The organism is Azorhizobium sp. AG788, assembly GCF_004364705.1.
GTDB lineage: Bacteria > Pseudomonadota > Alphaproteobacteria > Rhizobiales > Xanthobacteraceae > Azorhizobium > Azorhizobium caulinodans.
The window spans coordinates 169703-227373 of record NZ_SOBM01000005.1 but is presented as its reverse complement, the minus strand read 5'-3'; the positions used below and the strand labels follow the sequence as shown (position 1 = coordinate 227373).

Annotated in this window: 45 protein-coding genes (2 of these 45 running past the window's edge); 30 read left to right on the top strand and 15 right to left on the bottom strand. The window is 68.4% G+C overall.

The window, feature by feature from the left end:
• The 4 genes from DFO45_RS14575 to DFO45_RS14560 all read left to right on the top strand — a co-directional run.
• Positions 1-117: the 3' end of a DUF1427 family protein gene (locus DFO45_RS14575; RefSeq protein WP_012171624.1), read on the top strand. It extends 141 nt beyond the left edge of the window; the window shows 117 of its 258 coding nt (coding positions 142-258); the start codon falls outside the window, past its left edge; the stop codon is at positions 115-117.
• A 274-nt stretch (positions 118-391) separates the two neighbouring features.
• Positions 392-5815, top strand: coding sequence for an ATP-binding sensor histidine kinase (locus DFO45_RS14570; RefSeq protein WP_166657138.1), 5424 nt, complete (start codon positions 392-394; stop codon positions 5813-5815).
• The gene (locus DFO45_RS14565; protein WP_133865433.1) at positions 5812-7182 is read left to right on the top strand and encodes an MFS transporter; all 1371 of its coding nucleotides are present in this window, start codon (positions 5812-5814) and stop codon (positions 7180-7182) included. The genes DFO45_RS14570 and DFO45_RS14565 overlap by 4 nt, the downstream gene beginning before the upstream one ends.
• A gap of 166 nt (positions 7183-7348) precedes the next feature.
• Positions 7349-8227, top strand: coding sequence for an AraC family transcriptional regulator (locus DFO45_RS14560; RefSeq protein ID WP_166657137.1), 879 nt, complete (start codon positions 7349-7351; stop codon positions 8225-8227).
• A gap of 13 nt (positions 8228-8240) precedes the next feature.
• Here the strand turns inward: DFO45_RS14560 and DFO45_RS14555 are convergent, their stop codons facing one another.
• From DFO45_RS14555 to DFO45_RS14525, 7 genes are all read right to left on the bottom strand, one after another.
• Positions 8241-9005, bottom strand: coding sequence for a response regulator (locus DFO45_RS14555; protein WP_012171619.1), 765 nt, complete (start codon positions 9003-9005; stop codon positions 8241-8243).
• A gap of 47 nt (positions 9006-9052) precedes the next feature.
• Positions 9053-9436: a response regulator gene (locus tag DFO45_RS14550; protein ID WP_166657136.1), complete on the bottom strand. Its 384-nt coding sequence runs from the start codon at positions 9434-9436 to the stop codon at positions 9053-9055.
• 102 nt (positions 9437-9538) lie between these two features.
• Positions 9539-11101: an MFS transporter gene (locus DFO45_RS14545; RefSeq protein ID WP_133865659.1), complete on the bottom strand. Its 1563-nt coding sequence runs from the start codon at positions 11099-11101 to the stop codon at positions 9539-9541.
• 29 nt (positions 11102-11130) lie between these two features.
• Positions 11131-11550: a DoxX family protein gene (locus tag DFO45_RS14540; protein ID WP_133865430.1), complete on the bottom strand. Its 420-nt coding sequence runs from the start codon at positions 11548-11550 to the stop codon at positions 11131-11133.
• A gap of 1 nt (position 11551) precedes the next feature.
• Positions 11552-13423 carry an amidohydrolase gene (locus DFO45_RS14535; RefSeq protein ID WP_166657134.1) on the bottom strand — a complete coding sequence of 624 codons (1872 nt, stop codon included), beginning with the start codon at positions 13421-13423 and terminating at the stop codon, positions 11552-11554.
• Between the two features lie 233 nt (positions 13424-13656).
• On the bottom strand, positions 13657-14148 hold the full coding sequence (locus tag DFO45_RS14530; protein WP_133865428.1) for a CinA family protein: 492 nt from the start codon (positions 14146-14148) through the stop codon (positions 13657-13659).
• A complete protein-coding gene (locus tag DFO45_RS14525) occupies positions 14145-15320 on the bottom strand; it encodes a bifunctional 2-C-methyl-D-erythritol 4-phosphate cytidylyltransferase/2-C-methyl-D-erythritol 2,4-cyclodiphosphate synthase (RefSeq protein WP_133865427.1) in 1176 nt (391 codons plus the stop codon). Before DFO45_RS14525 ends, DFO45_RS14530 begins: the two co-directional genes overlap by 4 nt.
• Positions 15321-15562: 242 nt before the next feature.
• Here DFO45_RS14525 and dusB point away from each other — a divergent pair, with 242 nt between their 5' ends.
• The 13 genes from dusB to DFO45_RS14460 all read left to right on the top strand — a co-directional run bounded on the left by dusB (position 15563) and on the right by DFO45_RS14460 (position 34498).
• Entirely contained in the window at positions 15563-16564 is a 1002-nt protein-coding gene (gene dusB / locus DFO45_RS14520) for a tRNA dihydrouridine synthase DusB (RefSeq protein ID WP_245518125.1), read from the top strand.
• Positions 16561-17685, top strand: a complete 1125-nt coding sequence (locus tag DFO45_RS14515) for a nitrogen regulation protein NR(II) (protein WP_012171611.1) — start codon at positions 16561-16563, stop codon at positions 17683-17685. The genes dusB and DFO45_RS14515 overlap by 4 nt, the downstream gene beginning before the upstream one ends.
• A gap of 7 nt (positions 17686-17692) precedes the next feature.
• Entirely contained in the window at positions 17693-19135 is a 1443-nt protein-coding gene (gene ntrC / locus DFO45_RS14510) for a nitrogen regulation protein NR(I) (RefSeq protein ID WP_133865425.1), read from the top strand.
• A gap of 145 nt (positions 19136-19280) precedes the next feature.
• Complete coding sequence (locus DFO45_RS14505) at positions 19281-21488, top strand: EAL domain-containing protein (protein WP_133865424.1); 2208 nt, start codon at positions 19281-19283, stop codon at positions 21486-21488.
• A 184-nt stretch (positions 21489-21672) separates the two neighbouring features.
• Complete coding sequence (locus DFO45_RS14500) at positions 21673-23988, top strand: PAS domain-containing sensor histidine kinase (RefSeq protein ID WP_133865423.1); 2316 nt, start codon at positions 21673-21675, stop codon at positions 23986-23988.
• A 3-nt stretch (positions 23989-23991) separates the two neighbouring features.
• A complete protein-coding gene (locus DFO45_RS14495) occupies positions 23992-25356 on the top strand; it encodes a sigma-54 dependent transcriptional regulator (RefSeq protein ID WP_012171607.1) in 1365 nt (454 codons plus the stop codon).
• 120 nt (positions 25357-25476) lie between these two features.
• Entirely contained in the window at positions 25477-26853 is a 1377-nt protein-coding gene (gene trkA / locus DFO45_RS14490) for a Trk system potassium transporter TrkA (RefSeq protein WP_012171606.1), read from the top strand.
• An 8-nt stretch (positions 26854-26861) separates the two neighbouring features.
• A complete protein-coding gene (locus DFO45_RS14485) occupies positions 26862-28268 on the top strand; it encodes a potassium transporter TrkG (RefSeq protein WP_133865422.1) in 1407 nt (468 codons plus the stop codon).
• Between the two features lie 303 nt (positions 28269-28571).
• On the top strand, positions 28572-28829 hold the full coding sequence (hfq, locus tag DFO45_RS14480; RefSeq protein WP_012171604.1) for an RNA chaperone Hfq: 258 nt from the start codon (positions 28572-28574) through the stop codon (positions 28827-28829).
• A 90-nt stretch (positions 28830-28919) separates the two neighbouring features.
• Positions 28920-30215, top strand: coding sequence for a GTPase HflX (gene hflX, locus DFO45_RS14475; protein WP_245518124.1), 1296 nt, complete (start codon positions 28920-28922; stop codon positions 30213-30215).
• 83 nt (positions 30216-30298) lie between these two features.
• Entirely contained in the window at positions 30299-31087 is a 789-nt protein-coding gene (locus DFO45_RS14470; protein ID WP_166657133.1) for a methyltransferase domain-containing protein, read from the top strand.
• Positions 31088-31517: 430 nt separating this feature from the next.
• Complete coding sequence (locus DFO45_RS14465) at positions 31518-33161, top strand: ABC transporter permease subunit (protein ID WP_244421867.1); 1644 nt, start codon at positions 31518-31520, stop codon at positions 33159-33161.
• An 11-nt stretch (positions 33162-33172) separates the two neighbouring features.
• On the top strand, positions 33173-34498 hold the full coding sequence (locus DFO45_RS14460; RefSeq protein ID WP_012171600.1) for a nitrate/sulfonate/bicarbonate ABC transporter ATP-binding protein: 1326 nt from the start codon (positions 33173-33175) through the stop codon (positions 34496-34498).
• Between the two features lie 71 nt (positions 34499-34569).
• Here DFO45_RS14460 and accC read toward each other — a convergent pair whose 3' ends face one another.
• The 5 genes from accC to DFO45_RS14435 form a co-directional block, all read right to left on the bottom strand.
• Positions 34570-35916: an acetyl-CoA carboxylase biotin carboxylase subunit gene (accC, locus tag DFO45_RS14455; RefSeq protein WP_133865419.1), complete on the bottom strand. Its 1347-nt coding sequence runs from the start codon at positions 35914-35916 to the stop codon at positions 34570-34572.
• 170 nt (positions 35917-36086) lie between these two features.
• Positions 36087-36563 carry an acetyl-CoA carboxylase biotin carboxyl carrier protein gene (gene accB / locus DFO45_RS14450; RefSeq protein ID WP_133865658.1) on the bottom strand — a complete coding sequence of 159 codons (477 nt, stop codon included), beginning with the start codon at positions 36561-36563 and terminating at the stop codon, positions 36087-36089.
• 60 nt (positions 36564-36623) lie between these two features.
• Positions 36624-37067 carry a type II 3-dehydroquinate dehydratase gene (aroQ, locus tag DFO45_RS14445; RefSeq protein WP_133865418.1) on the bottom strand — a complete coding sequence of 148 codons (444 nt, stop codon included), beginning with the start codon at positions 37065-37067 and terminating at the stop codon, positions 36624-36626.
• A 171-nt stretch (positions 37068-37238) separates the two neighbouring features.
• Positions 37239-38003 carry a DsbA family protein gene (locus DFO45_RS14440; RefSeq protein WP_043879463.1) on the bottom strand — a complete coding sequence of 255 codons (765 nt, stop codon included), beginning with the start codon at positions 38001-38003 and terminating at the stop codon, positions 37239-37241.
• A gap of 28 nt (positions 38004-38031) precedes the next feature.
• Complete coding sequence (locus DFO45_RS14435) at positions 38032-39459, bottom strand: M48 family metalloprotease (protein ID WP_133865657.1); 1428 nt, start codon at positions 39457-39459, stop codon at positions 38032-38034.
• Between the two features lie 239 nt (positions 39460-39698).
• On the opposite strand from DFO45_RS14435, the gene DFO45_RS14430 reads away from it, so the two are divergent.
• From DFO45_RS14430 to kdsA, 7 genes are all read left to right on the top strand, one after another.
• Positions 39699-40883, top strand: a complete 1185-nt coding sequence (locus DFO45_RS14430) for an aminotransferase class I/II-fold pyridoxal phosphate-dependent enzyme (protein WP_133865417.1) — start codon at positions 39699-39701, stop codon at positions 40881-40883.
• A 107-nt stretch (positions 40884-40990) separates the two neighbouring features.
• On the top strand, positions 40991-43132 hold the full coding sequence (locus DFO45_RS14425) for a sodium-translocating pyrophosphatase (RefSeq protein WP_012171593.1): 2142 nt from the start codon (positions 40991-40993) through the stop codon (positions 43130-43132).
• Positions 43133-43339: 207 nt separating this feature from the next.
• On the top strand, positions 43340-43756 hold the full coding sequence (gene secG / locus DFO45_RS14420; RefSeq protein WP_012171592.1) for a preprotein translocase subunit SecG: 417 nt from the start codon (positions 43340-43342) through the stop codon (positions 43754-43756).
• Positions 43757-43865: 109 nt separating this feature from the next.
• Positions 43866-45494 (top strand): CTP synthase, encoded by a 1629-nt coding sequence (locus DFO45_RS14415; protein ID WP_012171591.1) that lies wholly within the window; start codon positions 43866-43868, stop codon positions 45492-45494.
• 59 nt (positions 45495-45553) lie between these two features.
• A complete protein-coding gene (locus DFO45_RS14410; RefSeq protein WP_012171590.1) occupies positions 45554-46438 on the top strand; it encodes a VOC family protein in 885 nt (294 codons plus the stop codon).
• A gap of 160 nt (positions 46439-46598) precedes the next feature.
• Entirely contained in the window at positions 46599-46919 is a 321-nt protein-coding gene (gene sugE, locus DFO45_RS14405) for a quaternary ammonium compound efflux SMR transporter SugE (protein ID WP_043879461.1), read from the top strand.
• Positions 46920-47006: 87 nt separating this feature from the next.
• Positions 47007-47864: a 3-deoxy-8-phosphooctulonate synthase gene (kdsA, locus tag DFO45_RS14400; RefSeq protein ID WP_133865416.1), complete on the top strand. Its 858-nt coding sequence runs from the start codon at positions 47007-47009 to the stop codon at positions 47862-47864.
• Between the two features lie 265 nt (positions 47865-48129).
• Here the strand turns inward: kdsA and DFO45_RS14395 are convergent, their stop codons facing one another.
• Together DFO45_RS14395 and queF are read right to left on the bottom strand one after the other, a co-directional pair.
• Positions 48130-49140 carry a hypothetical protein gene (locus tag DFO45_RS14395; RefSeq protein WP_133865415.1) on the bottom strand — a complete coding sequence of 337 codons (1011 nt, stop codon included), beginning with the start codon at positions 49138-49140 and terminating at the stop codon, positions 48130-48132.
• A 2-nt stretch (positions 49141-49142) separates the two neighbouring features.
• The gene (gene queF, locus DFO45_RS14390; RefSeq protein ID WP_133865414.1) at positions 49143-49595 is read right to left on the bottom strand and encodes a preQ(1) synthase; all 453 of its coding nucleotides are present in this window, start codon (positions 49593-49595) and stop codon (positions 49143-49145) included.
• 239 nt (positions 49596-49834) lie between these two features.
• On the opposite strand from queF, the gene eno reads away from it, so the two are divergent.
• The gene (gene eno / locus DFO45_RS14385) at positions 49835-51118 is read left to right on the top strand and encodes a phosphopyruvate hydratase (RefSeq protein ID WP_133865413.1); all 1284 of its coding nucleotides are present in this window, start codon (positions 49835-49837) and stop codon (positions 51116-51118) included.
• 78 nt (positions 51119-51196) lie between these two features.
• Here the strand turns inward: eno and DFO45_RS14380 are convergent, their stop codons facing one another.
• Positions 51197-51574 carry a hypothetical protein gene (locus DFO45_RS14380; protein WP_133865412.1) on the bottom strand — a complete coding sequence of 126 codons (378 nt, stop codon included), beginning with the start codon at positions 51572-51574 and terminating at the stop codon, positions 51197-51199.
• Positions 51575-51756: 182 nt separating this feature from the next.
• On the opposite strand from DFO45_RS14380, the gene DFO45_RS14375 reads away from it, so the two are divergent.
• From DFO45_RS14375 to DFO45_RS14355, 5 genes are all read left to right on the top strand, one after another.
• Complete coding sequence (locus DFO45_RS14375; RefSeq protein WP_133865411.1) at positions 51757-53322, top strand: helicase HerA-like domain-containing protein; 1566 nt, start codon at positions 51757-51759, stop codon at positions 53320-53322.
• Between the two features lie 155 nt (positions 53323-53477).
• Positions 53478-53912: a hypothetical protein gene (locus DFO45_RS14370; RefSeq protein WP_043879458.1), complete on the top strand. Its 435-nt coding sequence runs from the start codon at positions 53478-53480 to the stop codon at positions 53910-53912.
• A gap of 175 nt (positions 53913-54087) precedes the next feature.
• The gene (locus DFO45_RS14365; protein ID WP_133865410.1) at positions 54088-55467 is read left to right on the top strand and encodes a dipeptidase; all 1380 of its coding nucleotides are present in this window, start codon (positions 54088-54090) and stop codon (positions 55465-55467) included.
• 133 nt (positions 55468-55600) lie between these two features.
• Positions 55601-56584 (top strand): zinc transporter ZntB, encoded by a 984-nt coding sequence (locus tag DFO45_RS14360; protein WP_133865409.1) that lies wholly within the window; start codon positions 55601-55603, stop codon positions 56582-56584.
• Positions 56585-56725: 141 nt separating this feature from the next.
• A protein-coding gene (locus DFO45_RS14355) for an esterase-like activity of phytase family protein (RefSeq protein ID WP_133865408.1) crosses the window boundary here: on the top strand, positions 56726-57671 show its 5' portion. It continues 443 nt past the right edge of the window; 946 of the gene's 1389 nt are visible here — the first part of the coding sequence; it begins with the start codon at positions 56726-56728; its stop codon lies off the right edge, out of view.

Below are 57671 nucleotides of genomic sequence, written 5' to 3'. Positions count from 1 at the left end.
CTCGCCCAGGCCGCCTGGCGGCGCCTGCCCGCCAGCGCATGGATGGATCAGGTGCGCCCGCACGTCTTCGGCCATCTGCCGAGGGGCGAGCGGAGCAAGCCCGAAGAACCGAGCTGACGGAATGCCCTGCCGCCCGTCCCGCACGATGCGGCAGGACTTCGTCCCCTGAATGCCTTCATCACCTCCCGATGAAGGTTGCGGCCGCGCCAATCCGCCCTGCGGCGCGGTCGCATCTTTTTCAAGGGGTTCCGCCGCCTTCGTCTGGATGGGCGGGAGCGGGACAAACCTGCTAGATGAAGAGCTGGCTGGGGCCTCGTGCCTGAGCCCGGCAGCGGAATGGCCCGCGCGCTGAACCCCAATGCCGCCCTTCCGGCGGCCGGATCGACGGCCCGTGCTCGATACGCAAAGTTTCTCCCTCCTCGAGGCTGGAGAGACCCCACTCTACGGCGCGATGCTGGAGAGGGGACGGCCGGTGCTTGTGAAGGTCTGGGACGGCGACGATGCCCGTGGCGCGCAGGTTCTGGAGCAGGAATTCGCCTTCCGGCGGCATCTGTCCGGCGACTGGGCGCTCATTCCCGAAGGTCTGAGCCGGAAGGACGGGCGCCTTGCGCTGGTGCTCGGCGATCCCGGCGCGGTGCCGTTCCGGCAGGCGGCGAATGCCTGCCCCGTCCTGCTTCCGCGCCTCGCGCTGGCGGCGGAACTTGCGGCAGCGGTCCGGGCCATGCATGCGGCGGGCGTTGTCCATGGGGACATCCGGCCGGCGCATATCCTGGCGCGGGCGGATGGTGGCCGCGTCTGGCTGACGGGTTTTGCCCACGCCACGGCACGCGGGCAGGTGCCCGAGGGCGGGCTGACCGATCCCAGCGCGGATGCCTTGCCTTACATGTCGCCGGAACACACGGGCCGCACCGGACGGATCGTGGACGAGCGGTCCGACCTCTACAGTCTCGGCGTCGTGCTCTACGAGCTTCTGGCGGGTGTGCTGCCGTTTCATGCCCAGCGCCGGATGGAGTGGATCCATGCCCACGTGGCCCGGGTGCCGGCCCCGCCGCGCGAGCGGGCCGATCTGCCCGAGGCGGTCTCCGCCATCGTGGTCAAGCTGCTGGCCAAGGAGCCTGCGTCCAGATACCAGAGCGCCGCGACGCTGGAGCAGGATCTGCGGCGGTGCGTGGCGACGCTGCGGCAGAAGGGCACCATTCCGGATTTCGTGCCCGGCGAGAGCGAGGTGCTGCTGGGCAACCCCACGCCCCAGCGCTTTCTCGGCCGCACGTCCGAACTCGGCCATCTGACGACCGCCGCCGCCCGCGTTGCGGCCGACGGCCGGGCCGAGGGTGTCCTCGTTCAGGCGGAGGCCGGGGCGGGAAAAAGTGCGCTCGCCGCCGCCTTCCAGCGCCGGGTGGAGCCGCACATGGCCTGGTTCGCCACCGCCAAGTGCGAGCCGCGCGATCAGCCCTATGCGGCGCTCGGAGCCGCCTTGCGCTCGCTGGTGATCCGCGCGTTGGCGGCGGCGCCGGAGGCGCTGGAAGCGCTCGCCGCCGGCTGGGCTCATGCCTTCGGCGACGACATCGCTTTCCTGCTCGATCTCGTGCCCGAACTCGCGCCGCTGGTGGCCGTCCCTTCTCGTCCGGCGTCGCTGCCACTCATGGAGACGCGGGCGCGCGTCCATCGCCTGCTAGCGGGTGTTCTCGCCGGCTTCGCGCGGCAGCGCCACTTCCTCGTCCTGGTCATGGATGACGTGCAGTGGGCGGACGTCGCCACGCTGGATTTCATCGGCGAACTGCTCGGTGCGGAGACGCCGGCCCCCATTCTCTTCCTCGGGCTCGCGCGCCCCTCGCAGGAGATGGCACTCCTGCGCCTTGCCAGCCACCGCCGGATCGAGACCATGGATCTGGTGCCACTCTCGGTGGCGGAGACGCGCGATCTCGTCGCCGGCCTGCTGCGTGCTCCGGCGAGCGCGGTCGGCGGACTGGCGGAGCTCGTCTGGACGAAGACCGGCGGCAATCCCTTCTTCGTCTGCCAGTTCCTCTCCGTCCTCGCTCACCGCGGCGGCCTGAGCTTCGATCCGGCCAGCGGGCGCTGGGTCTGGGATGCGGCGGTGATCGCCGCCGCGGGCATCGCTGACAACGTGGCGACGCTCATCGCCGGCAAGATCCTGCGGCTTGAGCCCGATCTCCAGAAGCTGCTGATGTTCCTCGCGAGCCTCGGCTCGCAGTTCGATGCCGAACTGCTGGCCACGGTCGAGTCGGTCCATGGCGGCGCGCTGGAGCCGGCGCTCGGCAAGGCGGTGGAGGCGGGATATGTCATCGCGACGCCCACCGGCCATCGCTTCGCCCACGACAAGATTCGCGATGCCGCCTATCAGCTGATCGATCCGTCCAGCCGCGCGAGGTGGCATCTCGGCCTTGCCCGGGTGCTGGCCGGGGCGGTGCGCGAGGGGGCCGGGGCGCGGCTGTTCGATGCCGTGGACCAGTATGGCCTGTGCCTTCGGCTTCTGGAGAATGCCAACGAGCGTCTCGCGGTGGCGGAGCTTTACCTCGATGCTGCCCGCCGCGCCCGCCGCTCCGGCAGCTATGAGGCGGCCCTTGGCCTCGTGCGCACCGCGACCGCCCTGCTGCCGCAGGACCGCTGGAACACCTGCTATCGCACCAGCTTCGAGCTGGCCGTTCTCGGCGCGGAGTGTGCCGCCATGCATGGCGAGCACGCTTATGCGGAGGCTCAACTGGCGGCCGCCAGTGTCCATGCCGAGGAACTGGTGGATGCCGCGCTCGCGACGCGCCTGCAGGTGTCCCTCCTCACTGCCCTCGACCGGTCGGACGAGGCGGTGCGCACCGGGCTCGGCTTCCTCTCCCGCCTCGGCCCCGCCTGGAGTTTTGCTCCCGGGGACACGGTGGAGGAGGAGTATCGCAGCCTCGTGTCGCGGCTGGGCACGCAGCCGGTCGGCGCCCTCGTCGACGCCCCCGCCCTCACGGACCCGCTGCGCCTGGCGGCCATGGAAGTGCTGGTGGAGGTGACGTCGCCCGCCTCCTTCATCGACCGCCGGCTGCACGATCTTGTGCCGCTGCGCATGGTCAATCTCGTGCTGGAGCACGGCCTGTGTGACGCCGCCGCCTTTGCCTTCGAGCATGCGGCCATGGTGATCGGTCCGGCCTTCGGTGATTATGCGCTGGCGCATGCGCTCGGCCAGCTCGGCCTTGATCTCGTCAACCGGCGGGGCTTCGCGCGTTTCCGCGCCAAGGTGGAGATGTGCTTCGGCAGCCTCGTCTCGCCCTGGACGCGGCCGCTGGCGGAGCGACGCGATCTCATCCGCAAGTCGTTCGACAGCGCGCTCGCCGCCGGCGATGCGAACTTCGCCGCCTACTCCTGCAACAACCTCGTCACCAACATGCTGAGCGCCGGCGAGCCTCTCGTCGCCGTGGAGGCCGAGATCGAGCGCGGCCTTGCCTATGCGGCCGGTGTCCGGCTGGTGCGGGTGGAGCTCATCCTCAAGGCGCAGGCGCGTATGGTGCAGCAGATCCGCCGCGGCATCGCGGCAGATCCACAGGAGGAGGCGGCCACCGAGGCGCTTCTGGAGGCCGATCCGCGCCTCGCGGTGGCGGCCTTCTGCTACTGGACGCGCAAGCTTCAGTGCTGCGTGCTGTCGGGCCGCTTTGCCGAGGCCGCGCAGGCCCGGGAGAAGGCCGAACGCTACGCCTGGACTTGTCCCTACTTCCTTGAAACGGCCGTTCTGGCCCTGTTCGGAGGGCTTGCTCTCTCCCTGCCGCGTGCGGCCGGCGAAGAGGGGCCGTGGCGCGATGCTTTCCGGCGCCATGCCACTCAACTGGCACATTGGGCGGCGCACAGTCCGTCCAATTTCGAGGGCGGCGCCCGGCTGCTCGCGGCCGAGGCGGCGCGCCTCGATGGCCGCGACGTGGAGGCCATGACGCTCTATGAGCGGGCGGTGCAGGGCGCGCGTACCCTCGGGCTGTCCCACCACGAGGCGCTGGCGAGCGAGTGCGCCGCGCGCTTCCACGCCAGCCGGGGCCACGGGCTCATCGCCTCCGCCTTCCGTCGCTATGCGGCTTCCGCCTATGAGGTGTGGGGCGCGCATGCCAAGGCCGCCGAACTGGGCAGCGGCTCGGGCGGCATCGTCCAGTCCGACCCCGCGGTCCCCCGGCTGGAGGCGGATCTCGACATCTCCCTCATGCTCGACGGCTCCCGCGCCCTCTCCGCCGAGATCGTGCTGCCCCAGCTGATCGAGCGCCTGCTCACTCTCGCCATGCAGCATGCGGGCGCTGACCGGGGCCTGCTGACCCTGGTGCGGGACGGCCGACCTTATGCGGCGGCGAGCGCGGTCAGCGAGGCGGGCGGCCTGCATGTCTGGATGAGCGAGGTCGGCCTCTACCAATGCCCGTTCCCGGTCTCCCTCGTGAATGTGGTGCTGCGCACCCGGACCAGGTTGATGCTGGCGGATGTGCGCGAGACGCCGGAGTTCGGTGACGATCCCTTCTTCGCCCATGCCCCGCGCGCGGTGCTGGCGCTGCCCCTGAAGAAGGGGGGAGAGGTGGTCGGCGTGCTCTATCTGGAGAACGCCCACCTGCCGGACGCATTCAGCGCCAGCCGCCAGGCCCTTCTGGAGGTTCTCGGCTCGCAGGCGGCCATCTCGCTGGAGAATGCCCGGCTTTATGCGGAGCTCCAGACCGACATCGCCCGCCGCAAGACCATCGAGCAGGAACTGCGCCGCAGCCGCGCCGTGCTGGCGGCGGCGCAGTCCATGATGCAGATCGGCAGCTGGTACTGGGAAGCGGCCAACCGCACCATCCTGTGGTCCGACGAACTGTTCCGCATCCTCGGGCTCGACCCGCTCGAACACAAACCGAGCTTCCAGCTCTTCTGGTCGCGCGTGCATCCCGAGGACAAGGCGCGGCTCAAGGCGGCGATCCACGCGGTGCGGGCCAGCGTCCAGAGCGCCTCCGTCGAGTTCCGCATCGTCCTGCCCGGCGTGGAGGTGCGCCACATCGAGTGCATCATCCCCGCCATGCTGAGCGCCGCCGAGAGCCGGGGCGACTTCGTGGGCACGGTGATGGACGTGACCGAGAAGCATCGCGCCGACGAGCGCCTTAGGGCGGCGCAGGCGGAGCTGGAACGGGTGGCGGGGCTGACCACAATGGGCGAACTGGTGGCTTCCGTCGCCCACGAGATCAGCCAACCGTTGGCCGCTATCGTTGCCAATGCCAGCGCTGGCATCCAGTGGCTGAAGCGCTCGCCGCCCCGCGCCGATCAGGCCGAGCAGGTGCTGGCCCGCATCGCCGCGCAGGGGACCAAGGCGGGGGACGTGATCCGGGGCCTGCGCTCCATCTCGGCCAAGTCCGATGCCCACATGGCGCCCTTCGACGTGCCGGATGCGGTGGACGAGGCCATCGCCTTGCTTGCCGACCGCCTGCGCAAGGCGCATGTCCTGGTGCGGCGGACGCTCTCGCCCTCCGAGCGCATCGCGCATGGCGACCGCGCGCTCTTTCAGCAGGTGGTCATCAATCTCGCGGGCAATGCCATCGAGGCCATGCGCGGGTCGAGCGGGGCCCGCACGCTGAGCATCACCACCCGCAGCCAGGCCGATGCCTTCATGGAGATCGAGGTGGCCGATACCGGCGAGGGCATTCCGCCCGAGCAGGTGGCGCGCATCTTCGATCCCTTCTTCAGCACAAAGCCGGACGGCATGGGCATGGGGCTTGCCATCTGCCGTTCCGTCGTGGAAGCCCATGGCGGTACGCTGGGCGTGGACACCGGTCCGACCGGCACACGCTTCTTCTTCTCGTTTCCCCGGGGCGACCACCCATGACACGCCGTTCCGCCGCCGATCCGACTGCCGCCGAACTGGTGGCCCGCTACGACGGTCAGGCGATGGGTCCGCGCTACTGGACCACGTTTGCGGTGCTGGCCGGGGTCGCGACGCTCGATTTCGCCGATTTCTTCCTCATCGGCTTCATCCTCGCAGTCATCGGGCCGGAATGGGGCCTGAGCTACGGCCAGTCGGCCATGATCCTCTATGGCGGCGGCGTCGGCTCCATCCTCGCCGCGCTGCTGTGGGGCAGCGTCTCCGATGCGCGCGGCAGGAAGCGCCAGATCATATCGGGCACGATCATCTGCGGCCTGTCCGCCGGCCTGATCGCCTTCGTGCCGCAGGGCTGGTGGGAGCTGATCGTCGCCTTGCGCATCCTGGTCGGCTTCGGGCTCGCGGCTTCCGCGACGCCGGTGCTCACGCTGGTGGTGGAGGTCACCCCCACGCGGCACCGCACGCGGGTCGGCAGCCTGTTCATGGTCTTCTCCAGCCTCGGCATTCTGGTGGCGGCGCTGTCGAGCGGGCTGCTGATCGAGACGCTGGGCTGGCGGGGGGTGGCACTGCTTGGCTTCATGCCGCTTGTCCCCGCGCTCCTCACCGCGCTGTTCGTGCCCGAATCTCTGCGCTGGCTGGTGGCCGTGGGGCGCATCTCGCAGGCCATGGCGCTGGTGGGCGAGCCGGGGCAGGCGGGCGCGGCCGCGCCGCAGGTTGAGAAGGGGCGGGGGCTGATCCGGTCGCTCGGCGATCTTTATGAACGCCCGCGCATCTTCTGGCAGGTGGTGATCGTGAACGCCGCGGCCCTGACCGTGGTGTTCGGCTATTATCTGTGGGGTCCCACCATTATGTCCGCCGAACTCGGCCGGTCGGTGGGCGGCACCGCGCTTTATTTCGTCATCATTTCCGGCTGCGGCATCCTCGGGCGCCTGTCCTCGGCGGTGGTGGTGCCCTTCACCGGCCGCCGGCCGCTGGGCATCGTCCTCGCGCTCCTGGCCGCCGTGGCGCTCGCCTGCGTCTCCCTGTCGGGTGGCCGCACCGTGGCGGGCGTGCCCATGGCGCTCATCTCGCTCTCCTGCGCTGCCTTTTTCTGCGAGGGCGGCCTCGCCAACAGCGCGCCCTATGCCATCGAGCAATATGGGGCGCGGTTGGGCGCGCGGGCGGCGGGGCTCGCGCAGGCGGCGTCGGGCGTCGGCCGCATCATCGGGCCGCTGGCTCTGGCGCTGATCGCCGGCAGCTCGAACGTGGTGTCGCCGGCCTTCTCCGCGGCGGCGGCGGCACCGGCCTTCCTGTTCTTTGCCGGCTGCATGGTGCTGGTCTCGGGCGCCTTCGTCTTCCTCGCCGTCGAGACGAACGGGCGGCCCATCGACTGATCCGGAAGAGGGCTCAGGCGTCACTGCGCGGCATCACAGCGGTGATGTTGGGGCGGTGACCGCACCATGGTGCGGAAAAAGTTCCTCATTTCACATCGTTTCACGCCCGTTCGGCGCCGGCCCCGCCTAGTCTCTCCCCGATCGAGAGATTGATATGGGAAGCACGATGCCACAACCTATGCCGGAAGCTTCAGGCTGGTCCGCGCGGGGGCAGGCTGAAGACAGCCGCGAGACATCTCAGCTCGGCCTCACCGGAGGCATCGTCGCGCAGTTCGACCGGCGGCGCGATGCCGATGGTTGGCAGGAGCAACTCGACACTTCGCGCAACCTGCTCACGGTGGCGCTGGACGAGGTAGGTGGCGCCACCGAGGTCTCCCTCTCGCCCTGCCGCCCCACGGCCCAGCGCGTGCGCCCCAACCATATGAGCTTCCTGCCGGCTGGCACCTGCGCCTGGGAAAGCTGCTCGCGCATCAGCCTCTACCGGCGCGCCGTGCTGGCCTTCGACACCGAAACGGTGTCGCAGATCATCGGCCAGCCACTGTCCGAGCCGACGGAAGCCAATGTGATGTTCCGCGATCCGCGCATCTGGCACTGCGCGGATCTTCTCGCGCGGATGAGCGATGGCACCGACCCCGGCAGCCAGCTCTATTGCGACAGCCTTGCCACGGCGCTGTTCGTCGCCCTGTTCAGCCCGCGCGAGCCGTCCACCTCCGGTGGGCTGCTGCCCTGGCAGTTGCGGCGGGTCACCGACTTCATCATGGACCATCTGGCAGAGGATATTCCGCTCGCCGATCTATCCGCGCTGCTGGGGCAGTCGCAGTCGCACTTCGGTCGCGAATTCCGGATCGCCACCGGCATGCCGCCGCACAAGTGGCAGATGAATGCCCGTGTGCGGCGGGCGCAGGAACTGATGCTGGACCGGCACGGCAGCCTCGCCGACATCGCCATGGAAGTGGGCTTCGCCGACCAGAGCCATTTCACGCGGGTCTTCCGCGTCCACACCGGCCTGCCGCCGGGCCAGTGGAAGCGCGCGCACGTCAATTAGGACGGTTGCCCCCTCAAGCAGGGCTCTGGGGGCGTTCCGACAGGGCCAGTGCCATGGCCCGCGCGACCGCGGCGAGAATGTCCTCGCCGGCGGCGGGCTTGGTGAGGAATTCGATTGCCCCCGCCTTCATGGCTTCCACGGCGATGGGAATGTTGGACCGCCCGCTCAGGAACACGATGGGTAGGCTGAGGCCGAGGGCGAGCAGCCGGCGCTGGAGTTCGAGGCCATTCTCGCCCGGCAGGCTGACGTCGAGGATCAGGCAGCCGGCGGTCTGGGCCGTCAGAGCTTCCTGGAAGGCACCCACCGATCCGTACGTGCGCACCCGCCAGCCAGACGCCATCAGCAGCCCTTCGAGGGCGTCGCGCATGTCCGCCTCGTCGTCCACCACATGCACCACATGATCGCCCGGTACGGGGGCGTCGTCCGGCTCCGGCGCGTGCTGGCCGAAGGGGGTGAAGGCGTAGCCCCGGTCCGGCACGGTGCTGACGACGTGGCGGGCCTCCCCCAGCGCCCGCCGGAGCGTTGAAACCTGCACCCGCAGATTGGTCTCGCTCACATGCCGGTTCGGCCACACGCGGGCCTGGATCTCGTCGTGGGACACCACCCGGCCCGCGGCCTCCGCGAGCATCAGCAGAAGGTCGAATGCCCGGCTGCCGAGGGTGATGCGCGCGCCGTTGACGAAGGCCTGCCGCGCGGTGGCATGGATCTCCAGCGGACCGGCGCGCAGAACCTCGCCCGGCGAGGAGCGGTCGGCGCGTGAAGGGGGAACAGGGGTCATGGCTGCGGTGCGCTATGGCCGCTCGGAATGATCATGCCGAAACGGCATCATTGCGTCCCGCCAAAACCCTTTGCAAGCGCCTGCATGACGCTGGCCAGCAGTTCGTCCATCGGTAACGGCTTCAGGAAGAAGGCCGTGGCTCCGGCCGACAAGGCGCGGTTGCGGATCGCATCCTGGGGAAAGGCGGTGATCACGATCACGGGAGGACAGGCGGGACGGGCCCGCAGCCGGTCCAGCAGATCAAGCCCGGACATGCCGCCGAGTCGGACGTCGGTAATGATGCAGTCGGCGCGATCGATGGCCGTTGACGCCAAAAACGTCTCGGCGTCGTTGAAGACCGCCGCTTCATAATCATAGGCAGCAAAGAAATTGGCGATGGCCTCGCCGATGGCGGGGTCATCGTCAATGAACGCAATCAAAGGCGCAGTCACAGCCTTCCTCCACTTGGGCGGTGGGCGGGGGGCGGAACCCGAAGGCTCCGCCGACCCGCTGCCCAGCGGCGAAACGACGCCGCATGTTCTTATTTCCGGATTCTAGGCGCTCTCCAACCCGAGAAGATGCCGAACCACGGGCGGCGCCTCGCCGCGATGGAAGCGGTGCAGGCGCTTCTGGATGTCCGCATCCGCATTGGACACCCGGCGGTGCTGCCGCAGATGCTCCGCCCACGAGCCGAGCAGGAACCATTCCACCAGACGTTCAGGCGCGGCCGCGTCCTCCGTGATGCCCCAGGCATAGGCGCCGTCCTTCAGCCGCTCGCGGGAGAGGCGATGGGCCTCGTCAAGGAAGGCGACACGATCCTCGGGTGCGATCTGGTACTCGATGGTCACCAGCACCGGACCGCGGTCGTTCTCCGTTTCCACCGCCAGCAGAGGCTCGGGCCAGTGGTTGGAGGGCGCAAGGTCCGTTTCGCCCTTCGGCAGCGGCAGGCGGTGCATGCCGAGGCCGGCCACCAGGAGCAGCACGGCCCCCGCGAACAGGGTGACCGGGATGCCCACCGCATCGGCCACCGAGCCCCAGCCGAGGCTGCCCAGCGCCATCGCGCCGTTGAAGACGGTGAGATAGATGGCGAGGGCCCGCCCGCGCACCCAGTTGGGCAGGATGGCCTGCGCCGTGCTGTTGAGGGTGGTGAGGGCGACGATCCAGGCCGCGCCGAGCGCCAGCATGAGCACAAGGGCCACCGGCTGCGGCGGGGCGAGGGCGAGCAGTGCCATGACGGCAGCGGTGACGAGCGCCGCGCCCAGCATCAGGGCGTCGGTGCTCAGCCGGTCCCGCACGCGGGAGAGCACCAGAGCGCCGCCGATGGCGCCGAGGCCGATGGCGCCGAGCAGCAGGCCGTAGAAGCCGGCATCGCCGCCCAGCAGCCGGCGGGCCACCAGCGGCAGCAGCGCCCAGACGGAACTGGCGCAGGTGAAGAAGACCGCCGCCCGCAGCATCACCACGTGCAGTTCGCGGCTGTTCTTCGCATAGCGCAGACCGGCCACGAAGGCGCCGGTGAAGCGCTCGGTGAGTGCATCCTCGGTCTTCGCCGGGCGCTTCCACCACAGGAGGGCCGCACCGACGATCACATAGCTCGCCACGTCCGCCCCGTAGGTGACGGCGGCGCCGGCCGAGGCCAGCAGCAGGCCGCCCACGGCCGGGCCGATGGCGCGGGAGATGTTGATGCCGAGCGAGTTCAGGGCCACCGCGCCCTTGAGATCGGCCTTGGGCACCAGCTCGGGCACGATGGCCTGCCAGGTGGGGGCCATGAGCGCGGCGCCGATGCCGCCGAGAAAGGTGAGGCCAGCGAGCGACCAGATGGTGAGCGCGCCGGCGGCGGCGAGGCTCAGCAGCACGATGCTGACCGCGCCGAGATAGATCTGGATGCCGATAAGGAATTTGCGCCGGTCGAGAATGTCGGTCAGCACGCCGGCGGGAATGGCCAGCAGGAAGATGGGCAGCGTGCCCGCCGCCTGGATGAGCGCGGTGGCGGTGGGGGAGGGTGACAGGCCGGTGACGAGCCAGGAACTCGCCACGTCGCGCATGAAGGTGCCGGTATTGCCCAGCACCGCCGCCGCCCACAGGACGGTGAAGGTGGAATGGCGGAAGGCGGTGAACATGGAGCCGGAGGGGCCGGGCTTGGCTTCGGTCATGCGGACGTTCCGCCTCCCTTGATCTTGAAGCTGTCGAGGGCGACGAGGCCGAACGCACCGGCAAGGCCGAGGTGCTCGAAGAAGGCGTTCGTCGCCATGGCGCGGTCCATGCCGGGGGGCAGGTCCCAGAAGCGCAGGGCGACCAGCGTCGCCGCAAGCGTGAAGGCGCCGAGCGCCAGTGCCGCCCAGCCGCGCAGGGGACCGAAAACGACCAGGGCAGAGGCCACCAGTTCGAAGACGATGACGCCGGCCGCAAACAGGGCCGGCGGCGCGAGGCCGAAATGCACCATCTCAGCGATCGCGCCGTTGAAATCGAGCAGCTTCGTCACCGGCCCCTGGATATAGGCGGCGCAAAGAGTGAGGAGGGCGAGCCGGTGAAGGCCCGCCGTCCAAGCCGATGTGGCGCGGGGCGCCACCTCACACCGCCCAGCAGGCGCAGCCGAGGGCGCCCCAGAAGCTGCTCAGGTCCGAAACCGGCAACCGGCTCGACCAGGCATTGGCGTGCTGGTGACCGTGGACGCCGCAGGAATTGGCGCAGCCGCAGGCGGCGGCCATGCGCAGGGAGTTCTTGCCCGCACCTTCCGGCTCGCCCCAGGCGGCATAGCCCTTGAAGGTACGCACCGGCGACCAGTCGGGCATGGCGGGCGGCAGCGGGGTGTCGTCCAGCGCCTTGAAGTCGCCCGCGCCGTACACGACCTTGCCGCCCACGATCGTCAGGTCGGACGACATATGGGCGATGTCCGCCTCCGGACAGGAGAAGAAGTCGCGGTCCGGCACGATGAGGTCGGCGAACTGGCCGGCGACGATCTGGCCCTTGCGGCCCTCCTCATTGGAGAACCACGTCACCTTCTCCGTCCACATGCGCAGGGCCGTCTCGCGGTCGAGGCAGTTGTGGCGGGGATAGAGGCGCAGGCCGCCCACGGTCTGGCCGGTCACCAGCCAGGAAAGCGAGACCCACGGATTATAGGAGGCGACACGGGTGGCGTCGGTGCCGGCGGAGACCTTCACGCCCTTGTCGAGCATGCGCGCAACTGGCGGGGTCGCCTCGGCGGCGGCGGCGCCGTAGCGCTCCACGAAATACTCGCCCTGATACGCCATGCGGTGCTGCACGGCGATGCCCCCGCCGAGCGCCGCGATGCGGTCGATGGAGCGCTCGGAAATGGTCTCCGCATGGTCGAAGAACCAGTTGAGGCCCGAGAGCGGCACGTCCTTGTTCACGGTCTCGAACACGTCGAGGGCGCGGGAGATGGTCTCGTCATAGGTTGCGTGCAGGCGCCACGGCCAGCGGTTCTCGGCGAGGATGCGGACCACGCCCTCGAGGTCGCCCTCCATCTCGGGGGGCATGTCCGGACGCGGCTCGCGGAAGTCCTCGAAGTCGGCGGCGGAGAAGACCAGCATCTCGCCCGCGCCGTTGTGGCGGAAATAGTCGCTACCCTGCTCGTACTTGGAGGTCTTCGTCCAGTTGAGGAAGTCCTCCTTCTCCTGCTTCGGCTTCTGCGTGAAGAGGTTGTAGGCGAGGCGGATGGTGAGCTGGTTGTCGTCGGCGAGCTTCTGGATCACCGCATAATCGTCGGGATAGTTCTGGAAGCCGCCGCCCGCATCGATGGCGCCGGTGACGCCGAGGCGGTTCAGCTCGCGCATGAAGTGGCGGGTGGAATTGAGCTGATAGTCAAAAGGCAGCTTCGGCCCCTTGGCGAGGGTCGCATAGAGGATCGCCGCATTGGGCCGTGCCAGCAGGAGGCCGGTGGGATTGCCGGCGGCATCGCGGGTGATCTCGCCGCCGGGAGGCTCGGGCGTGTCCTTGGTGTAGCCCACCGCGCGCAAAGCGGCGGCATTGAGCAGGGCGCGGTCATAAAGGTGCAGGATGAAGACCGGCGTCTCGGGGGCCACCGCGTTCAGCTCCGCGATGGTCGGCAGGCGCTTTTCGGCGAACTGGTGCTCGGTGAAGCCGCCCACCACGCGCACCCATTGCGGCGGCGGGGTCACGGCCACCTGCCGCTTCAGCATGTCCATGGCGTCGGCCAGCGAGCGCATGCCGTCCCAGCGCAGCTCCATGTTGAAGTTGAGCCCGCCGCGGATGATGTGCAGGTGGTTGTCAATGAGACCCGGCAGGACGCTGCGGCCCTTGAGATCCACCTTGCGCGTCGTGGGGCCGGCATGGGCCATGGCCTCGGCATCGGTGCCGACGGCGAGGAAGGTGCCGTCCTTGATGGCGACGGCGCTCGCCACCGGATTGGTCCGGTCGAGCGTGGTGATCTTGCCGTTGTGGAGAATGAGGTCGGCGGTCACGCGGGTCTCTCCGTTGCTGCCGCCCCATTGGGGGCGGGCGACGTGCGAAAGCAGGAGGCGGCGGGGCCGGGCGGGAGCGCGATGAGGCGCTGGATGGAAGGCAAGGGGTCACGCTCCGCCGGGTCCGGTCGGCGGACAGAATGGCGCGGGCGCGCCCAGCGATCTTGTCTGATCGCCGCACCTTTTGGATGGTTCGCCGTCGGCGGGTGGTGCCCTAAGGTCAGGGACCGCCGTCAGAAACGGGCAAGGGTTTCCAGCATTTCGAGGGCCACCAGCACCGAGCGGCGGCGCACCTCGGTGCGGCCGATGTCGCCGAAGCGCTCTTCCCGGTGCAGGACCATGCCGCCCTTCTTGGCGGCAGCGAAATGGACGAGCCCCACGGGCTTCGTCTCTGTGGCGCCGCCGGGTCCGGCAATGCCGGTGACGGCCACGGAGAGCTGCGCCTGCGAGGCGGCGAGGGCGCCGCGCGCCATGGCGCGCGCGGTTTCCTCACTCACGGCACCATGGGCGGCGAGGATGGCCTCGGGAACGCCCAGCATCTGCTGCTTGGCGGCGTTGGAATAGGTGACGAAGCCGCGGTCCACCACGTCGGAGGAGCCGGCGATCTCGGTGAGCGCCCCGGCGACGAGGCCGCCGGTGCAGCTTTCCGCGGTGGCCACCATCAGGCCCGCCGCCCGGCAGGCGTCCAGCACCCGGCTTGCGCGTTCGGTGATCTCGTCGGTCATGCTCCGATCTCCAGCGGCAGGCGGATGGTGGCGGAGGCCATGGCGGCGATACCCTCGCGCCGGCCGGTGAAGCCCAGCTTCTCCGTCGTGGTGGCCTTCACGCTCACGCGGCCGAGGGGCAGGTCGCAGATGCGGGCGATCTCGGCGCGGATGGCATCGCGATGGGGCCCGACCTTGGGCGCCTCGCAGATCAGCGTGAGGTCCAGATGGGCGACGATGCCGCCCCGTTCGCGCACCCGCTCGATGGCGAAGGCGAGGAAGCGGTCGGAGGTGGCGCCCTTCCACTGCGGGTCGGAGGGCGGGAAATGCGCGCCGATGTCGCCATCCGCCAGCGCGCCCAGCACCGCGTCGGTGAGCGCGTGCAGGCCCACGTCCGCATCCGAATGGCCGTCGAGGCCCCTGTCGAAGGGGATGGCGACGCCGCCCAGCATCACATGGTCGCCGGGGCCGAAGGCGTGCACGTCGAAGCCGGTGCCGGTGCGCACGTCGGGCAGGTCCGCCAGCATGCGGGCGGCACGGGCGAGGTCTTCGGCGCTGGTCAGCTTCACGTTCTCACTGTCTCCGGCAAAGGTTGCCACCGTGTGCCCCGCCCATTCCATGACGGAGGCATCGTCGGTGAGGTCGGCCACGCGGGCGTCCGCTGCCGCGCGGTGGGCGGCGAGCAGCTCCGCGAATCGGAAAGCCTGGGGCGTCTGCACCGCTCGCAGCATGGCGCGGTCCACGGTGCCGGTCACGTGGCCGGCGGCATCCACCTGCTTGATGGTGTCCGTGACGGGCAGGACGGGGATGGCGGCGGTGTTTCCGTCCAGCGCGGCGATGGCGCGGGCAATCACCTCCGGCGGCGTGAAGGGGCGGGCGCCGTCCTGCACCAGAACCCGCTCCGGACCATAAGCTGCGAGCGCCTCGAGGCCTGCACGGACGGACTGCTGGCGCGTGGCGCCACCTGCCACCTGCGGCAGCACTTTGGTCAGGCCCGCGACCGCCTGCTCATAAAGCGGCGCGTCGTCGGGATGGGTGACCACCTGAATCACATCGACGGCTGCGCATTCCGCAAAGCGAAGCAGTGTGCGCCGCAACACAGATTCGCCGCCAAGTCTGTGGTATTGCTTCGGCACCGCACCACCGGCCCTGGTGCCGCGGCCCGCAGCGACGATAAGAACAGCGCAAGCCATTGATTTGAGGGTTCCCGCTGGACGATTGGTCGTCGTTGAACAGCGCCCGCGCCGCAGGCGCAAGGGATAATGCGGAGGCAGCGAGCCGCCGCCCCATCGGGCAGCACGGGCAAGGCGCAGGCAAAAAGCCTGCAAACTTCATCGCTATGGCCTTGCGCAACGGCTTCGAATGTCTAGAATGTAGGCAGCTGATGGATGGCCTAATTTCTGTGCAAACCGCTCCCTTTCCTGCCTTTTCGCCGCTGACGATCGGCCCGCACCGCATTGCGGCGCCGGTCGTTCTGGCGCCGATGGCGGGCATCACCGATGCCCCGGTGCGGCGCATGGCGCTGCGCTACGGGGCCGGGCTGACGGTGTCCGAGATGGTGGCGAGCGAGGCCCTGCTCACCGGCCATGCGGAAATGACGCTGCGGGCCGAAAGCGCGGGCGTGGACATCCATGCCGTGCAACTGGCCGGCAACGAGCCGCACTGGATGGCTGAGGCGGCGCGCCTTGCGGAAGCCTCCGGCGCGTCGATCATCGACATCAACATGGGCTGTCCCGCCAAGCGCGTGACCACAGGTGCGGCGGGCGCGGCCCTCCTGCGCGACCTGCCGCTGGCGACCCGCATTCTCGAAGCGGTGCGTGCGGCCGTTTCGGTTCCTGTCACGCTGAAGACCCGGCTCGGCTGGGACGGCGCCGCGATGACCGCGCCCGAGATCGCCCGCCGAGCGGAAGCGATCGGCATCGCGCTCGTCACCATCCACGGGCGCACCCGCTGCCAGTTCTACACCGGCACCGCCGACTGGGCGGCCATCCGCGCCGTTAAGGAAGCCGTCTCCATTCCGGTGATCGCCAATGGCGACCTTGCCCGGACGCAGGACGCCGCCGCCATGCTCGCCGCTTCCGGTGCGGACGGCGTCATGATCGGGCGCGGGGCGCAGGGGCGGCCCTGGTTCCCGGGCGCCGTCGCCCAGCACTGGAAGACGGGCCGCGCGCCGGCAGACCCCGACCTTGCCGAGCAGCGCGACGTGCTGCTCGAACTCTATGACGGCTGGCTCGCACTCTATGGCGCCGAGCTCGGCCTGCGGCAGGCTCGCAAGCATGTGGGTTGGGCGCTGGAGGCGGCTGCGGCCTCTTCCGGCGCTGCGCCTCAAATCGCCAAGGACGCGCGTGGCCGCATCCTCACTCTGGAGGCCCCCGACGCTGTGATCGCGGGCATCCGCACCTTTTACGACCAACTCGCCTGGAGGGCGGCCGCATGAAGGCGGAACTGAAGCCTCGCACCTCGGACGGCGAGGCCCTGACCCGCGCCATCCTGGATGCGGTGCCGCATCCGGTGGTGACGCTGGCGGAAGACGGCCGCATCCTCGATGCCAATGTGGCGGCCGAGACCTTCTTTCAGGTGAGCGTGCCGCTGCTGCGCCGCCGGCCTTTCGCGGAGTTCGTGCCCTTCGGCACGCCGCTGCTGAGCCTCATCGAGCAGGTGCGCGAGCGCGGTTCCTCGGTGAACGAATATCGCGTCGATCTCGGCACGCCACGCAATGGCGGCGAGCGCATCGTGGACATCCATGTGGCGCCCATGGCCGAGCGGCCGGGTCATGTGGTGGTGATGTTCCAGGAGCGCACCATCGCCGAGAAGATGGACCGCCAGCTCACCCATCGCGGCGCTGCCCGTTCCGTGAGCGCGCTCGCCTCCATGCTGGCGCACGAGATCAAGAACCCGCTGTCGGGCATTCGCGGTGCCGCCCAGCTTCTGGAACAGTCGGCGGGCGACGAGGACCGGGCGCTCACCCGCCTCATCTGCGACGAGGCGGACCGCATCGTGAAGCTGGTGGACCGGATGGAGGTGTTCTCCGACGAGCGCCCCGTGGAGCGCGAGCCGGTCAACATCCATGCGGTGCTGGAGCATGTGCGCACGCTCGCCTCCTCGGGCTTCGCGCGCCACATCCGCTTCATCGAGGATTACGATCCCTCTCTGCCGCCGGTTTATGCGAACCGCGACCAACTGATCCAGGTCTTCCTCAATCTGGTGAAGAATGCGGCAGAAGCCATCGACAGCGAGACCGATGGCGAAATTCACCTCACCACTGCCTTCCGTCCCGGCGTGCGCCTCACCGTGCCCGGCGCCTCCTCCAAGGTCAGCCTGCCGCTCGAGTTCTGCGTGCGGGACAATGGTAAGGGCGTGCCGGAAGATCTCGTCCAGCACCTCTTCGATCCCTTCGTGACCACCAAGCCCACCGGCAGTGGCCTCGGCCTTGCATTGGTGGCGAAGATCATCGGCGACCATGGCGGTATCGTCGAATGCGACAGCCAGCCCCGCCGCACCACGTTCCGCGTCCTGCTGCCCATGTACCGCAGCAGCCGGTCTTCAGAGGACAACTGAGGTGAGCATGCCTACCGGAAGCATCCTGGTCGCCGACGACGATGCCGCGATCCGCACCGTGCTCAATCAGGCCCTGTCGCGCGCCGGCTATGAGGTGCGCTCCTGCGGGAACGCCGCCACGCTCTGGCGCTGGGTGAGCCAGGGCGACGGCGATCTCGTCATCACCGACGTGGTGATGCCCGACGAGAACGCCTTCGACCTGCTGCCGCGCATCAAGAAGGCGCGGCCGGACCTGCCGGTCATCGTCATGAGCGCGCAGAACACCTTCATGACCGCCATCCGCGCCTCCGAGCGCGGGGCCTATGAATATCTGCCCAAGCCCTTCGACCTGAAGGAACTGATCTCCATCGTCGGCCGCGCGCTCGCCGAGCCGAAGAAGGCGGAGAAGCTGGCGCTCGGCTCTGACGAGCAGGAGAACATCCCGCTGGTCGGCCGCTCGGCGGCCATGCAGGAGATCTACCGCCTCCTCGCCCGGCTGATGCAGACCGACCTCACGGTGATGATCGCGGGCGAGAGCGGCACCGGCAAGGAACTGGTGGCCCGCGCGCTGCACGACTATGGCAAGCGCCGCAACGGCCCGTTCGTCGCCATCAACATGGCGGCCATCCCGCGCGACCTCATCGAATCGGAACTGTTCGGCCACGAGAAGGGCTCGTTCACCGGCGCCACCACCCGCAACGCCGGCCGCTTCGAGCAGGCCGAGGGCGGCACGCTCTTCCTCGACGAGATCGGCGACATGCCCATGGAGGCGCAGACCCGCCTCCTGCGCGTGCTCCAGCAGGGCGAATATACGACGGTGGGCGGGCGCACGCCCATCAAGACCGACGTGCGCATCATCGCCGCCACCAATAAGGATCTGCGCACGCTGATCCAGCAGGGCCTTTTCCGCGAAGACCTGTTCTTCCGCCTGAACGTGGTGCCGCTGCGTCTGCCGCCGCTGCGCGAGCGTTCCGAGGACGTGCCGGATCTGGTGCGCCACTTCTTCCTTCAGGCCGAGCGCGAGGGCCTGCCCGCCAAGCAGGTGGACGCCGCTGCGCTCGACCGGCTGAAGCGCTACCGCTGGCCGGGCAACGTGCGTGAGCTGGAAAACCTTGTCCGCCGCCTCGCCGCGCTCTATCCGCAGGAGATCATCACCCCCTCGATCATCGAGGCGGAACTGTCCGAGCCGGCGCCGAGCGCTTTGTCCGAGGACGGGCCCGTGGACGCGACGCTCGGAGCTTCCGTGGAGCGCCATCTCAACGGGTATTTCTCCGGCTTTGGCGAGGATCTGCCGCCTCCGGGCCTCTATCACCGCATCCTGCGGGACGTGGAATATCCTCTGCTCTCGGCCGCCCTCGCGGCCACGCGGGGCAACCAGATCAAGGCAGCGGAGCTGCTCGGCCTGAACCGCAACACCCTGCGCAAGAAGATTCGGGACCTCGACATCCAGGTGATCCGCACCAGCCGCTGAACGGGACATCTCCTTGATGGCGTACGGGATGTCTGTCACCCTCCGGTTGTAAGGGGCCTGCATCGACGGCATCGCGGGTGATGCGGGCATTCAGGATGTGGTATCAAAATGCCGGCGGGGGCATGCGGGCCTCCGGGGGGAAGGCATGGCGGACGAGGCGGAGCAGGGCGGGCTGCGCATACTGGGGGACGTCCTTTCGGCGGCCCATTCAGCCGGCGATCTCTCGTGCCTCTCTCCCGACCTCCTCGCGCGTATCGCGGACGCCTTCCATCTCCAGCGGGTTTCGCTCTTTCAAGTGCACGAGGCCGAGGGCAGGGGCATCGCGGCCACCTGCGTGATCGATTGGCGGCGGCCGGGCCTCGCCTTTCCGGCCATGACGGAGGGGTCCCATCCGCCGCTCACGGCGGCCGGAGGTGATCCCCTTCTGGCGCAATGGGCGGCGCGACGCCGCCGCGGCGAGACGATCATCGGCCGGACGCGCGATCTCACCGGCTATCTGTACGGCTTCTTTTCCCACTATGGCGTCGTCACGTTCCTGACCGAACCGGTCATGGTGCATGGGCGTTGGTGGGGCCACTTCTGCGTGGACACGCCGGATGCCGAGCATGAGTGGACGGCGGTCGAGCGGCAGGCCTTCAAGTGCATCGCCGCCGTGTTGGCGGGGCTGCTGGCCCGCTCGGGTACCGAAGGTCTGGTCAGCGAGGCTGCGCGCCGGGCCATGCTGGACACCTCCATCGATGCGGTGATCGTGGCCGACGAGGCGGGCGCCATCGTCGAGTTCAACCACGCGGCGGAGGCCATCTTCGGTCACACGCGCGAGGCGGTGATCGGCCGGCCCATGACCGAGACGATCATCCCGGCCCATTACATCGACCGCCACCGCCAGGGATTCATGCGCCATCTGGCGACCGGCGAGAACCACATCATGCGCCGGCTCGTCGAGGTGGAGGCGCTGCGGGCGGACGGCAGCGTCTTTCCGGCCGAACTGACCGTGAACGAGCATCGCGCCGGTGGGCGCCGCCTGTTCAGCGCCTTCGTCCGCGACATCTCCGACCGCATCACGTCCCGCCGCGCGCTGGAGCGGCTGGCGTTCACGGACATGCACACGGGGCTCAGCAACCGCACCGGGCTGCTGCGTCTGTGCACCGGACGGCCGACCCGGCCCTCCGGCGCGGTGGTGCTGATGCTGCGCGACCTCGGTGTGGTCAAGACGAGCTTCGGCGACGACTGGGCGGAGCCCATGATCGTGGAGACCGCCAACCTGCTCAGCCGGATGCTGCCGCAGGAGGCGTGCCTCGGTCGCACCGGCGAGAGCGAGTTCACGGTGGTGACCTGGCAGCCGGGAGCGGCGGCGGAACTGGCGGAAACGCTCATCGGGCGTCTGCGCTCGGCCATCGAGAGCGGCGGCCGGCGCTTCTATCTTCGGGTCGGTCTCGGGGTGGTGGAGCGGCCGGGGGATGCCACCTATCTCCTGCGGGATGCGGAAATGGCAGCGCGCGACTGCCGGGACGGCCACCTGCTGCACTTCGCCGAACACATGCGGGCGCAGCACCAGCAGCGGCTGGAACTGGAGATGGCCCTGCGGGACGTCATCCAGCGGCGGACATCGGCGCTCTCGCTCCATTACCAGCCGGTGGTCAGCGCCCGAACCGGCGGGCTCGTCGGTTTCGAGGCTCTGGTGCGCTGGTATTCCGAGACGCACGGTCCGGTCTCGCCCGCATTGTTCGTGCCTCTGGCGGAAGCGGGAGGGTTCGCGGAGCGGCTGGGGGCCTGGGTCATCGAGACCGCCATCTCCGCCTGCGCCGGCTGGAATGTCCGCCGGCGCGCGCATGGGCTGGCCCCCTGGCACATCGCCATCAACCTTTCCGCCACGGAGGTGGTGGCGCCGGACCTCATCGAGCGGGTGCGCCAGACGATGGCGTTTCACGGGCTCCCGCCCCAGTGCGTCTGTTTCGAGCTGACCGAAAGCGCCATCCTGAACCAGCCCGAAATCGCCATCGAGACCCTCTCGCGCCTGCGCGCCCTTGGCTGCACCACGGCCATCGACGATTTCGGCACCGGCTATTCGAGCCTCAGCTATCTCCAGCGTCTGCCCATGGACGTGTTGAAGATTGACCGCAGTTTCGTCCTCGACATGGTGGACAACAGCCGTTCGCGGGAGATCGTGCGGGTCATGATCGAGATGGCCCACGGCCTCGGCATGAGCGTGGTGGCGGAGGGCGTTGAGACCACCGGCGCCTTGCAGATCCTGCGTCAGATGGGCTGCGATCGCGCGCAGGGATTCCTCTTCGGCCGTGCCATGCCGGGGGATGTGGCGGGGACCCTGCCGGAGACACTCGCTCCCACCGGTTAGGTGTGGGGACCGGGAACAATCTGCCGTTGCTGCTGGTGCCTGTCACATTTTTGCACCAGTGTCGTTCCACTGCATCACTGCCGAACGACTCAGGGGGCTGCGGGCCGACCGCATGCCCCTGACGACGGCGCAACAGCCGCAGGCCCGGACGACCGGCCCCTGTGTGCCAGGAGTGGCGTGACACATGACGCAAGCCGCGTTTGACCAGGCTTCGGACAACGGACCCATGACGCCGTCCGGCTCGTCCTTCGGCCTGTTCGCCCCGGCAGTGGTGCTGCTCGCCCTCATCTCGGCTCTCGCCACCTTCCTCATCCTCATGGGCCTCACCCCCGTGGTGCCGACCCATCAGGTGGTCATCAGCGTGCTGCTGGTGAATGCGGCAGCGGTGCTGATCCTCAGCGCCATGGTCGGCCGCGAGATCTGGCGCATCGCCAAGGCGCGGGCGCGCGGGCGCGCCGCCGCCCGGCTGCACATCCGCATCGTCGGCCTGTTCGCGGTGGTCTCCGTGGTGCCGGCCATCCTCGTGGCGGTGGTGGCCAGCCTGACGCTCGACCGCGGGCTCGACCGCTGGTTCTCCATGCGCACGCAGGAGATCGTGGCGAGTTCCGTCTCCGTCGCCCAGACCTATGTGCGCGAGCACGCCCTGAACATCCGGGGCGACATCCTCGCCATGAGCGCGGACCTGACGCGGCTGAAGTCGGTCTATGAAGGAGACCGCTCGCGCTTCAACCAGATCCTCACCGCGCAGGCGGCGCTGCGGAACCTGCCGGGCGCCATGCTGATCCGCCGCGACCTCTCGGTGGTGGAGCGGGCCAACGTCAACATCGGCCGCGAATTCATCGTCCCCGCCAACCTCGCCATCGGGGATGCGACGCCGGACCAACCGGTGATCTATCTGCCCAATGACGCGGACTATGTGGCCGCCGTGGTGCCGCTCAAGGACTATGACGACCTCTATCTCTACGTGGCTCGCCTCATCGATCCGCGCGTCATCGGCTATCTGAAGACCACGCAGGAGACGCTGGCCGACTATCGCTCGCTGGAGGAGCGGCGTTTCGGCGTGCAGGTGGCCTTCGCGCTCATGTATGCGGTCATCACGCTCATCGTGCTGCTCTCCGCGGTCTGGCTCGGCCTCAATTTCTCCAAGTGGCTGGTGGCACCCATCCGCCGTCTCATGTCGGCTGCCGACCATGTGGCGGAAGGCAATCTCGACGTACGCGTGCCCATCTATCGGGCCGAGGGCGATCTCGCCTCGCTCGCCGAGACCTTCAACAAGATGACCCACGAGCTGCGCAGCCAGCGCGAGGCCATCCTCACCGCCCGCGACCAGATCGACAGCCGCCGCCGCTTCACGGAAGCCGTGCTTTCGGGCGTCGGTGCGGGCGTCATCGGCCTCGATTCGCAGGAACGCATCACCATCCTCAACCGCTCGGCCGAGCGCCTTTTGGGGCTGTCTGAGGTGGAGGCCCTGCACCGGCATCTGGCCGAGGTGGTGCCGGAGACGGCGGGCCTCCTGGAAGAGGCCGAGCATGCGCGGCAGCGCAGCGTGCAGGGCAACATCACGCTGACCCGCGACGGGCGTGAGCGCGTCTTCGCGGTCCGTGTCACCACCGAGCAATCGCCCGAGGCCGAGCATGGCTGGGTGGTGACGCTCGACGACATCACCGAACTCATCTCGGCCCAGCGCACCTCCGCCTGGGCGGATGTGGCCCGGCGCATCGCCCACGAGATCAAGAACCCGCTCACCCCCATCCAGCTCTCCGCCGAGCGGCTGAAGCGCAAGTTCGGCCGGCACGTGACGCAGGATCGGGAGATCTTCGACCAGTGCACCGACACCATCATCCGTCAGGTGGGCGATATCGGCCGCATGGTGGACGAGTTCTCCTCCTTCGCCCGGATGCCCAAGCCCGTCGTGGACAGCCAGGACATGTCGGAGATCATCCGCCAGACGGTGTTCCTCATGCGGGTGGGACATCCCGAGGTGGTGTTTGATTCCGAGGTGCCGCCCGCTATGCCCGCGCGCTTCGACCGCCGCCTCGTTTCCCAAGCCTTAACGAACATCCTCAAGAACGCTGCCGAGGCCATCGAGGCCGTTCCGCCGGACGTGCGCGGCCAGGGCCGCATCCGCGTCAGCGCCAATCGGGTGGGTGAGGATCTGGTGATCGACATCATCGACAACGGCACCGGCCTGCCGCAGGAGAGCCGGAACCGTCTTCTGGAACCCTATGTGACGACGCGCGAAAAGGGCACGGGCCTCGGCCTTGCCATCGTGGGGAAGATCATGGAGGAGCACGGCGGCGGCATCGAGCTGAACGATGCGCCCGAGGGGCGCGGCGCGTGGATCCGTCTCAGCCTCAAGGCCGAGGGACCGAAGGCGGAACCGACCGATGCCTCAACCAAGGCGACCGGGGCTGCCACGCCCGCGGCGCCCGCCGCTTCCGCCATGGCCCGCGATGCGGCCGCCGATTCCGCCGCGCGCGGCAAGAACGAGAGGACCTGATCCATGGCCCATGACATCCTGATCGTCGATGACGAGCCCGACATCAGCGGCCTCGTCGCCGGCATCCTGGAGGACGAGGGCTATTCCGCCCGCACCGCCCGCGACGCCGATGGCGCGCTGGCCGAGATCGCCGCGCGGCGGCCGAACCTGATCTTCCTCGACATCTGGCTTCAGGGCAGCCGCCTCGACGGCCTCGAATTGCTCGACATCATCAAGCGCGAGCACCCCGAGGTGCCGGTGGTGATGATCTCCGGCCACGGCAACATCGAGACGGCGGTGGCCGCCATCAAGCGCGGCGCCTACGACTTCATCGAGAAGCCCTTCAATGCCGACCGGCTGGTGGTCATCACAGAGCGGGCGCTGGAGACGCTGCGCCTGCGCCGCGAGGTGCGGGAGCTGAAGCAGCTCACCCAGCCGCACACCATGGTGGGTCGCTCCAGCGTCATCCAGCAGTTGCGCGCCACCGTGGACCGCGTCGGCCCCACCAACAGCCGCATCCTCATCGTCGGCCCCTCGGGCTCCGGCAAGGAGCTGACCGCGCGCATGATCCATGCGGCCTCCGCCCGCGCGCAGGGGCCGTTCGTGGTCATCAACGCCGCCGCCATCACCCCCGAGCGCCTCGAATATGAGCTGTTCGGCGTGGAGGAGGGGGAAGGGCGCGAGCGCCATCGCGGCGCGCTGGAAGAGGCGCACGGCGGCACGCTGTTCCTCGACGAGATCGCCGACATGCCGCGCGAGACCCAGAACCGGGTGCTGCGGGTGCTGGTGGAGCAGACCTTCAGCCGCATCGGCAGCAGCGAGAAGGTGCGCGTGGACGTGCGCATCATCTCCTCCACCGGGCGTCACCTGGAGGAAGAGATCGCCGCCGGACGTTTCCGCGAGGATCTCTACCACCGCCTTTCGGTGGTGCCGATCCGCGTGCCGCCGCTGGCCGAGCGGCGGGAGGACATCCCCGATCTCGTGGATTTCTTCATCGACCTCATCTCCCAGACGACGGGCCTTCAGCGCCGCAAGGTGGGCGAGGACGCCATGGCCGTGCTCCAGTCCCATGACTGGCCGGGCAACGTGCGCCAGCTGCGCAACAATGTGGAGCGCCTGCTGATTCTCGCCGGCGGTGACCCGGATGCGGAGGTGACGGCCTCCATGCTGCCGCCGGACGTGGGTGCGCTGGTGCCCACCCTGCCCAACGGAAACGGCGGCGAGCATCTGATGGGCCTGCCGCTGCGTGAGGCCCGCGAAGTGTTCGAGCGCGAATATCTCGCAGCGCAGATTAACCGCTTTGGCGGCAATATCTCGCGTACGGCGGAATTCGTCGGCATGGAACGCTCGGCCCTGCATCGCAAGCTGAAGGCGCTCGGCGTAGGCTGACGGAGCGGGACGGGATAAGGTTCGCGGCGGCGCGGTGTTGCAGGGGCGGCAGCCGCGCCGGGAAAACGGGATCGGCATTCGGGCCAAGGGCTTGCGGGTGTCAGGCGGCGGGGGTTGGTCATGAAGGTCGTGATCTGCGGGGCAGGGCAGGTGGGGTTCGGCATTGCCGAGCGCCTCGCCAGCGAGCAGAACGACGTCTCCATCGTCGATGCGAGCCCGCGCCGGATCCAGATCGCCACCGACCAGCTCGACGTGCGCGGCGTGGTGGGCCATGGCTCCCATCCGGACGTGCTGGCCCGTGCCGGCATCGAGCAGGCGGACATGCTGATCGCGGTCACCCTGCATGACGAAGTGAACATGGTGGCCTGCCAGGTGGGCCACTCGCTGTTCAACGTGCCGACCAAGGTCGCCCGCATCCGCGCCCAGACCTATCTGCAGCCGGAATGGCGCAGCATGCTCTCCCGCGACCATATGCCCATCGACGTGGTGATTTCACCGGAGATCGAGGTGGGCGAGATGGTGCTGCGGCGCCTCTCGCTGCCGGGGGCGGTGGATACGGTCTCCTTCGGCGACGGCTCGGTGGTGATCGCCGGCGTGCTGTGCGGCGAGGCCTGCCCGGTGGTGGACACCCCGCTCACCCAGCTCACCCAGCTCTTCCCCGACCTGCCGGCGACCATCGTTGCCATCAACCGCAACGGCAAGGTGATGGCGACCCGCTCGTCGGACCAGATCCAGACCGGGGACATCGCCTATTTCGTCGCGCCCGCCGATCAGGTGGGGCGCACGCTCTCCATCTTCGGCCACGACGAAATCCCGGCCAAGCGCATCATCATCGGCGGCGGCGGCAACATCGGCCTCTATGTGGCGCAGGAACTGGAGAAGCGGAACGCGGCCGCGCGCATCAAGGTGGTGGAGAGCAATCGCGAGCGGGCGCAGGCCATCGCGGAGGGGCTGTCGCGCTCGGTGGTGCTCCATGGCGATTCGCTCGCGCGCGAGATCCTCGACGAGGCCGGGGTCGCCGACAGCGACACCATGATCGCCCTCACCAATGACGACCGCGTCAACATCCTCTCCTGCCTGCTCGCCAAGCAGCTCGGCGCCCAGCGCATCCTCGCGCTGGTGAACGAGCAGGGCTATGCGGGCTTTGCCCACGGGCTCGGCATCGACGCCTACGTCAATCCGCGCCAGATCACCGTCTCCAAGGTGCTCCAGCACGTGCGGCGCGGCCGCATCCGGGGCGTGCACTCGCTGCTGGACGGGGCCGGCGAGATGATCGAGGCGGAGGCGCTCGAGACCTCGCCGCTGGTGGGCCGCCCGCTACGCGACATCGACCTGCTCAAGGGCATGCGCATCGGCGCGGTGGTGCGCAACGGCGTCGTCATGCGCCCGAGCGGCGATACGGTGGTGCGGGCGCAGGACCGTGTGGTGCTGTTCGCATTGGCCGACGACATCAAGCGTGTGGAGCAGCTCTTCCGCGTCAGCCTCGAATTCTTCTGAGCCCTCCGATGGCCCCCATTCTCCGCCTGTTCGCCCTGGTGCTGGCGCTGCTCGCCGCGGCGGCGCTCGTGCCGGCGCTGGTGGGCCTCGGCGCGCGGGACGGATCCGCGCCCGTCTTCATCGCCACGGCCGTGGCGAGCCTTTTCCTGGCGGGTGCGGTGCATCTGGCGGTGCGCGGGCGGCCGGGCCGGCTGCGGCGGCTGCATCTGTTCGCCGCGCTCGGCGTGCTCTGGCTGCTGGTTCCGATCATGGCGGCACCCGCCGTGGCCGTGCTGGCGCCCATGGCTTTCGGCGGGGCGGTGCTGGAGGCACTGTCCGCCTTCACGACCACCGGCCTGTCGTCCGTGGGCGAGGCGCCGGCCAGCCTCCATGTCTGGCTCGCCCTGCTGCAATGGGCCGGCGGGCTGCTGACCCTGGTGGCCGGCATCGCCGTGCTGGCCCCCGCCGGGGTAGCGGGCCTGCCGGACCGGGCGGTTCATCCGGGGGAGACGGTGGAAGCCATCGATCTGCTGGATGCGCTCGGCACCGTGGCGCCCATCTATGGCCTCGCGACCCTCGTTGCCTTCATTGCGATGCTGGGCGCGGGGGCCTCGCTCCTTTCCGCCGCGACGCTCGCCACCGCCGTCATCTCCACCGGCGCGCACGTGCCGCCGGAGGCGCATGAATTCCTGGCGGCCAGCGTGCCGGGCCGGTGGGTGACCATTCCCTTCCTGCTCTGGTCTGCCACCAGCGTGCGCTGGCACAAGGCCCTGGTGTCCCGGCGCATCCACGCGGCCCCCGAGCAGGGCGAGAGCCTGATCCTGTTTGGCTACTGGGCGGTGCTCGGCCTCGTCATGGGCGCCTATTTCTTCCGGGGCGCCGCCGGCCTCCACACCCATGAAGCGGTGCTGGACGGCCTCTTTGGCGCCGCCTCCCTCATCTCCACCACAGGCCTTGCGCCCCATCGCGGGGCCTTCGACGAACTGCCGCCGGCTCTGGTCCTTGCCGTGGCCTTCGTGGGCGGCGGGGCGCTGTCGGTCTCGGGCGGCCTGAAAATCCTGCGCGTGCGGGCCATGCTGCTGCGGGCGCGGGGCGATCTGATGCGGCTGGTCTATCCCAATCTCGTCCAGCCCTCGCGCACCGGAGAGGGCGGCGTCGGCTCGGCCATGCGCGGCGTGTGGGTGGGCATGGTCGCCCTCTGCCTGACCTTTGCCGCGGCGCTGATCCTCATCGCGGGCAGCATGCCGAGCTTCGAGGCGGCGGTGTCCACGGCGGTGTCCGCTTTGAGCAATACGGGGCCGCTGCTCGACGGCACGCCGGGGCCGGAGGACTTCGACCTGCTGGCAGCGGTCGGGGCCGGTTTCGCCATGATCGCCGGACGGCTGGAGACGGTCGGTGCCTTCGTCATCATCCACCTCGCCTTCTGGCGGACCTGACCGCAACGCCGTCGGGCACATGCCGCGCTTGTGATCGCGGCGTAAACCGGCGGCTCAGCCGGCAGCGCCCTTGAGCGTCACAGCGTGCGCAAGGCCATGCTCTCGCTCGCTCGGAGCGCGCGGCATCTTCCCCGCTCCGCCCTCGGCAGCGCGGTTATGTTGCAGGGCAAAATAATCTTGCGCTGGCGTAACGGTGTGCCATGCTAGCGCCGGAATTCCTGTTTGCGCATCGTCTTGCCTTGCCCTTGCGGCATCGCGACCGTGTGACATGACGGGGCAACGCCGAAAGAAACGGATACGAAAATGGCGGCGGAACGCACACAAAACCTGCAAGACACCTTTCTCAACCACGTCCGCAAGAGCAAGACGCCCCTCACCATCTTCCTGGTGAATGGCGTGAAGCTCCAGGGCGTCGTGACCTGGTTCGACAACTTCTGCGTGCTCCTGCGTCGCGACGGGCACTCGCAATTGGTCTACAAGCACGCTATCTCCACGATCATGCCCGGGCATCCGGTGCAACTGTTTGATCCCACCGACGAGGTGGCTTCGGAGAAAGCGTGATCCGGCGTGGAGCTTAAGGGACCGCGGGGCGCAGCGGGGGGTGGACTGAAGGGCGTGGACCGTCACGCTCCGCCCACCCGTTGTGCCGTCATTACCCCACAGGTGACAAAGCGCGGGGCGCGCGCCGGTGCAGACCGGCGCAGCCCCGAGGCGCGTCTGGAGGAGGCGGTGGGCCTTGCCGCCGCCATCGACCTCGACGTCGTGTACAAGGGCCTTGTCCTCATCTCCGAGGTGAAGCCGGCCACCTATATCGGCTCCGGCAAGGTCGAGGAGATCGCCGGCATCGTTGCGGCGGAGGAGGTCGGCCTCGTCTTCGTCGATGCGGCCCTGTCGCCCGTCCAGCAGCGCAATCTCGAGAAGGCGTGGTCCGCCAAGGTGGTGGACCGCACGGCCCTGATTCTCGAAATCTTCGGCAGTCGTGCCCGCACCAAGGAAGGCACGCTTCAGGTGGAGCTCGCCCACCTGAACTACCAGCGCTCGCGCCTCGTGCGGTCCTGGACCCATCTGGAGCGCCAGCGCGGCGGCTTCGGCTTCCTCGGCGGCCCCGGCGAGACCCAGATCGAGGCGGACCGCCGGCAGATCGGCGAGCGCATCATCCGCATCGAGCGCGAACTGGAGCAGGTGAAGCGCACCCGCGCTCTCCATCGCACCAGTCGCAAGCGCGTGCCTTATCCGGTGGTGGCGCTCGTCGGCTACACCAATGCCGGCAAGTCCACCCTGTTCAACCGGCTGACCCAGGCCGAGGTGATGGCACAGGATCTCCTGTTCGCCACCCTCGATCCGACCTTGCGCGCCGTCGACCTGCCCCATGGCACGCGCGTCATCCTGTCCGACACGGTGGGCTTCATCTCCGAGCTGCCGACGCAACTCGTCGCCGCCTTCCGCGCTACGCTGGAAGAGGTGATCGAGGCGGACGTGATCCTACACGTGCGTGACATCTCCCACCCCGACACCGATGCCCAGGCGGCGGACGTGAAGGATGTGCTGACCGAACTCGGCATCGACGTCGAGGCCGGCGGCCGGCTGGTGGAGGTCTGGAACAAGATCGACATCCTCCCCGAGGCGGAGCGCGAGCAACTCCTCAACACGGCCGCGCGCGCGGAGCCCGAAGCACGCCCCGAACTCGTCTCGGCGTTGACCGGGGAGGGCGCGCCGGCCTTGCTCGACCGCATCGAAGCCCACGTCACGGCCGGCCGCACGCTGCTGTCTGTGACGCTGGCGGCGGAAGACGGCGAGGGGCTCGGCTGGCTCTATCGGCATGGCGAGGTGCTGGAGCGGGAGAGCGGCGCGGACGGCCATGTGGTGATCTCGCTGCGCATCCTCCCCGAGCGGGTGGACCTCGTGAAACGCCGCTTCGGCGCGGCTCAGGTCCGCGGCGAGGACTGAGGCCTCCCGCGCCGCCGTGGCGCTTGCCTCCACGGTATCGGGCGTGTCCTATGCGACGCGTCATGATGCTGTTGGGGGCGTCCTTGCCGAGTTCAACCGTTTGCCGCTACGAACATTTTCAGACCGACTGGTACAAGCGCTTTTTCGAGCGCCTGCGGCTCTCCGGCCCTGACCAGCGCAAGAGCTGGGAGTTCGCGGCCGTCTGCGCGGCTCTTGAGGAGCGCGACATGCTCCGACCGGGCCGGACCGGCCTCGGCTTTGCGGTGGGCCGCGAACCTCTGGCGTCCTATTTCGCGTCCTGCGGCGTCAGCGTCCTCGCGACAGATCTGGTGAACGCCAGGTCGGCCCGCTGGGTGGAGAGCAACGAGCATGCGACGGCGCGCGATGTCATCCATTATCCCGACATCGTGGACAAGGCGGGGTTCGAGGAACGGGTCGCCTTCCGGTCCGCCGACATGCGCAGGCTCGATGATGAGCTCGGCATCGGCTCCTATGATTTCATCTGGAGCTGCTGCGCCATGGAGCATCTGGGGAGCCTTCAGAAGGGTTTCGACTTCGTGCGCGAGTCCACGCGCTTCCTGAAGCCCGGCGGCATCGCGGTCCACACCACCGAATACAATGTCAGTTCCAACACCCGCACGCGCAGCCGAGGCGGCGCCGTGATCTATCGCCGGCGCGACCTGGAGGAACTGGACCATCTGCTGCGGATGGACCGCTGCGGCGTCGAGCCCATCGACTTCGACGCCGGCACGCATGCCTACGATCTCAACTATGACGAACCGCCTTTTGGCCTGCCCGGACGCAAGCACATCAAGCTCAAATTCTTCGGCTACGTCTTCACATCGGCCCTGCTGGTGATCCGCAAGGGCTGAAGAACGCTGCGAAAGCTGTCGCAGCGGTAATAGTGGGTTGAGACGGTCACGCAAACTTCGTCTTGCACGACCGTAGTTTATTTGTCATGGAGCCGCGCTACTGGGCGTTCCGGGCGTTGGTCAGGGGCCAGCGTGGATCGCGCCAGTCTTGCCGGTCAACATAACGTAACAGAGCACGCGCCGATCCGCCCATGGTCCGGGCGGCTTGGAGCGCGCTCCAGAGCATGCGCGAGCGAGCGCATGTCCCGCCGGACCGGGCCGCTCTCCCGTGCCGGCGTGATGTTTTCTCGCTCGGCGGGCGTTCCTTCCGTCTCGTACACAGCGGGTGTCCGTCATGTTTTTCCAATCCGCCGCTGTCACCACGACGCGCGATCCGCGTCGTTCCTTCGTGACCCCCTTCGACCTGTTCGCCTTCCTGCTGGTGTTCGGGATGTTTGCCCTCTTCACGCAGGGCACGCAGCAGACGCTCATCCCCATCTCGGAGATGGAACAGGCGCCGATCTCGCTCAGTCCGTGGGATCTGCCGGAATATGCCCTGCGCACCACGCTGCGCATGCTGGCGGCGATCGTGGCCTCGCTGGTCTTCACCTTCATCTACGGTGCGCTTGCGGCGAAGAGCCGGCGGGCGGAGATGGTGCTCATCCCGGTGCTGGACATCCTCCAGTCGGTCCCGGTGCTGGGCTTCCTGTCCTTCACCGTGCTGTTCTTCATGAATCTGTTCCCCGGCAAGGTGATTGGCGTCGAGATGGCGGCGGTGTTCGCCATCTTCACCAGCCAGGCTTGGAACATGACCTTCAGTTTCTACCAGTCGCTGAAGACACTGCCGCGCGACCTCGTGGAGGTCTCGCGCGGCTTTCGCCTCACCGGCTGGCAGCGCTTCTGGCGGCTGGAGGTGCCCTTCTCCATGCCGGGCCTCGTCTGGAACACGATGATGTCCATGTCGGGCGGGTGGTTCTTTGTGGTGGCGTCCGAAGCCATTTCGGTTGGCAACACCACCATCACCCTGCCGGGCATCGGCGCCTATGTGTCCACCGCCATCGCCGAACGGAATCTCACAGCCGTGGCGTGGTCGGTCGGGGCGATGCTGGTCATCATCCTGATCTACGACCAGCTGCTGTTCCGCCCGCTGGTGGCCTGGGCCGACCGCTTCCGCTTCGAGCAGTCCGCCGGCGCGCCGCCGCCGCGCTCCTGGGTGCTGGACATGGTGAAGCGGGCGCATCTGTTCCGCCTCCTCCTGTCGCCCGTCGGCGGCCTGTTCCGGGGGCTCGCGGCCCTGCCGCTGCGCCTGCCCGTGCGCCTGCCGGGGCAGGTGAACGCCGCCTGGTCCAGCCGGCCCATGGATCACGCCTGGCTGGTGATGGTCGTCGCCATGGCCGTCTATGGCGTGTGGCTCATCGTCAGCTTCGTCGCCACCGAGGTGGGGCTCGCCGAGGTGGGCCATGTCTTCTGGCTCGGCTTCCTGACGCTGATCCGGGTGGCGGTGCTGATCGCGCTCGCCTCCCTCATCTGGGTGCCCGTGGGGGTCTGGATCGGCCTCCGCCCCAAGGTCGCGAACGCGTTGCAGCCGGTGGCGCAGTTCCTCGCCGCCTTTCCGGCCAACATCGTCTTCCCCTTCGCGGTGGTGGTGATCGTGCGCCTCGGGCTCGATCCCAACATCTGGCTGTCGCCGCTGATGGTGCTGGGCACCCAGTGGTACATCCTCTTCAACGTCATCGCGGGCGCCAGCGCCTTTCCCAATGACATGAAGGAGGCAGCCTCCTCCTTCCACCTGCGCGGGGCGCAGTGGTGGTTCAAGGTCATCCTGCCGGGGGTGTTCCCTTATTACGTGACCGGCGCCCTCACCGCGAGCGGGGGCTCCTGGAACGCCTCCATCGTCGCCGAGGTGGCGAGCTGGGGCTCGACCACGCTCCGCGCCGAGGGTCTCGGCTCCTACATCGCCGATGCCACCACGGCGGCGGACTATCCGCGTATCACGCTCGGCATCGCCGTCATGTCGCTCTACGTCATCGCCTTCAACCGCACCCTCTGGCGGCCGCTGTTCGACTTCGCCGCCAAGCGCCTGCGCCTCGACTGAGGAGATCCACCATGCTCGACAACCGCTCCGTTGAGGTCAACGCGCCGCTCGTGCAGCTCTCGCATGTGGTGCAGTCGTTCAAGAAGAGCGACAACAACCGTTATCTGGTGCTGGACGACGTCTCCCTCTCCATCAAGGAAGGCGAGATCGTCGGCTTGCTGGGCCGTTCCGGCTCCGGCAAGTCCACGCTCCTGCGCATCATTTCCGGCCTCGTGCCGCCTTACTCCGGCGACGTGCGCTGGATGGGCAAGCCGGTGAACGGCCCCTGTCAGGGCCTCTCGATGGTGTTCCAGACCTTCGCCCTCTTTCCCTGGCTCACCGTGCGCCAGAATGTGGAGATCGGGCTTGAGGCGCTGGGCGTCGATGCGGCCGAGCGGCGGCGCCGGGCGGAGGAGGCCATCGACCTCATCGGCCTCGGCGGCTTCGAGAGTGCCTATCCGAAGGAACTGTCCGGCGGCATGCGCCAGCGCGTGGGCTTCGCGCGGGCGCTGGTGGTACACCCGCGCCTCATGCTCATGGACGAGCCCTTCTCGGCCCTCGACGTGCTGACCGCGGAGACGCTGCGCACCGACATCATCGACCTCTGGATGGAGGGGCGCCTGCCCATCAAGTCCATCCTCATCGTCACGCACAATATCGAGGAAGCCGTCCTCATGTGCGACCGGGTCATGATCTTCTCGTCCAATCCCGGCCGCGTCGCCTTCGAGATGCCCATCACCCTGCCGCACCCGCGCGACCGTCAGGCGCCGGAATTCCGCGCGCTGGTGGAGGATATCTACGCCCGCATGACCAATCGCGACGCCCCCGGCGCCGCGCCGGTGGGCGGGGCGCAGCGCCATGAGGCGAGCCTTTCGACGGCGCTGGAGCCGGTCACCACCAACCTCATGGCGGGCCTGCTGGAAGAGCTTGCGGATTCCCCCTACGACGGCCGGGCCGATCTGCCGGCGCTGGCGGACAGCCTGAACATGTCCGGCGACGACCTCTTCCCCATCGCCGAGACGCTGCAGATGCTGCGCTTCGCAGAGGTGACACAGGGCGACCTCATCCTCACCGCCGAGGGGAAGGCGTTCGTGGAGGCGGACGTGGAGCCGCGCAAGGCGCTATTCGCCAAGCATCTTCTGGCCCATGTGGCGATCGCCGCCCACATCCGCCGCGTGCTGGACGAGCGCCCGACCCACCGGGCGCCGTACTCGCGCTTCTCGGAGGAGCTGGAAGACCACATGTCCGAGGAGTTCGCCGAGCGGACGCTGCGCACGGTCATCGCCTGGGGCCGCTATGGCGAGGTCTTCTCCTATGACGAGAAGACCGCCCAGTTCAGCCTGATCGAGGAAGACTGACCCGTTCCGGCACCCGGAAACGCAAACGGCGGGCCAAAGGCCCGCCGTTCTTGTTTCAGGATCGGTGAATCTCAGGCTTCGCCCTTGGCGAGGAAGTGCTCCAGCCAGTGGATGTCGTACTGGCCGTCCTGAATGTCCTTCGTGCGCACCAGCGTGCGGAACAGGGGCAGGGTGGTCTCGATGCCGTCCACCACGAACTCGTCGAGGGCGCGGCGCAGGCGACGCAGGCATTCCTCGCGGTTGGAGCCGTGCACGATCAGCTTGCCCACCAGCGAATCGTAGTGGGGCGGGATCGAATAGCCCTGATAGGCATTGCTATCCACGCGGATGCCGAGGCCACCGGGCACGTGATAGTGGGTGATCTTGCCGGGCGAGGGCCGGAAGGTCGTCGGGTGCTCGGCATTGATGCGGCACTCGATGGCGTGGCCGGTGATCTTCACGTCGTCCTGCGTCAGCGTCATCGGTAGGCCGGCGGCGACGCGGATCTGCTCGTTGATGAGGTCGATGCCGGTGATCTCTTCCGTCACCGGATGCTCCACCTGGATGCGGGTGTTCATCTCGATGAAATAGAAACGGCCGTTCTCATACAGGAACTCGACCGTGCCGACGCCGAGATACTTCAGCTCGCGCATGGCTTTCGCCACCGTCTCGCCGATCTCCTGGCGCTGGGCGGCTTCGAGCGCCGGGGAGGGGGCTTCCTCCCACACCTTCTGGTGGCGGCGCTGGAGCGAGCAGTCGCGCTCGCCGAGGTGCACCGCATTGCCCTTGCCGTCGCCCAGCACCTGAATCTCGATGTGGCGCGGGGTGACGAGATATTTCTCCAGATAGACCGCGTCATCGCCGAAGGCCGCCTTGGCCTCGGTGCGGGCGGTGGAGAGGGCCTGGCTCAGGTCGTCGGCGGTCATCGCCACCTTCATGCCGCGCCCGCCGCCACCCGCGGCGGCCTTCACCAGCACCGGGAAGCCGATCTCGGCGGCGACGCGGTGGGCCTCCTCATCCGAATTGATGCCGCCGTCGGAGCCGGGCACCACCGGAATGCCGAGCTTCTGCGCGGTCTTCTTGGCCTCGATCTTGTCGCCCATGATGCGGATGTGCTCGGGCTTCGGACCGATGAAGTGGACCTTGTGGTCCGCCAGGATCTCGGCGAAGCGGGCGTTCTCGGCGAGGAAGCCGTAGCCGGGGTGCACCGCGTCCGCGCCGGTGATCTCGCAGGCAGCGAGCAGCGAGGGAATGTTGAGGTAGCTCTCGCGGGCCTGCGGCGGGCCGATGCACACGCTCTCGTCGGCGAGGCGCACGTGCATGGCATCCGCATCGGCGGTGGAGTGCACGGCGACGGTGGCGATGCCCAGCTCCTTGCACGCGCGCAGGATGCGCAGGGCAATCTCGCCGCGGTTGGCAATCAGGATTTTCTCGAACATCGGGCTTCAGCCTGCTTGGCAGCCGCTCCGCCGGGCGGGGTCGCCGCGGGACGGGTCCGGGTGCGCGGGTCCTTTAAGGGAAGGCGCGTCCCGGCGGGGCCGGGGACGTGCCGCTTCCAGTCCTGTGTCGCCGGGGCGGGGCCGCCGGCGCCGATCGAGGCCGTCCGGCCTCACTCGATGACGAGCAGGGGCTCGCCGTATTCCACCGGGCGGCCGTTCTCCACCAGGATGCGCGTGACCGTGCCGGCGCGCGGGGCGGGAATGGCGTTCATGGTCTTCATGGCTTCGACGATCAGCAGCGTCTGGCCTTCCCGCACCTGCGTGCCGACTTCCACGAAGGACGGCGCGCCGGGCTCGGGCGAGCGGTAGGCGGTGCCGACCATGGGAGACGTTACGACGCCCGGATGCTTGGAGAAGTCGGCGCTCGTCGGCTCGAGGGCGACGGCGGCGACCGTGGCCACGGGCGCGGCGGCGGGGGCCACTGCGACCGGCGCCGCAGCGGCCACCGTCACCGGGGCCGGCGTGCGCGCGACGCGGATGCGCAGATTGTCGGCCTCGACTTCGATCTCCGTCAGGTCGCTGCCGGACAGGAGGTTCGCGATCTCGCGGATGACGTCGGTATCGATGGGGGTCTTGGAGTTTTTCATTTCATCCTGCACGTACGCGGGTTCAGCCACGCATGAGCTCCTGAAGGGTGAGGGCCGCGCTCAGGGGCGCGCCGGCCGGGTTGTGGCGAGCGCGGTGATGCCGAGGACGTAGCTCTGGGGCCCGAAGCCGCAGATCACGCCCCGCACCACCGGCGAGAGATAGGAATGGTGCCGGAAGGGTTCGCGGGCGAACACGTTCGACAGATGCACCTCGACGGCGGGAACGCCGGTGCCGGCAATGGCATCGCGCAACGCGACGGAGGTGTGGGTATAGGCGCCGGCATTCAGAACCACGCCAACGGAGCCTGCCGCGGCCTGGATCCAGCCCACCAGATCGCCTTCGTGATTGCTCTGGCGGAAGACGAGCTCGAGCCCGTGCTGGGCCGCGGTCGTGCGGCAGAGCGCCTCAACGTCGGCCAGCGTCGCGGCACCGTAGATGCCGGGCTCGCGGGTGCCGAGGAGGTTCAGATTGGGTCCGTTGAGGACGTGGATGGTGTCGGACATCCTGACGGTTCAGCTGCGACCCGGCAGCGTCCGGGCCCGCGCGGTTATAGGGGGCGTTGCGTCGCAAGGAAAGACGCCATCTCACCCCATTCACCAGACCGTCACATGGCGGCAACGCCGCAGGCGGGGGACTGCCGGCCCAGATCTGGCCGGGCAGTCCCCCGTCAGGGATCAGTTGGCGGCGGTCTTGCCGTTCTTGGTGACCGCTTCCTGAAGCTTCTCGAGGCCGACGGCGCCCACGATCACCTCGTCGCCGATGACAAAGCTCGGCGTGCCGTTGAGGCCGAGCGCCTGGGCGATCTCCATGCTCTCGTCGAGCGTGGCGTTGAGCTCCGGCGAGGTCGCCTGCTTCTGGAGCTGGGCGACGTCGATGCCCACCTCCTTGGCTGCCGCCAGCGCGCGGGCGCGGTCCGCCTGGCCCCGACCGCTGAGCAGCGCGTCGTGGAAGGCCTTGTACTTGTCGGGCGCGACCATGCGCACGGCCACCGCCACCTGCGCGGCTTCCACCGAGCCCGGGCCGAGCACCGGGAACTCGCGCAGCACCACGCGCAGGTTCGGATTGTTCTTCACCAGCGCATTGATGTCGGACAGCGTGTGCTTGCAGTAGCCGCAGTTGTAATCGAAGAACTCCACCAGCGTGACGTTGCCCTTCGGATTGCCGATGACCACGCCGCGCGGGCTGTCGAAGACCTTGGGCTTGATGCTGGCGAGGGTCTTGGCCCGGGCCTGCGCCTCCGCCTCGCCCTGGCGCTTCTCCAGCACGGCGATCGCTTCCTGGAGCACTTCCGGGTTCTTCAGCAGGTAGTCGCGGATCAGCGGGCCAAGCTCGGCCTTCTCCTGATCGGTGAAGGCGGCGGCCGGGAGGACGGTGGTTGCCGTCAGCCCGAGGGCGGCCACAGCGGCGAGGGCGGCACGCAGGCCGGTTCGGGACAGCATCGGTCTCTCCATGTTCGGAAGGGCAATTCTACTGGCGATTGTCGCTGGATTGCGGCGGCTTGATGTTGACGATGTCGTCCGCCTTCAGCCAGCCGGGCGAATTGGGGGGAAAGGTCTGGCGCGCGCGGGCGGCGAGTTCCCGCGCGGTGCGGACGTCGCCGGTGGCGAGCGCCGCCTGCGCCGAGGCGAGATCCGCCTGCGGCCTGTTGTTCTTGAAACCGTAAGCCTTGGCAAGGGCGCGCCAGCCCGAGGCATTGTCCGGATCGCGCTGGGTGGAGAAGGTCAGCTCGCGGATGGCCTCGTCCATCATGCCCGCATTGCCGGTCTCCACCAGCGCCTGCCCGAGCATGGCGCGGATCAGCGGTGCGCCGTCGGTCATGGCCACCGCCTTGCGCAGCGGCGGCACCGCCTCGCTCGCCCGGCCGCTCTCCAGCAGCGCCTGCCCTTTCAGTTCCTGGAAATAGGGATTGCCCGGCTCCTTGGCGATGAGAGCGTCGATCTGCGCCACCGCCCCGGACATGCTGGCGAAGCGATAGGCGGAGATGGCGCGGGCATATTGGGCGGGCAGGGACTGGTCGGTGGGCGGATAGCGCCGCGCCACCACGTCCGGCCGCTCCTGGAAGCCGATGAGCTTTGCCCGCATCATGTCGTGCCGGTGCTGGAGGGCAGGCGGGTCCTTGGCGTTGAAATAGGGGCTGGCCTTGGCGAGCACCTCCAGCGCCGCGATCCGCTCGCGGGCCATGGGGTGGCTCAGCAGGTAGGGATCGGTGCGCTGGGTCAGGAACAACTGGTCGTTCTGGAAGCGCTCGAACGTCTCGAGCATGCCCTTGGCCGACTGCTGGGTGGCGTTGAGATAGGTGACGGCCGACCGGTCGGCGGCCTGCTCCTCCTCGCGCTGATAGGCGAGGAGCGAACGGCGGATCATCTCCTGCGGCGCCATGACAGCGCCCGCCGCCGCATTGCCCATGTTGCCGCCATTGGCCCCGCTTGCCGCGCCCGCCGCGACTCCGCCCGCCGCCAGCATCATGGCGACGATGGCCATGGTCTGCGCGCCCGCGAGCTGCTCGCGGCGCCGGGCGAGGTGGCCGCCGGCGATATGGCCGGTCTCATGGGCGAGCACGCCGATGATCTGGTTGGGCGTCGTCGAATCGACGAGCGCGCCGGTGTTGATGAAGATGCGCCGGCCGTCCGCCACGAAGGCGTTGAAGCTGCGGTCGTTGACCAGCACCACCTCGATGTTCTGCTGCGCCAGCTTGGCGGCGCGCAGGATGGGGCGGGTGTAGTCGCGCAGCAGGTTCTCGATCTCGGTGTCGCGGATGGTCGGCAGGCCGCGGCCGGACTTCTCCTGCGCCTGCGCCGGGGCAAGCGCCAGATGGCAACTGGCGATGAGGCCGAGCGCCACGCTGGATGCGCGGCGCAGGACGCGGGTTGGGCAAACGGCGCGGCTGGCGAACATCACGAGCAGTCGATCCCCCACGAATGGTGCTCGGTCGTCTTCCTGAACCATGCGGCGGGTTGCGCCCGCCCCTTGGCGACAGTGCGGCGGCGCGTTACCACGCCCCACCGGTTCCGCCGGAACGGCTTGCCGCTCCGGTTGTCCTAGCGTCTACCCTCGGGGCGAATGCGGCGGCAAGACGGCGGCTTGGCTGACGCTGCGTCTTCCGTGCCCGTTTCCCGATCACGAAAGCGAATGTGATGTCCTCCCTCGTGCTTCCTCCCGCGCTCATTCCCGCCTCCCGCCGTTCGGAGGTCGCGCCCTTCATCGTGATGGACGTGATGGAGCATGCGGCCCGCCTGGAAGCCGAGGGGGCGAAGGTGATCCACATGGAGGTGGGCCAGCCCGCCGCGCCCGCGCCGCTCACCGCCCGCAAGGCGGCGGCCGCCGCGCTGGAGCGCGGGCAGGTGGGCTATACGGCGGCGCTGGGTATTCCCTCCCTGCGCGCCCGCATCGCGAAGCACTACAAGGAGCAGCACGGGTTCGACCTCGATCCCGAGCGGGTGGTGGTGACCAACGGCTCGTCCGGCGGCTTCATCCTCGCCTTCCTGGCCCTGTTCGAGGCCGGCGACCGGGTGGCCATCGCCGCCCCCGGCTATCCGCCCTATCGCCATGTGCTCTCGGCGCTCGGCTGCGAGCCGGTGCTGATCGAGACCAAGGCGGAAGACCGATTCGCCCTGACCCCCGAGACGCTGCGCGCCGCCCATGCGGAAAAGCCGCTGAAGGGCGTGCTGGTGGCGAGCCCCGCCAATCCCACCGGCACCATGATGGACCGCACCGCGCTCACCGCCCTTTATGCGGCGGCCAAGGAGCTCGGCCTGCGCTTCGTGTCGGATGAGATCTACCACGGCCTCGACTATGCCTTCCCGGCGGTGACGGCGGCCGAGGTGGCCCCCGATTCCGTGGTCATCAATTCCTTCTCCAAATACTTCTGCATGACCGGCTGGCGCGTCGGCTGGATGGTGGTGCCCGAGGGCATGTCGCGCACCATGGAGCGCCTGCAGCAGAACTTCTCCATCTCCGTGCCCACCCTGTCGCAGATCGCCGCAGAGGCCGCCTTCGACGGGCGGGAGGAGATGGATGCGGTGAAGCATGGCTATGAGGAAAACCGCCGCATCCTGACCGAAGGTCTTCCCAAGATCGGGCTTGAGCATTTCCTGCCGGCCGACGGCGCCTTTTATCTTTATGCGGATGTGTCCCGTTTCACGGGCGACTCGCACGCCTTCGCGACGCGGCTTCTCGACGCGGCGCACGTTGCGGCGACCCCGGGCGTGGACTTCGATCCCTTCTGTGGCAAGCAGTTCCTGCGCTTCTCCTATGCCGGGTCGGCGGAAGACATGCGGGCGGCGGTGGCGCGCATCGGGCACTTCCTCTCCAAGGAATAGTGCAGTTCTGCTGTCGCATTACTTGGTTGCGCCCCTGTCGTCCGGCCCTCACACTCCCGTCCCATAAAAACAAAGGCATACGGGACGAAAACGGGAGGGCTGGTCATATGTTGGCACTCGTGCTGATCATTGCCTGCGGACTGTTCGCCGTGGGCTACGGAATCTGGGCCGGGCGGGCGGTCATGGCCGCCGATCCCGGCTCGCCACGCATGCAGGAGATCGCCGCCGCGATCGCCGAAGGCGCGCAGGCCTATCTGCGCCGGCAGTACGCCACCATCGGCATCGTGGGCGTCGTCATCTTCCTGGCGGTGGGCGTCTTCCTCGGTTGGCTCGTGGCCATCGGCTTTGCCCTCGGCGCCATTCTCTCCGGCCTTGCCGGCTTCATCGGCATGAATGTCTCGGTGCGTGCCAATGTGCGCACGGCGCAGGCGGCCACGAAATCGCTCGCCGGCGGGCTCGACCTCGCTTTCAAGGCGGGCGCCGTCACCGGCCTTCTGGTGGCCGGCCTCGCCCTGCTCGGGGTGGCGGTCTACTTCACCTTCCTCACCCGCATCATGGGCTATGGCCTCACCGAGCGTGTGGTGGTGGATGCCCTCGTGGCGCTGGGCTTCGGCGCCTCGCTCATCTCCATCTTCGCCCGCCTCGGCGGCGGCATCTTCACCAAGGGCGCCGACGTCGGCGGCGATCTCGTCGGCAAGGTGGAAGCGGGCATTCCCGAGGACGACCCGCGCAACCCCGCCACCATCGCCGACAACGTGGGCGACAATGTCGGCGACTGCGCCGGCATGGCGGCGGACCTGTTCGAGACCTATGCCGTAACGGTGGTGGCGACCATGGTGCTCGCCATCATCTTCTATTCCGGCGCCCCAGGCGTTCTGGGCAATCTCGTGCTCTACCCGCTGGCCATTGGCGGCGTGTGCATCCTCACCTCCATCGCCGGCACGTTCTTCGTGAAGCTCGGGCCGACCTCCTCCATCATGGGGGCGCTCTACAAGGGCTTTGCGGCGAGCGCCGGCCTTTCGGTCTTCGCGCTGGCACTGGTGACGGGGCTGCTGACAGGCTTCGGCCCCATCGCGGGGACCGCGCTCACCGGCACGCAGCTTTTCCTCTCGGGAATCGTCGGACTGGCGGTGACCGGGGCCATCGTCGTCATCACCGAATATTACACCGGCACGGGCTATCGGCCGGTGGTCTCCATTGCGCAGGCCTCGGTGACCGGCCACGGCACCAACATCATCCAGGGCCTCGCCGTCTCGCTCGAATCGACGGCGCTGCCCACGCTCGTCATCATCGCCGGCATCCTCGTCGCTTATGGCTTGGCCGGCCTGTTCGGCATCGCGGTGGCGGCGACGACCATGCTGGCGCTGGCGGGCATGGTGGTGGCGCTCGATGCCTTCGGGCCGGTGACGGACAATGCCGGCGGCATCGCCGAGATGGCCGGCTTGCCCAAGGAGGTGCGCCACTCCACCGATGCGCTGGATGCGGTGGGCAACACCACGAAGGCCGTCACCAAGGGCTATGCCATCGGCTCGGCGGGCCTCGGCGCGCTGGTGCTGTTCGCCGCCTACAATGCGGACCTGCGCTATTTCATCTCGCAGGCCCGGCCGGGCAGCTACTTTGCCGGCGTGTCCCCCAACTTCTCGCTGGAAAATCCCTATGTGGTCGTCGGCCTGCTGTTCGGCGGCCTGCTGCCGTTCCTCTTCGCCGCCATGGGCATGACGGCGGTGGGCCGAGCGGCGGGCGCCATCGTGGAGGAGGTGCGCCGGCAGTTCCGCGAGAAGCCGGGAATCATGGCCGGCACCGACAAGCCGGACTATTCCCGCGCCGTGGACATGCTCACCCGCGCCGCCATCAAGGAGATGATCATCCCCTCCCTGTTGCCGGTGCTCTCGCCCATCGTCTGCTATTTCGTCATCTATCTGGTGGCGGGCGGCGGGGCGGCCGGCAAGTCGGCGGCCTTCTCGGCGGTGGGGGCGATGCTGCTCGGCGTCATCGTCACCGGCCTGTTCGTCGCCATCTCCATGACCTCCGGTGGCGGCGCCTGGGACAATGCGAAGAAGTCCTTCGAGGACGGATTCGTGGACAAGGACGGGGTGCGCCACCTCAAGGGCTCGGACGCCCACAAGGCCTCCGTCACCGGCGACACGGTGGGCGATCCCTACAAGGACACGGCGGGGCCGGCCGTGAATCCCATGATCAAGATCACCAACATCGTGGCCCTGCTGCTTCTGGCGGTGCTCGGGCATTGAGGCCGGGCCGGCGGCTGTTCACAGGGGCAGGGCTCCTTTCGGACGGTCGCCGGCGGCCTATATGAAGGCGCAGCGGGGCTTTGCCATGGCCGCGCGGCAGCCCGCCGTGCAACGCAGGGCGGCAAGGCTTTCCATGCGCGAAGCGTTCGTGTAGGAACCGCCCAAATGGCGCTCCGGGCCCCGCCCGGCGCGAGGATGATGGAATTCATGCAGACCGTTCTGATCGTCATTCACCTGTTGGTGGTGCTCGCGCTCATCGGCGTGGTGCTGATTCAGCGTTCCGAAGGCGGTGGCCTGGGAATCGGCGGCGGCGGCGGTGGCGGCGGCTTCTTCACGGCGCGCGGCACGGCCAACGTGCTGACCCGTGCGACCGCGGTGCTCGCCGCGCTGTTCTTCATCACCAGCCTGGGCCTGACGATTCTCGCAGGCTGGGGCCGCGCGCCCACCTCGATCCTCGGGCCGTCCAGCGGCCAGAGCGGTCCGAGCGTGCCGACCGGCGGCTCCATCCTCGACCAGATCCGGCCGCAGGGCGCGGCTCCGGGAGCGTCCGCTCCTGCGGCCCCGACGCCCCCGGCCGCGGACGCTCCGGCGCCCACCGGCCCGCAGGTTCCGAAGTCCCAGTGATCGCTGCGCCGCGGCCTGCCGCGGCGTGTAGGTTCTCCACAGGCGACGCGGTGCCCCAAAGGGCGTCGCGCTCGCCGAATCGCGTTTGCGCGGAGTAGAGTTGAAGCCCATGGCGCGCTACATCTTCATCACCGGCGGCGTCGTGTCCTCCCTCGGCAAGGGCCTCGCCTCCGCAGCACTCGGCGCGCTTCTCCAGGCGCGCGGGTACACCGTCCGGCTCCGCAAGCTGGACCCCTATCTGAACGTCGATCCGGGCACCATGAGCCCGTATCAGCATGGCGAGGTCTTCGTGACCGACGACGGGGCCGAGACCGATCTCGACCTCGGCCATTACGAGCGCTTCACCGGGCATCCTGCCACCAAGCAGGACAACATCACCACCGGGCGCATCTATCAGGATATCCTTACCAAGGAGCGGCGCGGCGACTATCTCGGCGCCACCATCCAGGTGATCCCCCACGTCACCAACGCCATCAAGGACTTCGTGCTGGAAGGCAACGAGGGCTTCGACTTCGTGCTCATCGAGGTGGGCGGCACGGTGGGTGATATCGAGGGGCTGCCCTTCTTCGAGGCGACCCGCCAGCTCAAGAACGAGCTGCCGCGCAACCACGCCATCTTCATCCATCTGACGCTGATGCCCTTCATCCCCTCCGCTGGGGAACTGAAGACCAAGCCGACGCAGCACTCCGTCAAGGAACTGCGCTCCATCGGCATCCAGCCCGACATCCTGCTCTGCCGCTGCGATCGCGAGATCCCGCGCGAGGAGCGGCGCAAGCTCTCGCTCTTCTGCAACGTGCGCGAGAGCGCCGTGATCGAGGCGCGCGACGTGGACAACATCTACGCCGTGCCGTCCTCCTACCATGCGGAAGGCCTCGACACGGAAGTTCTGGCCGCCTTCGGCATCGAGCCGGCCCCGGCGCCGAACCTCCAGCGCTGGACCAATATCGAGCAGCGCGTGCGCAACCCCGAGGGCGAAGTCACCATCGCCATCGTGGGCAAGTACACGGGCCTCAAGGACGCCTACAAGTCGCTCATCGAGGCGCTGAACCACGGCGGCATCGCCAACAAGGTGAAGGTGAACCTCGACTGGATCGAGAGCGAGACCTTCGAGACCGAGGACCCGGCGCCCTTCCTGGAGCACGTCCACGGCATTCTCGTGCCGGGCGGCTTCGGCCAGCGCGGCGCCGAGGGCAAGATCCGCGCGGCCCAGTTCGCCCGCGAGCGCAAGGTGCCCTATTTCGGCATCTGCTTCGGCATGCAGATGGCGGTCATCGAGGCGGCCCGGAACCTGGCCGGCGTCAAGAACGCCAACTCCACCGAGTTCGGCGAGACGTCCGAGCCGGTGGTGGGCCTGCTCACCGAATGGCTGAAGGGCAATGAACTGGAGCGCCGCTCGGCGGCGGGCGACCTCGGCGGCACCATGCGCCTCGGCGCCTATCTGGCGCAGCTCAAGGAGCCGTCCCGCGTCGCCGGCATCTATGGCGCGCAGGAGATTTCCGAGCGTCACCGTCACCGTTACGAGGTGAATACCGCCTACAAGGATCGCCTCGAGGCCTGCGGTCTCATGTTCTCCGGCCTGTCGCCCGATGGCCTGCTGCCGGAGATCGTGGAATATGCGGACCATCCCTGGTTCATCGGCGTGCAGTTCCATCCCGAACTGAAGTCGCGCCCGTTCCAGCCGCATCCGCTCTTCGCCTCCTTCATCGGGGCGGCCATGGAGCAGAGCCGGCTGGTGTGAGTGAGCCTGCCGCTCCGGCGTGAAGCCGGGCGGCGTGCGATCAGGTAAAGGAGTTGCCCATGCGTCGCGGCCTCGATCACGTCGTCCATCTGGTGCGGGACGTTGATGCGGCCGGGGAGGTCTATGACCTGCTGGGCTTCACCGTCGGCTCGCGCAACCACCATCCCTGGGGCACGCACAACCGCATCGTGCAGACCCCGGGCTTCTTCATCGAGATTCTGGAAGTTGCCGAGCCCGAGAAGATCCCGCCGCACGATGGCGCCTTCTTCTCCTTCGGCGCCTTCAACAAGGCCCGGCTCGCCCGCAGCGGCGAGGGCCTGTCTATGCTGGTGCTGGAAGGCACCGATCCCGTGGGCGACAAGGCCGATTTCGATGCGGCCGGCATCGGCGGCTATGACCTGTTCGATTTCTCCCGGCAGGCCCGGCGTCCGGACGGCTCCGAGGTGGAGGTGGGCTTCACGCTCGCCTATGCCCGTGATCCCATCGCGTCCGAAACCGCTTTCTTCACCTGCACCCAGCGCAAGCCTGAGAACTTCTGGTCGCCGCAGATGCAGCGCCATGCCAATGGCGTGACGCAGGTGCTGGGCGTGGTGCTGGTGACCGACAGTCCCGCCGACCACGTGTCCTTCATCGACACCTTCTCCGGCTGCACGCCGCGCCGGGCAGTGGACGGCTGGTTCGTGACGCAGACGCCGCGTGGGGCCATCGACCTCATGACGCCCGAATTGTTCACCGAGCGCTATGGCGTGGCCGCGCCGCAGGGCGAGGGCCTGCGCCTCGCGGCCGTGCGCTTCGACACGCCCGGCGCCGCCGACCTGCGCCGAGGCCTCGCCGCCCGGCGGATGCTGGTGGAGCAGATCGAGGGCATCGCCGTGGTGCCGCCCACCGCCGCCATGGGCGCGACGCTGATCTTCGAGCGCAACGAGGACGCCGCCGCCGGCTGACGGGTGCTTGATCCGGGCGGGACGTGTCCTACATCCTGCCCATGCCTGCCACGGCGCAGGCACCCGCGCGGACGACCGTCGCGGTTCTTCTCCTCCGGCGCGGACGACCCCGCCATTCGAGCCCACCGGCCGGGCCGGACGGGCTCCCACGGAGTGTCTCGTGGCCTGGATCATCCTTTTTGCGGCCGGCCTCATGGAAGTAGGCTGGGCCATCGGCCTGAAATATGCCGAGGGCTTCACCCGCCTGTGGCCCTCGGTCTTCACGCTGGTCTGCGCCGGCTTCAGCCTGTTCCTGCTGTCGGTCGCGGCCCGAGACCTGCCCATCGGCACCGCTTATGCGGTCTGGGCGGGCATCGGCATGGTGGGCGCGACGGTGGTCGGCATCATCGTCTTCGGCGAACCCTCCGACGCGCTGCGCCTTGCCTCCATCGCGCTGATCGGCGTCGGCATCGTCGGGCTGAAGCTCGCGACACCCCATTGAACGCATGTATCCCCCGCGCGGCGGGAGGTTTCCCGCCGCCGGGCCATTGGCTATGAAGCGCGTCACAGATGACGCCGAGGAGAGACCATGAGCGCGACCGCCGTTGAGCCCCAGTCCGTGGTGGAGGCGGGCAAGGTCCGCATCGGCAACAGTCTGCCGCTCGCCCTCATCGCCGGCCCCTGCCAGATGGAGAGCCGTGACCACGCGCTGGAAACCGCCGCCGCGCTGAAGGAGATCACCGATCGGCTCGGCATCGGCCTCATCTACAAGACCTCCTTCGACAAGGCGAACCGCACCTCGGTGAATGCCGCGCGCGGCATGGGCCTTGAGAAGGCGTTGCCAGTGTTTGCCGAGATCAGCGAACGCTTCGGCCTGCCGACGCTGACCGACGTGCACGAGATCGACCAGTGCGCCCCCGTGGGCGAGGTGGTGGACGTGCTCCAGATTCCCGCCTTCCTCTGCCGCCAGACCGACCTTCTGGTGGCGGCGGCCAGGACAGGCCGGGTGGTGAATGTGAAGAAAGGCCAGTTCCTCGCGCCGTGGGACATGGTGAATGTGGTGGCGAAGCTCACCCAGTCCGGCAACGGGCGCGTGCTGCTCACCGAGCGCGGCGCCTCCTTCGGCTACAACACCCTCGTCTCCGACATGCGGGGCCTGCCGGTGATGGCCCAGACGGGCGCGCCCGTTGTGTTCGATGCCACCCATTCGGTGCAGCAGCCGGGCGGCAAGGGCGCCTCCTCCGGCGGCCAGCGCGAGTTCGTGCCGGTGCTTGCCCGCGCCGCGGTGGCGGTGGGCGTGGCGGCGGTCTTCATCGAGACCCATCCCGACCCGGACAAGGCCCCCTCCGACGGCCCCAACATGGTGCCGCTGAAGGATCTGGAGCCGCTGGTGGCGCTGCTGCAGCAGATCGACCGCGTGGCCAAGGCGCATCCGGTGGCGATCTGAGCGGGCGAAGACGCCGGTTCTCTGAAATCCTGACCTGATGAACGGCGCTCGCCGTTCGCGTCCCTCCCCCCTTGTGGGGGAGGGTAGGGAGGGGGGTAGAACGGCCGGACAGAAGATGCCGCGAGGTATTGGCCCGCACGGTTGCAAGCGTCGTTAGAATGGAGAGGGCATTACCCCCCTCCCTGGCCCTCCCCCGCAAGGGGGGAGGGAATTCGTGCGACGTACAAAGCGGGCGCTGGGGGAGGACTTCCTCCCCAAATGCCGCTTAGTTCGGCTCCACCAGCACCTGACGCGCCCGGTCGTAGCGCCACATGGCACCGGGCTGGAGATGGGTGCCGCCGAGCCAGCGGTCCACCGCATTGGCCGAGGCGTGGTCGAAGCGGCCACGCAGGGCGGAGATGCCGGTGGGCGTCAGCTTGATGGTCGCGCGGGCGAAGGCGCGGTAGGTCATTTCCTCCGGCGCCGGTGCATCTTCTGAAGGCACGAACGGCCGGCAGTCGGAGGCGCGGAAGGGCAGCCCCTCGATCAGCGGCTCGTGGGCGAAGGCCAAGCCATCCAGCCTTAGGAAGAAAGGCATGTCCGCCAGAAAGCGTGCCTCGTCCATGGCCTGCACGGCGGCGAAGACCTGATGCACCTTCTTCGGCCCGTCCGCGAGCTGGCGCAGGATGCGTTCCTCGGTCAGCGACAGGCCGCTGCGGGGCGCGGGCAACTCCTCCAGCGCCCGCTGCAGGGCGGCGCCGAGATGGGGCAGCACGGGGTGATCGCGGCCGGCAAGGCCCGCCAACGCCCGAGGGGTCGGCGCGGTGAAGGCCTCCCAGGCCGCATGCCCGGCTTCCAGTTGCAGCGTCGTCACCGGCAAAGCGCAGTGGGAGAGGGTGCGGATGTCGTCGGCCTCCAGCGTGCCGAGATAGTCCTGCGCCTGCACGAGCTTCAGCCCCAGCCGTTCCGGCTCGCGGGCGAAGAAGTGCAGGAGCTGGATCAGCTGGAGTTGGTCATAGAGGTCGTGCTCGAACCAGAGCTGCACCTCGTTGAAGGCGATATGGATCTCAAGCTGCGCATCCCGTTCGGCGAAATCGGCCCGCACGCTGCCGAAGTCGAGGCCGAGCGCCTCGGCAAGGAAGCCCGCGCGCGCGTCCGCCACCTCGGCCAGCGAGAGGCTGTCCGGCACCGGCCCGTCATGCAGCATGTCGCGCCAGGGCAGATGGTGGCCCTTCACGCCGCCCGCCCGCAGGCGCTCCACGGCGCTGTCGCCATTGGTGATGATCAGCTTGGGCATCGTCAGCCTCTCCCACGATAGGGGGCGACACCGGTTTCCGGCAGCCAGACCCCGCGCGGGAGCTCGCCAGTCTGCCAGAACACGTCGATGGGAATACCGCCGCGCGGATACCAGTAGCCGGCGATGCGGAAGAAGCGCGGCTTCAGCAACTCCACGAGTCGCTTGCCGATGGCCACCGTGCAGTCCTCATGGAAGGCGCCGTGGTTGCGGAAGCTGGCGAGATAGAGCTTGAGCGACTTCGATTCCACGAGCCAGACGTCCGGTACGTAATCCAGCACCAGATGGGCGAAGTCCGGCTGGCCGGTCACGGGACACAGCGAGGTGAACTCGGGCGCCGTGAAGCGGGCCACGTAATTGGTGTCGGGATGGGGATTGGGCACGCGGTCCAGCACGGCCTCCTCGGGTGAGGACGGCAGGGCGGTCTCGCGCCCGAGCTGGAGCTTGGCTTCGGTCATCATCGGTCCTTGGATGCGGCGTGAAGCGGCGGTCCTGGATGGCATTTCCTGACGCGGAGCGGCTGAGCGCGCTCCTTTTTTGAGCACTGTAGCGCAATTTGCCGGCTTGTGCGCGAAAGGCTGCCGCGCGCCATGACCCCTTACCAGCGGCGGCGTGACAGGCTAGAAGCGCAGCGCTCCGTTTCGCATCCGCGCGCCGCGCGGGTCACGCTTTGGGCAGAGGAAGGGAAGGACGCTCCATGACCGCCATTGTCGATATCGTCGGCCGGGAAATCCTGGACAGCCGCGGCAACCCCACGGTGGAAGTCGATGTGCTGCTGGAAGACGGCGCGCTCGGTCGCGCGGCGGTTCCCTCCGGCGCGTCCACGGGCGCCCATGAGGCGGTGGAACTGCGCGACGGCGACAAGGGCCGCTATCTCGGCAAGGGCGTCGAGAAGGCGGTCGAGGCGGTGAACGGCGAGATCTTCGACGCCATCGGCGGCCTCGATGCCGAGGAGCAGGCGCAGATCGACGCCGTCATGATCGAACTCGACGGTACGCCCAACAAGGCCCGCCTCGGCGCCAACGCCATCCTCGGCGTGTCGCTGGCGGTGGCCAAGGCGGCCGCCATCTCCAACAACCTGCCGCTCTATCGTTATGTGGGCGGCGTGAACGCCCGCACCCTGCCGGTGCCGATGATGAACATCATCAACGGCGGCGCGCATGCGGACAATCCCATCGACTTCCAGGAATTCATGATCCTGCCCGCCGGCGCGCCGACCTTCGCGGAAGGCCTGCGCTGGGGCGCCGAGATCTTCCACACCCTGAAGAAGGGCCTGAAGGACGCCGGCCACAACACCAATGTGGGCGACGAGGGCGGCTTCGCCCCGAACCTCGCCTCCGCCGAGGCGGCGCTCGATTTCGTGCTGAAGGCCATCGAGAAGGCCGGCTTCAAGCCGGGCGAGGACGTGTTCCTCGGTCTCGACTGCGCCGCCACCGAATTCTTCAAGGACGGCGCCTATCACTATGAGGGCGAGGGCAAGGTCCGCGACATCGACGCCCAGGTGAAGTATCTGGCGCAGCTGGTCGGCAACTACCCGATCGTCACCATCGAGGACGGCATGTCCGAGGACGACTGGGCGGGCTGGAAGCAGCTCACCGACGCCATCGGCGCCAAGTGCCAGCTGGTGGGCGACGACCTGTTCGTGACCAATGTCGAGCGCCTCGGCCGTGGCATCAAGGAATCCACCGGCAACGCCATCCTCGTGAAGGTGAACCAGATCGGCTCGCTGACCGAGACGCTGGAGACGGTGGAACTCGCCCACAAGTCCGGCTATCGCGCCGTGATGTCCCACCGCTCGGGCGAGACCGAGGACTCCACCATCGCCGATCTCGCGGTGGCCACGAACTGCGGTCAGATCAAGACCGGCTCGCTCGCCCGCTCCGACCGCACCGCCAAGTACAACCAGCTCCTGCGCATCGAGCAGGAACTGGGCGCGCAGGCGAAATATGCCGGCAAGGCGGCGCTCAAGGCCTTCGCCTGAGCCTTCTGGCCGATCGTGAATGACGAGGCCTCCGCGCTCCAGCGCGGGGGCCTTTTTCTTTGGCGGATGGGACAGGGTTCAGAGTGCGTGGCGCAGGCCCGGAATGGCGGTGACGATTTCGTCCACCGTGGCGTCGCCCGCCGTCTCGCGGGCATAGGCCACCACCTCGCGCACCGTGGCCTGCACCTCGATCATGCTGAGGCCCTCGGCCATGAGCCGATCGGCGACGCGCATCAGCCGGGCCATGCCGCCGAAATGGCTCGTGCCGTCCCCATCCGCCTCCGGCTCGCCGCTGCCGGTGGCCGGCGCGAGGTCGGGCAGAACGGCATGCAGGCGCGCGCGGGTCGGGGGCGGGGCTTCCGTACTGAGAAAGGTCGAGAGCACGCGGACGGCCGATCTGGCCTGTGCCTCGCTGAGGCCCACGCGGGCCATGAGGCGGTCGGTGAGGGTCTCCATGAAGGTCTCTTCTGCCGTCTCTGGGAGCGGCATGGTGACGGTGAAGACCGGGCCTTGCAAGCGTGGCCGGGGCCTTGCCTGAGCGGGCCGAACAGGGGCAAGACGGTGCGTCAGGCGGGTGCGCACCCGTGGCCTTGTGCCCGGCGCGACGCTATGGGTGTGAGGTCAAGGGAGGAGCGGCCATGGCACGGGACGAGGGCACGGTCTTTGTCGGACACAGCCCGGCGGCGGGCAAGGACGAGGAACTGGCCCTGCGGCTCGCCAACCGGCACGGGCTTGTCACCGGCGCCACCGGCACGGGCAAGACCGTGACCCTTCAGGTGCTGGCGGAAGGCTTTGCCCGCGCCGGCGTACCGGTCTTCGCCGCCGACGTGAAAGGCGACCTCTCGGGCATCGCGATGCCGGGAGAGCCAAAGGACTTCCTGCTGAAGCGGGCGCAGGAGGTGGGGATCACCTACACCCCCGACAGCTTCCCGGTGATCTTCTGGGATCTGTTCGGCGAGAAGGGCCATCCCGTCCGCACCACCATCTCCGAGATGGGGCCGCTGCTGCTGGCCCAGCTCATGGAGCTGAACGAGGTGCAGGAAGGCGTCCTCAACATCGCCTTTCGCCTCGCGGATGAACGCGGGCTCTGGCTCTATGACCTGAAGGATTTGCGTGCCGTCATCGGCTTCGTGGCCGACAATGCCAAGACGCTGACGCGCGACTATGGCAACGTCTCCGCCGCCACCGTGGGTGCCATCCAGCGGCAGCTTCTGGTGCTGGAGAACCAGGGCGCGGATCGCTTCTTCGGCAAGCCCGACCTCAAGATTTCCGATCTCATGCGGGTGGACCGCTCCGGCTACGGCACCATTTCCGTGCTTGCTGCGGACAAGCTCATGGGGAGCCCGCGCCTCTACGCCACCTTCCTGCTGTGGCTGCTCTCCGAACTGTTCGAGGACCTGCCCGAGGTGGGCGATCTCGACAAGCCCAAGCTCGTCTTCTTCTTCGACGAGGCGCACCTATTGTTCGATGCCGCGCCCAAGGCGCTGCTGGAGAAGGTGGAACAGGTGGTCCGCCTTATCCGCTCCAAGGGCGTGGGCGTCTATTTCGTGACGCAGAACCCGCTGGACGTGCCGGACAGCGTGCTCGCCCAGCTCGGCAACCGCGTGCAGCATGCGCTGCGGGCCTTCACGCCCCGCGACCAGAAGGCGGTCCGGGCGGCGGCGGAAACCTTCCGCCCCAATCCGAAGCTCGACACGGCCCGGGTCATCACCGAACTCGGCAAGGGCGAGGCGCTGGTCTCCGTGCTGGAGGGCGCGGGCACGCCGACCATGGTGGAGCGCACCTTGATCGCCCCGCCCAGCGCGCGGGTGGGCGCCATCACCGATGCGGAGCGGGCGGAGGTGATCGCCCGCAGCCCTGTGCGGGGGCTTTATGACGTGACCGAAGACCCCCGGTCCGCCTTCGAGATGCTGCGCGAGGAGGCGGAGCCGGCGGCGCAGACCTCCGGACCGGTGACCGACGCGCCGTCCGGCCCCTGGGGCCATGTGCCGCGCGAGCACGCCCCGGACAGCCGGCCCGAGCCCACGGACCGTTCGGTTGGACGATCGCCGGGCGGCGTCCCGCGTGTGCCCCGGACAGGCTCCGCGCGCATGACCACGACGGAGCTGGTTGTAAGAACGGTGGCGCGCTCGCTGGCGTCGCAAGTGGGTAACCAACTCGGAAAAGCCATATTGCGGGGCATTCTCGGCGGCCGAAGCCGCTGACCGGATTCGGGGGTCTGTTCGTCAGCGGGTTGATTGGCCGAACGACCCCCGGTATGATTTTCCCAAAGTCGGATGAGATTGCGGGGTCTCTTTCGGCTGGAGCTGCTCAATCCAGGTGCCGGCACGCGTCGGCGCCCTCCAATCAGGAGCGCCCCATGAAGGTGTTGCCCATTGCCCGCATTGTCGTCATCGATTCCAATGCCGATCGTCGCGAGACGACGCGCGTCGGCCTGACCGCGCTCGGCGTCGGTTCTGTGACGGAATTCGCCACGGTTTCCGAACTGGAAGGTGGCGCGAACGCTTATGACGTTCTTGTGATCCAGGCCGACGACGCGGAAAACGTGCCGGACAATCCGTTCCGGGATTCGCCGGACGCGGTTCCGGCTGTCCTCGTGGTGGACGGTGCGCCCAACGTGCTCGCCCGCATCGCCAGCCGCGCCGGCTATGACGCCGCCGTCGGCATGCCGCTGCTGCCGCGCCTGCTCTATCGCCGCATCGGCTCGGTGCTTCAGCGCGCCCGCCGCATGAACAAGCCGGCCATCGCCGCCCGTCCGGCGGAAGAGGCCGCGCCGGCCGTCGCCGCCAACTGATCCGCGCATCAGTTCGACTGACGTTCAGCCCTGCCCCGCGCCATCGGCGTAGGGCAGGGCTTTTTCGTTGAGGGCCCGCGTACCGCGCCGCCTTGTCAGCCGTGCCGCACCGGCCCAGCATTCGCCCCCATGAGTCGCTGCCCATCAGCGGTGGCGCGAAGGCGAGGAGAAGGCGATGGCCGGTGTGGATGATGTTCTGAACGCAGTGGATGCCGGGCTCGACGCCTCCCTGGCGCGGCTCTCCGATTTCCTGCGCATCCCCAGCATTTCCACCGATCCGGCCTATGCTGCCGCCTGCCGGCAGGCGGCGGATTTCGCCGCCGAGGCGCTGACCGACCTCGGGCTCGCCGCCACCGTGCGCGAGACGGCGGGCCATCCCGTGGTGATCGGCCGCACCGACACGGGCGCCGCCCGCCGGGTGCTCTTCTACGGCCATTATGACGTGCAGCCGGTGGACCCGCTGGACCTCTGGGACAGCCCGCCCTTTGAGCCGCGCATCGCCACCGGCACCGATGGCAAGACCCGGATCTATGCGCGCGGCGCCTGCGACGACAAGGGACAGGTGTCCACCTTCCTCGAGGCGCTGCGGGCGTTGAAGACCGTGCAGGGCAAGCTGCCGGTGGACGTGACCGTGCTGCTGGAAGGGGAGGAGGAGTGCGGCTCCCCGAGCCTGCCGGCCTTCCTCACCGCCAACGCGGAAGAACTGAAGGCCGACGTGGCGCTGGTCTGCGACACCGGCATGTGGGACCCGCAGATACCGGCGATCACCACCTCGCTGCGTGGCATCCTGCACACCGAGCTCACCATTACCGGCGCCGATCGCGACCTGCATTCCGGCCTCTTCGGCGGCGCGGCGCGCAATCCCATCCACGTCCTCGCCCGCATCCTCGCGGCGGTGCATGACGACACGGGCCACATTACCATTCCGGGCTTCTATGACGACGTGGCCGAGATGCCGCAGGCGGTGCGCGATGCCTGGAACGCACTCGGTCTGACGCCAGAGGCCTTCCTCGGCCCGGTGGGCCTGTCCGTGGCGGCGGGCGAGAGCGACCGCTCGCTGATCGAGCAGATCCAGTCCCGCCCCACCTTCGAGGTGAACGGCATCTATGGCGGCTATCAGGGGCAGGGCTCGAAGACCATCATTCCCTCGACCGCCACGGCCAAGGTGACGATGCGCCTCGTGGCGAATCAGGATCCGGCCAAGATCGCGGCGGCCTTCAAGGATTTCGTGCAGGCGCGCCTGCCGGCGGACTGCAAGGTCACCTTCGGCAAGAGCGAGGGGAGCCGCGCCGTGCTCGTGCCACCGGACAGCCCGGACCTCGCCAAGGCGCGCACGGCGCTTCAGGCGGAGTGGGGCACGACGCCGGTCGCCATCGGCTCGGGCGGCTCCATCCCCATCGTCGGCCAGTTCAAGAACGTGCTGGGCATGGACACGCTGCTCATCGGCTTCGGCCTCGATGACGATCGCGTGCATTCCCCGAACGAGAAATACGACCTCACCTGCTTCCACAAGGGCACGCGGAGCTGGGTGCGGGTGCTCAGCGCGCTTGCCTGAGGAGTTCCTTACCGCCTTCCCTTGCGTCCTTCTTTGAACTGTAACGCTTCCGTGTCAGTGAGAAGACGCGATAGCCTCGGCCGCCCCGCTGCACTGCCAGCGGGCCGGACCGGGCGTCAGGGGAGGGATGTGCGTGAAGCCGCTGAACTCGGACGGTTTGCTGGATGTATGGCTGTTCGACGGCAAGGGGGGCGCCCGGCGCATTCCCGCCGATGAGCCGCATCCCCACAGGCCGGAAGAGGGCGGCTTCATCTGGCTGCATTTCCGCCGGCTGCCCCACCGCAGCGATACGTGGCTCCACACCCATAGCGGCATCGATTCCCATATCGTCGAGGAATTGATGGAGACGCACACGCGTCCCCGCTGCCAGGTGCTGGAGGAGGGCGCGCTGCTGATCCTGCGCGCCGTGAATCTGCATCCCAATTCCCTGCCGGAGGAGATGGCCTCCCTCACCATGTGGGTGGATTCCGAGCGCATCGTCTCGGTGCAGGACCAGCCCATATCGGCCATCGCCGATTATGTGGACTCCATCTCCCGCCGCCGCGCGCCGCGCACGCAGGGCGAGATGGTGGCGGAACTCGCCACGCGCCTCGTCTATCGGCTCGATCTCGTCGTCTCCATGCTGATCGACGAGGCGGACGAACTGGAGGACGACGCCCAGCGTCAGGCGCCCAGCGATGTTCTGCCGCGCGTGCTGGTGCTGCGCCGGGTGGCCATGAAGCTGCGCCGCCACATCGCCCCGCAGCGGGAGGCGCTCAATCACTTCTCGCTGGAGGACGATCCCTGGATCGGCCCCAAGGACCGCAACCGCCTGCGCGATGCCGCCGACCGCGTCTCGCGCTTCTCGGAAGAACTCGACACGGTGCGCGAGCGCTCCATCCTCATCCGCGAGCAGATCGTGGACCGGCGGGCGGAGCAGATGAACCAGTCCATGCTGGTGCTCGCCGCCGTCACCGTCATCTTCGCGCCGCTGACGCTGATCTCCGGCATGTTCGGCATGAATGTGGGCGGCATTCCGGGCAATACCGACCCCGCCGCCTTCTGGGCCATCACTGTCATCTTCATCGTCATGGGCGTCGGAATGGTGTCGCTGTTCCGGCGCCTCAAGTGGTTCTAGGGGCCGGTCCCTTAGCCTGCACGACGTGGTTCTGACGGCGGGGAGGTAGCCCGGACGCTACGTCATGGGATTGTCGTTTCCCTGTCGCCCGGCTGACATCGCGCAGGGTCAAGAACGCCTCGCCAACAGGAGGCGCTTCCCATGCGTTCTTTCTCTCTCACGCTGGCCGTGCTGCTCGCCGGCACGGCTCTCGCGACGTCCCTCAAGGCTGAGGAGACGGCCCGCGCCTATCCCGCGACCGTCGAGGGACATGTCGTCCTTCCGGCCGCCACCTACATCCAGCCCCCGGCGGATGCGCCGGCCGACCTCAAGGTCGCGGGCAAGTTCACCGCTCCTGATCGCAGCCGCAACGATCAGGTGGGCTCGGTGCCCGGCGTCAGCTTCCTGTCGCCGAAGGATGCGCCGCGCGCCACCGGCATCTCCATGCCGTTCCCCGGCCAGGCCGTGCAGGGCTTCTCCGGCATCGTGAACGAGGGCAACGGCACGTTCCTCGTCATCACCGACAACGGCTTCGGTTCGAAGTTCAATTCGCCGGACGCCATGCTGATGGTTCACCGCCTCGCCATGGACTTCAAGGCGGGCACCATCGAGCGCAAGGAAACCCTGTTCCTGCGCGATCCCGACAAGAAGGTGCCGTTCCCGATCACCTTCGAGGGCACGCCCCAGCGCTATCTCACCGGCTCGGACTTCGACATCGAGTCCATCCAGAAGGTGGGCGACAGCCTATGGTTCGGCGAGGAGCTGGGGCCGTTCCTGGTGGAGACCGATCTCACCGGCAAGGTGAAGGGCGTCTATGCCACCAAGGTGGACGGCAAGGTCGTGCGCTCGCCGGACAATCCGGCCATCACCACGCCGCCCAATCCCTCGCGCAAGGTGGCGTTCGAGATCCAGCGCTCCAAGGGCTTCGAGGGCATGGCTCTCTCGCCCGATGGCACCAAGCTCTATGCGCTGCTGGAAGGCCCGGTGCTCAACCCGGAGACGGGTGAGAAGGAGAAGGTGGACGGTGCCGAGGTGCTGCGCATCCTCGAGTTCGATCTGCAGAAGAAGGAGTGGACCGGCCGCTTCTGGAAGTATCCGCTCTCCGTCG

Coding starts and splice junctions, on each gene's coding strand:
- queF (WP_133865414.1), bottom strand. CDS start 49,595: ATGACCGAAGCCAAGCTCCAGCTCGGGCGCGAGACCGCCCTGCCGTCC.
- DFO45_RS14395 (WP_133865415.1), bottom strand. CDS start 49,140: ATGCCCAAGCTGATCATCACCAATGGCGACAGCGCCGTGGAGCGCCTG.
- DFO45_RS14560 (WP_166657137.1), top strand. CDS start 7,349: ATGCCACAACCTATGCCGGAAGCTTCAGGCTGGTCCGCGCGGGGGCAG.
- DFO45_RS14555 (WP_012171619.1), bottom strand. CDS start 9,005: ATGACCCCTGTTCCCCCTTCACGCGCCGACCGCTCCTCGCCGGGCGAG.
- DFO45_RS14525 (WP_133865427.1), bottom strand. CDS start 15,320: ATGGCTTGCGCTGTTCTTATCGTCGCTGCGGGCCGCGGCACCAGGGCC.
- DFO45_RS14375 (WP_133865411.1), top strand. CDS start 51,757: ATGGCACGGGACGAGGGCACGGTCTTTGTCGGACACAGCCCGGCGGCG.
- DFO45_RS14500 (WP_133865423.1), top strand. CDS start 21,673: ATGACGCAAGCCGCGTTTGACCAGGCTTCGGACAACGGACCCATGACG.
- DFO45_RS14465 (WP_244421867.1), top strand. CDS start 31,518: ATGTTTGCCCTCTTCACGCAGGGCACGCAGCAGACGCTCATCCCCATC.
- DFO45_RS14440 (WP_043879463.1), bottom strand. CDS start 38,003: ATGCTGTCCCGAACCGGCCTGCGTGCCGCCCTCGCCGCTGTGGCCGCC.
- trkA (WP_012171606.1), top strand. CDS start 25,477: ATGAAGGTCGTGATCTGCGGGGCAGGGCAGGTGGGGTTCGGCATTGCC.
- DFO45_RS14430 (WP_133865417.1), top strand. CDS start 39,699: ATGTCCTCCCTCGTGCTTCCTCCCGCGCTCATTCCCGCCTCCCGCCGT.
- DFO45_RS14435 (WP_133865657.1), bottom strand. CDS start 39,459: ATGTTCGCCAGCCGCGCCGTTTGCCCAACCCGCGTCCTGCGCCGCGCA.
- DFO45_RS14545 (WP_133865659.1), bottom strand. CDS start 11,101: ATGTTCACCGCCTTCCGCCATTCCACCTTCACCGTCCTGTGGGCGGCG.
- secG (WP_012171592.1), top strand. CDS start 43,340: ATGCAGACCGTTCTGATCGTCATTCACCTGTTGGTGGTGCTCGCGCTC.
- DFO45_RS14365 (WP_133865410.1), top strand. CDS start 54,088: ATGGCCGGTGTGGATGATGTTCTGAACGCAGTGGATGCCGGGCTCGAC.
- hfq (WP_012171604.1), top strand. CDS start 28,572: ATGGCGGCGGAACGCACACAAAACCTGCAAGACACCTTTCTCAACCAC.
- DFO45_RS14415 (WP_012171591.1), top strand. CDS start 43,866: ATGGCGCGCTACATCTTCATCACCGGCGGCGTCGTGTCCTCCCTCGGC.
- DFO45_RS14380 (WP_133865412.1), bottom strand. CDS start 51,574: ATGGAGACCCTCACCGACCGCCTCATGGCCCGCGTGGGCCTCAGCGAG.
- DFO45_RS14530 (WP_133865428.1), bottom strand. CDS start 14,148: ATGACCGACGAGATCACCGAACGCGCAAGCCGGGTGCTGGACGCCTGC.
- accB (WP_133865658.1), bottom strand. CDS start 36,563: ATGAAAAACTCCAAGACCCCCATCGATACCGACGTCATCCGCGAGATC.
- DFO45_RS14460 (WP_012171600.1), top strand. CDS start 33,173: ATGCTCGACAACCGCTCCGTTGAGGTCAACGCGCCGCTCGTGCAGCTC.
- kdsA (WP_133865416.1), top strand. CDS start 47,007: ATGAGCGCGACCGCCGTTGAGCCCCAGTCCGTGGTGGAGGCGGGCAAG.
- eno (WP_133865413.1), top strand. CDS start 49,835: ATGACCGCCATTGTCGATATCGTCGGCCGGGAAATCCTGGACAGCCGC.
- ntrC (WP_133865425.1), top strand. CDS start 17,693: ATGCCTACCGGAAGCATCCTGGTCGCCGACGACGATGCCGCGATCCGC.
- DFO45_RS14425 (WP_012171593.1), top strand. CDS start 40,991: ATGTTGGCACTCGTGCTGATCATTGCCTGCGGACTGTTCGCCGTGGGC.
- DFO45_RS14370 (WP_043879458.1), top strand. CDS start 53,478: ATGAAGGTGTTGCCCATTGCCCGCATTGTCGTCATCGATTCCAATGCC.
- aroQ (WP_133865418.1), bottom strand. CDS start 37,067: ATGTCCGACACCATCCACGTCCTCAACGGACCCAATCTGAACCTCCTC.
- DFO45_RS14565 (WP_133865433.1), top strand. CDS start 5,812: ATGACACGCCGTTCCGCCGCCGATCCGACTGCCGCCGAACTGGTGGCC.
- DFO45_RS14410 (WP_012171590.1), top strand. CDS start 45,554: ATGCGTCGCGGCCTCGATCACGTCGTCCATCTGGTGCGGGACGTTGAT.
- DFO45_RS14495 (WP_012171607.1), top strand. CDS start 23,992: ATGGCCCATGACATCCTGATCGTCGATGACGAGCCCGACATCAGCGGC.
- accC (WP_133865419.1), bottom strand. CDS start 35,916: ATGTTCGAGAAAATCCTGATTGCCAACCGCGGCGAGATTGCCCTGCGC.
- DFO45_RS14505 (WP_133865424.1), top strand. CDS start 19,281: ATGGCGGACGAGGCGGAGCAGGGCGGGCTGCGCATACTGGGGGACGTC.
- DFO45_RS14485 (WP_133865422.1), top strand. CDS start 26,862: ATGGCCCCCATTCTCCGCCTGTTCGCCCTGGTGCTGGCGCTGCTCGCC.
- DFO45_RS14515 (WP_012171611.1), top strand. CDS start 16,561: ATGAAGGCGGAACTGAAGCCTCGCACCTCGGACGGCGAGGCCCTGACC.